This is a genomic window from Streptomyces sp. Da 82-17 (assembly GCF_046098215.1).
GTDB lineage: Bacteria > Actinomycetota > Actinomycetes > Streptomycetales > Streptomycetaceae > Streptomyces.
Window position 1 is genome coordinate 145355 of the sequence record NZ_JBJURH010000013.1, and the last position, 56835, is coordinate 202189.

Annotated in this window: 49 protein-coding genes and 1 pseudogene (2 of these 50 only partly in view); 19 read left to right on the forward strand and 31 right to left on the reverse strand. The window is 73.7% G+C overall.

Features of this window, described 5'->3' with window-relative positions:
• Nucleotides 1-928, reverse strand: the 5' portion of a protein-coding gene (locus ACIDOF_RS22630) for a hydroxyacid dehydrogenase (protein WP_409007835.1). Its footprint begins 119 nt before the window's first position; the window shows 928 of its 1047 coding nt (coding positions 1-928); its start codon is at nucleotides 926-928; its stop codon lies off the left edge, out of view.
• Between the two features lie 261 nt (nucleotides 929-1189).
• On the opposite strand from ACIDOF_RS22630, the gene ACIDOF_RS22635 reads away from it, so the two are divergent.
• Complete coding sequence (locus tag ACIDOF_RS22635) at nucleotides 1190-1825, forward strand: hypothetical protein (RefSeq protein WP_409007836.1); 636 nt, start codon at nucleotides 1190-1192, stop codon at nucleotides 1823-1825.
• 17 nt (nucleotides 1826-1842) lie between these two features.
• On the opposite strand, the gene ACIDOF_RS22640 is transcribed toward ACIDOF_RS22635, so the two are convergent.
• The 4 genes from ACIDOF_RS22640 to ACIDOF_RS22655 form a co-directional block, all read right to left on the reverse strand.
• Nucleotides 1843-2232, reverse strand: coding sequence for a VOC family protein (locus ACIDOF_RS22640; protein ID WP_409007837.1), 390 nt, complete (start codon nucleotides 2230-2232; stop codon nucleotides 1843-1845).
• 262 nt (nucleotides 2233-2494) lie between these two features.
• Nucleotides 2495-3637 (reverse strand): phosphate ABC transporter substrate-binding protein PstS, encoded by a 1143-nt coding sequence (pstS, locus tag ACIDOF_RS22645; protein ID WP_409007838.1) that lies wholly within the window; start codon nucleotides 3635-3637, stop codon nucleotides 2495-2497.
• Nucleotides 3638-3787: 150 nt separating this feature from the next.
• On the reverse strand, nucleotides 3788-4402 hold the full coding sequence (locus ACIDOF_RS22650; protein WP_409007839.1) for an O-methyltransferase: 615 nt from the start codon (nucleotides 4400-4402) through the stop codon (nucleotides 3788-3790).
• 65 nt (nucleotides 4403-4467) lie between these two features.
• A complete protein-coding gene (locus ACIDOF_RS22655; protein WP_409007840.1) occupies nucleotides 4468-4827 on the reverse strand; it encodes an ArsR/SmtB family transcription factor in 360 nt (119 codons plus the stop codon).
• Between the two features lie 134 nt (nucleotides 4828-4961).
• Between ACIDOF_RS22655 and ACIDOF_RS22660 the strand changes: the two genes are divergently transcribed.
• Entirely contained in the window at nucleotides 4962-6215 is a 1254-nt protein-coding gene (locus ACIDOF_RS22660) for an MFS transporter (RefSeq protein ID WP_409007907.1), read from the forward strand.
• A gap of 101 nt (nucleotides 6216-6316) precedes the next feature.
• Here ACIDOF_RS22660 and ACIDOF_RS22665 read toward each other — a convergent pair whose 3' ends face one another.
• Complete coding sequence (locus ACIDOF_RS22665) at nucleotides 6317-6889, reverse strand: GNAT family N-acetyltransferase (RefSeq protein ID WP_409007841.1); 573 nt, start codon at nucleotides 6887-6889, stop codon at nucleotides 6317-6319.
• Between the two features lie 4 nt (nucleotides 6890-6893).
• Nucleotides 6894-7652, reverse strand: coding sequence for a TetR/AcrR family transcriptional regulator (locus tag ACIDOF_RS22670; RefSeq protein ID WP_409007908.1), 759 nt, complete (start codon nucleotides 7650-7652; stop codon nucleotides 6894-6896).
• Between the two features lie 151 nt (nucleotides 7653-7803).
• Here ACIDOF_RS22670 and ACIDOF_RS22675 point away from each other — a divergent pair, with 151 nt between their 5' ends.
• From ACIDOF_RS22675 to ACIDOF_RS22700, 6 genes and pseudogenes are all read left to right on the forward strand, one after another.
• On the forward strand, nucleotides 7804-9633 hold the full coding sequence (locus ACIDOF_RS22675; RefSeq protein ID WP_409007842.1) for a glycosyltransferase family 2 protein: 1830 nt from the start codon (nucleotides 7804-7806) through the stop codon (nucleotides 9631-9633).
• 6 nt (nucleotides 9634-9639) lie between these two features.
• Nucleotides 9640-10662, forward strand: a pseudogene (gene galE / locus ACIDOF_RS22680) (UDP-glucose 4-epimerase GalE); the annotation flags it as partial.
• Between the two features lie 191 nt (nucleotides 10663-10853).
• The gene (locus tag ACIDOF_RS22685; RefSeq protein ID WP_409007843.1) at nucleotides 10854-12293 is read left to right on the forward strand and encodes a UDP-glucose dehydrogenase family protein; all 1440 of its coding nucleotides are present in this window, start codon (nucleotides 10854-10856) and stop codon (nucleotides 12291-12293) included.
• On the forward strand, nucleotides 12290-13402 hold the full coding sequence (locus ACIDOF_RS22690) for a UDP-glucuronic acid decarboxylase family protein (protein WP_409007845.1): 1113 nt from the start codon (nucleotides 12290-12292) through the stop codon (nucleotides 13400-13402). The genes ACIDOF_RS22685 and ACIDOF_RS22690 overlap by 4 nt, the downstream gene beginning before the upstream one ends.
• A complete protein-coding gene (locus tag ACIDOF_RS22695) occupies nucleotides 13399-15096 on the forward strand; it encodes a right-handed parallel beta-helix repeat-containing protein (protein ID WP_409007846.1) in 1698 nt (565 codons plus the stop codon). Before ACIDOF_RS22690 ends, ACIDOF_RS22695 begins: the two co-directional genes overlap by 4 nt.
• Nucleotides 15097-15257: 161 nt before the next feature.
• Nucleotides 15258-18398 (forward strand): putative bifunctional diguanylate cyclase/phosphodiesterase, encoded by a 3141-nt coding sequence (locus tag ACIDOF_RS22700; protein WP_409007847.1) that lies wholly within the window; start codon nucleotides 15258-15260, stop codon nucleotides 18396-18398.
• Here ACIDOF_RS22700 and ACIDOF_RS22705 read toward each other — a convergent pair.
• Nucleotides 18298-20175 (reverse strand): glycoside hydrolase family 15 protein, encoded by a 1878-nt coding sequence (locus ACIDOF_RS22705; RefSeq protein ID WP_409007848.1) that lies wholly within the window; start codon nucleotides 20173-20175, stop codon nucleotides 18298-18300. The two genes, ACIDOF_RS22700 and ACIDOF_RS22705, sit on opposite strands and share 101 nt — an antisense overlap.
• A 147-nt stretch (nucleotides 20176-20322) precedes the next feature.
• Between ACIDOF_RS22705 and ACIDOF_RS22710 the strand changes: the two genes are divergently transcribed.
• The gene (locus ACIDOF_RS22710) at nucleotides 20323-20919 is read left to right on the forward strand and encodes a GNAT family N-acetyltransferase (RefSeq protein WP_409007849.1); all 597 of its coding nucleotides are present in this window, start codon (nucleotides 20323-20325) and stop codon (nucleotides 20917-20919) included.
• Here the strand turns inward: ACIDOF_RS22710 and ACIDOF_RS22715 are convergent.
• The gene (locus ACIDOF_RS22715; RefSeq protein ID WP_409007850.1) at nucleotides 20840-21733 is read right to left on the reverse strand and encodes an AraC family transcriptional regulator; all 894 of its coding nucleotides are present in this window, start codon (nucleotides 21731-21733) and stop codon (nucleotides 20840-20842) included. The genes ACIDOF_RS22710 and ACIDOF_RS22715 overlap by 80 nt on opposite strands.
• A gap of 49 nt (nucleotides 21734-21782) precedes the next feature.
• Between ACIDOF_RS22715 and ACIDOF_RS22720 the strand changes: the two genes are divergently transcribed.
• Together ACIDOF_RS22720 and ACIDOF_RS22725 are read left to right on the forward strand one after the other, a co-directional pair.
• Complete coding sequence (locus ACIDOF_RS22720) at nucleotides 21783-22262, forward strand: DUF2000 family protein (protein WP_409007851.1); 480 nt, start codon at nucleotides 21783-21785, stop codon at nucleotides 22260-22262.
• A gap of 297 nt (nucleotides 22263-22559) precedes the next feature.
• Complete coding sequence (locus ACIDOF_RS22725; protein WP_409007852.1) at nucleotides 22560-23141, forward strand: TMEM165/GDT1 family protein; 582 nt, start codon at nucleotides 22560-22562, stop codon at nucleotides 23139-23141.
• On the opposite strand, the gene ACIDOF_RS22730 is transcribed toward ACIDOF_RS22725, so the two are convergent.
• The 4 genes from ACIDOF_RS22730 to ACIDOF_RS22745 all read right to left on the reverse strand — a co-directional run bounded on the left by ACIDOF_RS22730 (nucleotide 23131) and on the right by ACIDOF_RS22745 (nucleotide 27055).
• Entirely contained in the window at nucleotides 23131-24480 is a 1350-nt protein-coding gene (locus ACIDOF_RS22730; RefSeq protein ID WP_409007853.1) for an MFS transporter, read from the reverse strand. The two genes, ACIDOF_RS22725 and ACIDOF_RS22730, sit on opposite strands and share 11 nt — an antisense overlap.
• Before the next feature lie 263 nt (nucleotides 24481-24743).
• Complete coding sequence (locus ACIDOF_RS22735; RefSeq protein ID WP_409007854.1) at nucleotides 24744-24968, reverse strand: hypothetical protein; 225 nt, start codon at nucleotides 24966-24968, stop codon at nucleotides 24744-24746.
• A 60-nt stretch (nucleotides 24969-25028) separates the two neighbouring features.
• Nucleotides 25029-26114 (reverse strand): LLM class flavin-dependent oxidoreductase, encoded by a 1086-nt coding sequence (locus ACIDOF_RS22740; protein ID WP_409007856.1) that lies wholly within the window; start codon nucleotides 26112-26114, stop codon nucleotides 25029-25031.
• A 146-nt stretch (nucleotides 26115-26260) separates the two neighbouring features.
• Nucleotides 26261-27055, reverse strand: a complete 795-nt coding sequence (locus tag ACIDOF_RS22745) for an MBL fold metallo-hydrolase (RefSeq protein ID WP_409007857.1) — start codon at nucleotides 27053-27055, stop codon at nucleotides 26261-26263.
• Between the two features lie 91 nt (nucleotides 27056-27146).
• On the opposite strand from ACIDOF_RS22745, the gene ACIDOF_RS22750 reads away from it, so the two are divergent.
• The gene (locus tag ACIDOF_RS22750) at nucleotides 27147-27740 is read left to right on the forward strand and encodes a CGNR zinc finger domain-containing protein (protein WP_409007858.1); all 594 of its coding nucleotides are present in this window, start codon (nucleotides 27147-27149) and stop codon (nucleotides 27738-27740) included.
• 521 nt (nucleotides 27741-28261) lie between these two features.
• On the opposite strand, the gene ACIDOF_RS22755 is transcribed toward ACIDOF_RS22750, so the two are convergent.
• The 3 genes from ACIDOF_RS22755 to ACIDOF_RS22765 all read right to left on the reverse strand — a co-directional run bounded on the left by ACIDOF_RS22755 (nucleotide 28262) and on the right by ACIDOF_RS22765 (nucleotide 31016).
• Complete coding sequence (locus ACIDOF_RS22755; RefSeq protein ID WP_409007859.1) at nucleotides 28262-29488, reverse strand: PP2C family protein-serine/threonine phosphatase; 1227 nt, start codon at nucleotides 29486-29488, stop codon at nucleotides 28262-28264.
• Nucleotides 29489-30190: 702 nt separating this feature from the next.
• Nucleotides 30191-30409, reverse strand: coding sequence for a hypothetical protein (locus tag ACIDOF_RS22760; protein WP_409007860.1), 219 nt, complete (start codon nucleotides 30407-30409; stop codon nucleotides 30191-30193).
• A gap of 4 nt (nucleotides 30410-30413) precedes the next feature.
• Nucleotides 30414-31016 (reverse strand): DUF5994 family protein, encoded by a 603-nt coding sequence (locus ACIDOF_RS22765; protein WP_409007861.1) that lies wholly within the window; start codon nucleotides 31014-31016, stop codon nucleotides 30414-30416.
• Between the two features lie 288 nt (nucleotides 31017-31304).
• On the opposite strand from ACIDOF_RS22765, the gene ACIDOF_RS22770 reads away from it, so the two are divergent.
• Together ACIDOF_RS22770 and ACIDOF_RS22775 are read left to right on the forward strand one after the other, a co-directional pair.
• Complete coding sequence (locus ACIDOF_RS22770) at nucleotides 31305-31802, forward strand: DUF5994 family protein (protein WP_409007862.1); 498 nt, start codon at nucleotides 31305-31307, stop codon at nucleotides 31800-31802.
• Between the two features lie 425 nt (nucleotides 31803-32227).
• The gene (locus ACIDOF_RS22775) at nucleotides 32228-34771 is read left to right on the forward strand and encodes an NB-ARC domain-containing protein (protein WP_409007864.1); all 2544 of its coding nucleotides are present in this window, start codon (nucleotides 32228-32230) and stop codon (nucleotides 34769-34771) included.
• A 16-nt stretch (nucleotides 34772-34787) separates the two neighbouring features.
• Here ACIDOF_RS22775 and ACIDOF_RS22780 read toward each other — a convergent pair whose 3' ends face one another.
• Nucleotides 34788-36506 (reverse strand): hypothetical protein, encoded by a 1719-nt coding sequence (locus ACIDOF_RS22780; protein WP_409007865.1) that lies wholly within the window; start codon nucleotides 36504-36506, stop codon nucleotides 34788-34790.
• A gap of 468 nt (nucleotides 36507-36974) precedes the next feature.
• Between ACIDOF_RS22780 and ACIDOF_RS22785 the strand changes: the two genes are divergently transcribed.
• Nucleotides 36975-38486, forward strand: coding sequence for an FUSC family protein (locus ACIDOF_RS22785; RefSeq protein WP_409007866.1), 1512 nt, complete (start codon nucleotides 36975-36977; stop codon nucleotides 38484-38486).
• Nucleotides 38487-39149: 663 nt separating this feature from the next.
• Nucleotides 39150-40187 (forward strand): lactonase family protein, encoded by a 1038-nt coding sequence (locus ACIDOF_RS22790; RefSeq protein WP_409007867.1) that lies wholly within the window; start codon nucleotides 39150-39152, stop codon nucleotides 40185-40187.
• 146 nt (nucleotides 40188-40333) lie between these two features.
• Here the strand turns inward: ACIDOF_RS22790 and ACIDOF_RS22795 are convergent, their stop codons facing one another.
• The 5 genes from ACIDOF_RS22795 to mmuM form a co-directional block, all read right to left on the reverse strand.
• A complete protein-coding gene (locus ACIDOF_RS22795) occupies nucleotides 40334-41260 on the reverse strand; it encodes a sirohydrochlorin chelatase (RefSeq protein WP_409007868.1) in 927 nt (308 codons plus the stop codon).
• 273 nt (nucleotides 41261-41533) lie between these two features.
• Nucleotides 41534-42574 carry an N-acetylglucosamine kinase gene (locus ACIDOF_RS22800; protein ID WP_409007869.1) on the reverse strand — a complete coding sequence of 347 codons (1041 nt, stop codon included), beginning with the start codon at nucleotides 42572-42574 and terminating at the stop codon, nucleotides 41534-41536.
• A complete protein-coding gene (locus ACIDOF_RS22805; RefSeq protein WP_409007870.1) occupies nucleotides 42571-43248 on the reverse strand; it encodes a uracil-DNA glycosylase in 678 nt (225 codons plus the stop codon). The genes ACIDOF_RS22800 and ACIDOF_RS22805 overlap by 4 nt, the downstream gene beginning before the upstream one ends.
• A gap of 227 nt (nucleotides 43249-43475) precedes the next feature.
• On the reverse strand, nucleotides 43476-44630 hold the full coding sequence (locus ACIDOF_RS22810) for a WD40/YVTN/BNR-like repeat-containing protein (protein ID WP_409007871.1): 1155 nt from the start codon (nucleotides 44628-44630) through the stop codon (nucleotides 43476-43478).
• A gap of 264 nt (nucleotides 44631-44894) precedes the next feature.
• Nucleotides 44895-45857, reverse strand: a complete 963-nt coding sequence (gene mmuM / locus ACIDOF_RS22815; protein WP_409007872.1) for a homocysteine S-methyltransferase — start codon at nucleotides 45855-45857, stop codon at nucleotides 44895-44897.
• A 63-nt stretch (nucleotides 45858-45920) separates the two neighbouring features.
• On the opposite strand from mmuM, the gene aroQ reads away from it, so the two are divergent.
• Nucleotides 45921-46382, forward strand: coding sequence for a type II 3-dehydroquinate dehydratase (gene aroQ, locus ACIDOF_RS22820; protein WP_409007873.1), 462 nt, complete (start codon nucleotides 45921-45923; stop codon nucleotides 46380-46382).
• A 106-nt stretch (nucleotides 46383-46488) separates the two neighbouring features.
• Here aroQ and ACIDOF_RS22825 read toward each other — a convergent pair whose 3' ends face one another.
• Both ACIDOF_RS22825 and ACIDOF_RS22830 read right to left on the reverse strand, forming a co-directional pair.
• Nucleotides 46489-46917, reverse strand: coding sequence for a nuclear transport factor 2 family protein (locus ACIDOF_RS22825; RefSeq protein ID WP_409007875.1), 429 nt, complete (start codon nucleotides 46915-46917; stop codon nucleotides 46489-46491).
• Nucleotides 46918-47187: 270 nt separating this feature from the next.
• Nucleotides 47188-48270, reverse strand: a complete 1083-nt coding sequence (locus ACIDOF_RS22830) for an NADH:flavin oxidoreductase/NADH oxidase (RefSeq protein ID WP_409007876.1) — start codon at nucleotides 48268-48270, stop codon at nucleotides 47188-47190.
• A gap of 198 nt (nucleotides 48271-48468) precedes the next feature.
• Between ACIDOF_RS22830 and ACIDOF_RS22835 the strand changes: the two genes are divergently transcribed.
• Nucleotides 48469-48834 carry an ArsR/SmtB family transcription factor gene (locus ACIDOF_RS22835; protein ID WP_409007877.1) on the forward strand — a complete coding sequence of 122 codons (366 nt, stop codon included), beginning with the start codon at nucleotides 48469-48471 and terminating at the stop codon, nucleotides 48832-48834.
• Between the two features lie 28 nt (nucleotides 48835-48862).
• On the opposite strand, the gene ACIDOF_RS22840 is transcribed toward ACIDOF_RS22835, so the two are convergent.
• The 3 genes from ACIDOF_RS22840 to ACIDOF_RS22850 form a co-directional block, all read right to left on the reverse strand.
• On the reverse strand, nucleotides 48863-49840 hold the full coding sequence (locus ACIDOF_RS22840) for an alpha/beta fold hydrolase (RefSeq protein ID WP_409007878.1): 978 nt from the start codon (nucleotides 49838-49840) through the stop codon (nucleotides 48863-48865).
• A 160-nt stretch (nucleotides 49841-50000) separates the two neighbouring features.
• Nucleotides 50001-51380: an FAD-dependent oxidoreductase gene (locus tag ACIDOF_RS22845; protein WP_409007879.1), complete on the reverse strand. Its 1380-nt coding sequence runs from the start codon at nucleotides 51378-51380 to the stop codon at nucleotides 50001-50003.
• Nucleotides 51381-51584: 204 nt separating this feature from the next.
• A complete protein-coding gene (locus ACIDOF_RS22850) occupies nucleotides 51585-52325 on the reverse strand; it encodes a DUF305 domain-containing protein (protein ID WP_409007880.1) in 741 nt (246 codons plus the stop codon).
• 166 nt (nucleotides 52326-52491) lie between these two features.
• Here ACIDOF_RS22850 and ACIDOF_RS22855 point away from each other — a divergent pair, with 166 nt between their 5' ends.
• Nucleotides 52492-53991: an LVIVD repeat-containing protein gene (locus tag ACIDOF_RS22855; protein ID WP_409007909.1), complete on the forward strand. Its 1500-nt coding sequence runs from the start codon at nucleotides 52492-52494 to the stop codon at nucleotides 53989-53991.
• Here ACIDOF_RS22855 and ACIDOF_RS22860 read toward each other — a convergent pair.
• The 4 genes from ACIDOF_RS22860 to ACIDOF_RS22875 all read right to left on the reverse strand — a co-directional run.
• Nucleotides 53979-54704 (reverse strand): TetR/AcrR family transcriptional regulator, encoded by a 726-nt coding sequence (locus ACIDOF_RS22860; RefSeq protein ID WP_409007881.1) that lies wholly within the window; start codon nucleotides 54702-54704, stop codon nucleotides 53979-53981. The genes ACIDOF_RS22855 and ACIDOF_RS22860 overlap by 13 nt on opposite strands.
• Before the next feature lie 283 nt (nucleotides 54705-54987).
• The gene (locus ACIDOF_RS22865) at nucleotides 54988-55377 is read right to left on the reverse strand and encodes a hypothetical protein (RefSeq protein WP_409007882.1); all 390 of its coding nucleotides are present in this window, start codon (nucleotides 55375-55377) and stop codon (nucleotides 54988-54990) included.
• A 331-nt stretch (nucleotides 55378-55708) separates the two neighbouring features.
• The gene (locus tag ACIDOF_RS22870; RefSeq protein ID WP_409007883.1) at nucleotides 55709-56149 is read right to left on the reverse strand and encodes a VOC family protein; all 441 of its coding nucleotides are present in this window, start codon (nucleotides 56147-56149) and stop codon (nucleotides 55709-55711) included.
• Nucleotides 56150-56195: 46 nt separating this feature from the next.
• Nucleotides 56196-56835 carry the 3' portion of a Type-2Aa cytolytic delta-endotoxin gene (locus tag ACIDOF_RS22875; protein ID WP_409007884.1) on the reverse strand. 8 nt of this gene lie beyond the right edge of the window, so only the last 640 of its 648 coding nucleotides appear in the window; its start codon lies off the right edge, out of view — the gene reads right to left on this strand; the stop codon is at nucleotides 56196-56198.

A 56835-nucleotide genomic window follows, 5' to 3' on the forward strand; every position in this document is an offset into this window, starting at 1 on the left:
AGCCCGCGATGTGCGGGGTCAGCATCACGTTCGGCAGGTCGTACAACGGCGATTCGGCGGGCAGGGGTTCGGGTTCGGTGACGTCGAGGATCGCGTGCAGGCCCGCCCGGCACGCGGCTTCGAGGGCGCGGGTGTCGACGAGGCTCCCGCGGGCCGTGTTGACCAGGACCGCGTGCGGGGGCAGCCGGTCCAGTTCGGCCGCGCCGATCAGGTGCCGCGTCTCGGGCAGGGCCGGGGCGTGCAGGGTCAGCACGTCGGCCTGCGGCAGGGCGTCGGGGAGGCTCGCGGGCTCGGCCCCGGCCGCGCGCACGGCCTCGGGGTCGGCCACCGGGTCGACGACAAGGACGCGGGCCAGGTCGAGTTCGCGCAGCAGCCGGACGACCCGGCCGCCGATGCGGGAGAAGCCGACGACGACCACCGTCCGTCCCACACCGCTGAGTTCGCCGCGCCCGTCCAGGTAACTCAGGTCCTCCCGGTGCGTACGCGCGTCCTGCGCGAGGAACGGGGCCTTCTTGAACGCCCACAGGACGGCCGCCAGGGTGAAGTGGGCGACGGGCTCCGCGTTGGCGTCCGCGGCCGTCGTGACGAGGATGCCGCGGTCGAAGACGGCGTCCGTGACGTGCCCGCGCACGGATCCGGCCGCGTGCAGGACGGCCTTCAGGCGCGGGGCCGCGGCGAGGACGTCCGCGTCGAGCCGCGGGCAGCCCCAGGAGGTGATGAGCACCTCGGCCCCGGCCAGCCGGCGAAGGGCCTCCGCCGAGCCCAACTCGCTGACGGACAGCGGCTCCTGGACGTCGGCGAGCGAACGGAGGCGGGACAGCTCGGCCGGGCCGAACTGCATGGCGAGGGCCCGGTCCTCCATGACGAGGAGAGTGCGCGGGCGGGGCGCGAGGCGCAACTCGGGGCGGTGATCGGTCACTTGGTGCACACGTGCTCCCTTGCGAGAGGCCGACGTGGTCGTCGGTGGTCGTCGGGGACCAGTCTGGGGCGCGGCGGGCCCGGCCGGGCGGAGATCGGGAGGGCCGGTGCCGGCGGGGTGGGGCGCGGGCGGTCCGGGGCGCCGCGTACTTCGTCTGGCCCTCGCCGGGCGGCGGTGGGGCGTGCGGCTCCCTAGCGTCACTTGAGGCAGGGGCATGCCGCGACGGCGCGGGGGTGCCCGCGGAAGTCCGGGCAGAGGAGGACACGGGCTGTGCGAGCACGGGTACAGGAGCGGGTACGGCGCCGGGGTGCGGCCGGGGTGCTGGCCGTGGCCTGCACGGTGACGGCGACGACGGCGGTGATGGCGGTGTCGGCGCCGGGGGCGTGGGCGCAGGCCGACGGGGCTCGGACGGCGCCGGGGGCCGTGGCCGACAACAGCGGCTGGCGGGTGAGCGTCACCCCGACCACGGTCAAGCCCGGCGGGCAGGTCACGCTCAGCTCCAGCGGCTGCCAGGTGCCGACGGTCACGGTGGACGCGCCGATCTTCGACCCGGTCGAGCTGAACGAGGGCCAGTCGGCCACCGCACACGTCTACCCGGACGCCAAGCCCGGCGCCGAGTACGAGGTGACGTTCACGTGCAACGGCAAGCCGAAGTCGGTGCCGCTGATGATCGCCGGAGGGCAGGGCCACACGGGCGGGCAGACCGGCGGCCACACGGGCGGGCACACCGCAGGACACACCGCCGGGCACACCGGCGGCCTGCACCACGGCGTGAAGGCGGGCGCGGGCGGCACGTTCGCCGACGTCAGCCCCACGCAACTCGCCCTGGGCGGCGCCCTGGTGGCGGGAGTCATCGGCTTCACGCTGCTGCAGGTGCGGCGCAGCAGAGGAGGCGGCGCGGAGTAGCCCCACGCGGCCCTCGCCTACGCGGACGTGGTCCCGGCGGCGCGGTCGGAGTCGCTGCGCAGGACGCAGAACTCGTTGCCCTCCGGGTCCGCGAGCACCGCCCACCCGGAGCCGTCGGGCTCGCGGCGGTCGGCCACGTACGTGGCGCCCAGCTTCAGGAGGCGCTCGATCTCCTCCTCGCGGGAGGTCGTCGGCCGCAGGCACAGGTGGACCCGGTTCTTGACCGTCTTCGGCTCCGGCACCTGGTTGAAGTACAGGTCCGGGCCGTCCGGCAGCAGCACGCGGGTCTCCTCGGCGCCCGGGCCGTCCTCCGGGTCCACCGGGCAACCCGTCACTTCGCTCCAGAAGCGGGCCAGGGCATAGGCGTCCGCGCAGTCGACCGCCACGTTCTGCACCATCGAGACCATGGGCGTGAGCATGCCCCAGCGCTGGGCGCGCCGCCAGTGGTTTCCTTCCGGCTTCCTTCCGGCCCTGCCGCTTGTGGGCGCCTTCTCTGCCTCGCCCTGCGGGCTCGCGTCCTCAATCGCCGGACGGGCTCGATCCTCTGCCCCTCCCCGCCCCTTCCCGAAAGCCTGCGGCGGTGTTCGTTCGGCTTTCCCGCCGTCGTGGTTGCTCGCGCCCCGCGGCGAAGCCGCAAATGTCACAGCCCCGCGCCCCTTTCGGGGCGCGTCAGTCCAGGGTGCGGATGACTCCCCGTACGTCCTCCGCCAGCTCCTTCGGGAGTGGGGCGTAGTGGCGGCGGGGGAGGGCGGACTGGCCCTCCTCGCTGGACGTGTACGTGAGGAACGACTTCAGCGCGGGCAGGGACTCCCGCGGGTTGCCGCGGTCGCACACGATCTCGTACGTGACGAGCACGATCGGGTACGCCCCCTCCGCCGACGTCCCGTAGTCGAAGTCGAGCGACAGGTCCTTGCCGCGCCCCGCGGTCCGCGCCTGAGCGATTCCCTTCGACGCGCTCTGCGGTGTGGGCGCCACGGGCCGGTCGGCGCCCGTGTCGACGCTCACCGTGTCCACGTGCCGCTCCACCGCGACCGACAGGTCGAGATACCCGATCGCCCCGGTCGTCGTCGTGACCGCCTGCGCCACGCCCTTCGAGCCGGACGCCGAACTCCCGCCCCGCGCCTGCCAGTTCTTCGCCACCGGGTACGGCCATGCGGCCCCGGCCGCGTCCGACAGGTACGACTGGAAGTTCTCCGTCGTGCCCGAGTCGTCCGAGCGGTGCACCGGGTGGACCGGCGTCGACGGCAGGTCCACGCCCGGGTTGAGCTCCGCGACGCGCGGGTCGTCCCAGCTGTCGATGCGGCCGTCGAAGAGCTTGGCGAGGGTCGGCGCGTCCAGGACCAGCTCGTCGACGCCCGGCAGGTTGAAGCCGAGCGCGACCGGACCGCCCGCCATCGGCAGGTTGATCGCCCGCCCGCCCGCGCAGGTCCTCCCGGAGAGCCGCACCTCCTCGTCCGTGAGCGCGCTGTCCGAGCCGCCGAACGCGGTCGCACCCCGCAGGAACTGCGCGACCCCGGCGCCGGAACCCAGCGGGTTGTACGCGATCTGCACGCCCGTACAGGCCCGTTGGTACTCCTTCATCCAGTACGTCATCGCGTTCTGCTGCGCGCTCGACCCCGCGCCCGCGACCTGTCCCCGCTCCGCGCAGTCCAGCTCGACGACCGAGGCGGGCGAGGCGGCCGGCCGTTTCGCGTCGTCGCCGGACGACGGGCCGAGGAGCCCGCAGCCCGTGAGGAGCAGGCCGCCCACCACCACGGCACTCGTGCTCGAAACGGCCTTGCGGCTGCTGCGTACGCTGCGACGGAGCTGCACCTGTGTCCTCTTGTCCCCTCAGAGTCTTCTGATCGATCACGGATGATCACGGACCAGGGGAGCCGGAGGGCGGAATCCAGGCGAACGGAAGGTTACGTACGGTTCAAGGGCGAGTGCCGCCCGCGCCGCGCGCCCCCGCGTCCGTCCTGGTCAGCCGGTCTTCCGAACGGCGAGATGCAGGCCCTTGCCGATCCGTGCCGTCGTCGCCGACGTGAACTCCTCGTCCGCCTCGACCAGGGCCAGGAACTCCGCCACCTCGTCCGGGTGCGACAGGACGTTGTCCACGATCAGCAGGCCGCCCGGCCGCAGCACCCGGCGCGGATGCGGCCACCAGCCCGCGTACTCGGTGCGCTCCGCGTCCAGGAACAGCGCGTCCAGACCGCCGTCCGGCAACTCCCGCAGCACCGTGCCCCCGTCGGCGGCCCGCAGCTCGACGTGCGCGGCGAGCCCGGCGGCCGCGAGGTTGGCGGCGGCCTCGCGCTGCGCGGGCGCGTCCAGGTCGACGCTCAGCAGCGGCTCGCCGCCGTTGGCGCGCAGGGCGTCGGCGAACCAGATCGCCGAGTAGCCGTTCGACGTGCCGATCTCGGCCATCCGCCGGGCGCCCATGGCCCGCAGCGTCACGGCGAGCAGCGCGGCCGACTCCGGTTCGAGGTTGCGGCGGCGCAGCAGCCGGTCGCTCTGCGCCGCGTCGTGCTCGACGCCGGAGGCGTGCAGCTTGCCGAGGAGGTCCGGGTCGAGCTGCGGGTGTGTGGTGTGGTCGTCCATGAACGGCCAACGTACGGGCGGGAGTTGAGGTTTCCCACGTCACCCCCATGTCGCGCCCGTTCGGCTCAGGAGTGCCAGGGTTCGCCCGTGACCTGGTGGTCGGCGTGGCTCAGCGCCTCGACGACCAGGCGGCGCAGATGCCCGTCGGTGAGGGCGTACACCGCGCGCCTGCCCTCCTTGCGGGCGTGCACCAGGCCCGCGAGGCGCAGCTTGGCCAGGTGCTGGCTCACCGCGGTACGGGCCGCTCCGCTCGCGGTCGTCAGGTCCGTCACGTCCCGCTCGCCCTGCGCGAGCAGCCAGAGGAGATGCAGCCGGGTCGGGTCGGCCAGGAGCGCGAAGACCGACGAGGCCGCGCGCAACTGCGCGGGCCCCGGCGCGCGTTCGTGCGCACTGCTTGCAACTGAGCTCTGTTCGCGTCCTGGCATGCGTTCATCGTAGACCGCTCGATCCATCGGATGCATACGTGCGCAGTTGCGCACATGTCGTTATGGTGGAGGGGTGCGCAGGGCCGTTGTCCCGTCTCCCTTGCCCGTCTTCTCCGACCCGAGAGGCCGTGACCGTGCTGGACGTGCTACGTCACCGGACTTACCGCCGCCTGTTCGCGGCCCAGGTCGTCGCCCTCGTCGGCACGGGCCTCGCGACGGTCGCGCTGGGACTGCTCGCGTACGACCTGGCGGGCGCGGGGGCGTCGGCGGTCCTCGGCACGGCGCTCGCGATCAAGATGGTGGCGTACGTGACGGTCGCGCCGCTGGTCGACGCGGTCGCGCACCGCATACCGCGGCGGACGCTCCTGGTGGGGGCGGATGCGGTGCGTGCGACGGTCGCGCTCGCCCTGCCGTTCGTCTCGCAGGTCTGGCACGTGTACGTCCTGATCCTGCTGCTGCAGACCGCGTCCGCCGCGTTCACGCCGACCTTCCAGGCGGTGCTGCCGGACGTGCTGCCGGACGAGCGGGACTACACCCGGGCCCTGTCGATGTCCCGCCTCGCGTACGACCTGGAGTCCCTGTTCAGCCCGGCCCTGGCGGCGGGGCTGCTGTCGCTCGTCGCGTACGACTGGCTGTTCGCGGGCACCACGGCGGGCTTCCTCGGTTCGGCCGCGCTGGTGCTGTCGTGCGTGCTGCCGGGGCGGTACGGGGGCGAGCGCGGCACGGGCGGCGGACTCGCGCGGGCCACGCTCGGCCTCCGGCTGTTCCGGTCGACGCTCCGGCTGCGGGCGCTGCTCGCGCTCGACCTGGCGGTGGCCGCGTCCGGGGCGATGGTCATCGTGAACACGGTGCTTCTGGTGCGCCATGACCTCGGGCGGTCCGCAGGCGCGGTGTCGGTGGCGCTGGCGGCGTACGGGGCCGGGTCGATGCTGGTCGCGCTGCTGTTGCCGCGTGTCCTCGACCGGGTCGGCGACCGTGCGGTGATGCTGCCCGCGGCGTTCGCGCTGCCGGCGGTGTTCGCCGCGTACGGGCTCGCCACCCTGGCCGGACCGTCCTGGCCGGCGCTGCTCGTGGCATGGTGCGCGTTCGGCGCGGCCGGCTCGGCCCTGCTCACGCCGACGGGCCGCCTGCTGCGCCGCTCCGCCCCGCCCGGCGAACTGCCCGCGGTGTTCGCGGCCCAGTTCTCGCTGAGCCACGCCTGCTGGCTGCTCACCTACCCGCTGGCGGGCTGGCTGGCGACGACGGCCGGAGCGGCAGCGGCGACGTGGACCCTGGGCGCGCTGTCCCTGACGGCGGCGACGGCGGCGACCCGCATGTGGCCGAGCGGTGACCCGTCGACGACTTCGGCGAGGCGGGAGCGCACGGTGCCGCTCCGAACCCACGCGTAGTGCAGCTTGTAGCGGGCCACGCGTAGACACACATGCGCTCACCGTACGGGCCAATACCCACGCTCCTCAAAGGAGTTGGAGCCCGCCCCCCCTAGGCGACCTCACCGCAGGTCCAGCCGCATCAGAACCCGTGGGTGGCCGTTCAGGACCGATGTCGTGTCGGCGGCGTGGGTGAAGCCTGCTCGTTCGAAGTTCTTGCGGAGGCCGGGGTAGGCCATCGTCAGGTCCACCTTCGCGTCGCCGTTGTCCAGGGGGTACGCCTCGATCGCCGGGGCGCCCTGGGCGCGGGCGTAGGCGACCGCCCCGGCGATCAGGGCGTGGGAGATGCCCTGCTTGCGGTGGCCGGGGCGGACGCGGATGCACCACAGGGACCAGACCGGCAGGTCGTCGACGTGCGGGATCTTGCGGCTGTGCGCGAACGCCGTGTCCGCGCGCGGGGCCACCGCCGCCCAGCCGACCGGCACGTCACCGTCGTACGCGAGCACCCCCGGCGCGGGGTCCGCACGGCAGAGTTCCGCGACGTACTCCCCGCGTGCCGGGCCGCGCAGCTCGTTGTTGAGCTTGGCGGGGATGCGGTAGCTGAGGCACCAACAGACGTTCGCCTGGGGCGACTTGGGGCCGACCAGGGCGCGTACGTCCTCGAAGACGGAGGCCGGGCGGACTTCGACGGTCATGACGTCAGCCTTTCACGGTCCCGGGCGGGACGCTCCGGGGGAAGCGGGACAGCAAGGCGCGCAGGCCGTCCGCGAGTTGCCCCGGCCCGCCCTGCTCCGCGAGGTCCGCCGCCGTCGCGCGCAGGCGGGGGAGTTCGTTCGCGGGCAGCCGGTGCAGGCCCAGGCGGAACGCCGGGTCGGGCTCGTCCGGGTCGTCGTCCATGGCGCGCAGTTCCACCGTGAGGTAGCCGAGCAGCCAGGCCGTGAACGCCCGGTGCACCCGCACCGCCTCCTGGGTGCTCAGGCCGGCCTCGTCGAGCAGTGCCAGGATCCGCTCGTCGCTGCGCAGCACCGCCGCGGGCCGGCGGGCCAGGGGAGTGGAGTGCAGGCGCGTGGACAGCAGCGGCACCACGTGCGGGTGCCGCAGCGCGACGCGGTACGTGGCGTCCGCGATGCGCAGCAACTCCCCGTGCCAGGAAGGCAGTCGGGCATCGCCCGCGCCCTCGCCCGGCCCTTCCGCAAGCCCCTCCAGCTCTGTCTCCAGCTCCACGCAGAACGCCTCCACGAGCCCGTCGAGCAGCCCGTCCTTGCCGTTCGCGTACCGGTACAGGGCCATCGCCTCCACGCCCAGCTCCGCGCCGAGCTTGCGCATGCTCAGGCCCGAGAGGCCGTCGCGGTCGACCACCTCAAGGGCCGAGGCCAGGACCCGGTCGCGGCTCAGCCGCCCGTAGCGGCCGCGGTCGGAGGCGCGGCGGCCCGGGCGTTCGGGTGCGGGGTTCGGCATGGCGGCCTCCCGGTCGGGCTTGCCGGTCAGTCTGCGCGCCTTCATTCTCGCTCGCGCTTGACGCCGTCGGCGGATGGGTTCAAAGTCGTACATATACGTCGTAAACGTACGTATTCAGCGTACAGCGTTCGGCCTCGGCAGGAGCGTCACCATGGCGCAGAGCGAGCCCGTGGCGTCGGACCGTGTGCAGGTGGCGCGGGACCTCGCCCGGATATCGGAGGGCAACGTCGTCCGGGTCGCCCCGGGCGGGCCCTCCTTCGGGCACCCCTACCGGGCCCGCCGCGTGCGGCCGACGACCTTCGTGCCCGCCCTGCCCCGCAGGGACCGCGCGCTGCTCCTCGGCATCGCCGCCGGCTGGGCGCTGAGCTTCGTGTGGTTCTGGACCTGGTGGCTGCAGCCGCAGCACCGGGTCGGCTGGGCCGGGCTGCTGATCAACAGCGCGCTGCTGCTCTACCTCACCGGCCTGCCCTGCTACTTCTTCGCCACCGCCCTGCGCCTGCGCCGCGTCGACCCCGCGCTGCCCGTGCCCGCCCTGCCCGTCGCCTTCGCCGTGACCCGCGCGCCCAGCGAACCCTGGGACACCGCCCGCCGCACCCTCGAAGCGATGCGCGCGCAGGACTACCCGCACCCCTACGACGTGTGGCTCTGCGACGAGGACCCGTCACCGGACATCGTCCGCTGGTGCCTGCACCACGGCGTGCGGATCTCCTGCCGACGCGGCGTCACCGCCTACCACCGCGCCGACTGGCCCCGCCGCACCCGCTGCAAAGAGGGCAACCTCGCCTACTTCTACGACCGTTGGGGCTACCGCGACTACGCCGTCGTCGCCCAGCTCGACTGCGACCACGTGCCCGCCCCCGGCTACCTCGCCGAGATGGTCCGCCCCTTCGACGACCCCGCCATCGGCTACGTCGCCGCCCCCAGCATCTGCGACGCCAACGGCGCGCAGTCCTGGTCCGCGCGCGGCCGGCTGCACCGCGAGGCCGTCTGGCACGGCGCCGTGCAACTCGGGCACAGCGACGGCCTCGCCCCCATGTGCATCGGCTCCCACTACGCCGTACGCACCCGCGCCCTGCGCGAGATCGGCGGGCTCGGACCCGAACTCGCCGAGGACTTCTCCACCACGTACCTGCTCAACTCGGCGGGCTGGCACGGGGCGTTCGCCATCGACGCCGAGGCGCACGGCGACGGCCCGCTCACCTTCGCCGACATGATCACGCAGGAGTACCAGTGGTCCCGCAGCCTCACCGCCATGCTGCTCGACCTGCTGCCCCGGCACCTGCACCGGCTGCCGCTCCTGCTGCGGCTGCGGTTCGCGTACGCCCTCGCGTACTACCCGCTGCTCGGGCTGATGATCGTCGCCGGACTCACCCTGCCGCCCATCGCGATCCTCACCGGGCTGCCCTGGATGAACGTCAACTACTTCGACTTCCTCGTCCACTTCTGGGCCATGCCCGTCTGGCTCACCCTGACCCTCCTCCTGATGCGGCACCGCGGATTGCTGCGTCCCCGCGGTGCCCCGCTGTTCAGCTGGGAGACCTGGCTGTTCGCCCTCGCGCGCTGGCCGTTCGTGATCCTCGGCCTGTTCGGCGCGGTCGGACAGCGGTTCCGCTCCCGGCCCGTGACCTTCAAGGTCACCCCGAAGGACAGCGGGGGACCGCGGCCCCTCCTCGCCCGGCTCGTCGCCCCGTTCGCCGCCCTCGCCTGCGCGCTCTCCGCCGTCGCCATCGTCGGCGAACTCACCGGGCCCGCCGCCGGATACGTCTTCCTCTGCCTGCTCGCCGCCACCGGCTACGCGGCCGTCGCCCTCGCCGTGCCCCTGCTGCACATCCACGAGGCGGCCCGCGCCGCGCACCTCGGCTTCCGCGGCGCCCTGCCCACGGCCCGGCTGCCGCTCGCCCTCGGCGCGCTCTCCACCCTGCCCGTCGCCACCGCCATCACCTTCTACCCGGCCTACGCCCTGGCCGTCCTGAACTGGTGAGCCGCCATGAACACCGCACCCTCCACCATCCTCGTCACCGGCGGCGCCGGCTTCATCGGCAGCCACACCTGCGTCGAACTCCTCGACCACGGCTACGAGTTGATCGTCGTCGACAACCACTGCAACAGCACCCCGCAGGCCCTCGCCCGCGTGGAGCGGATCACCGACCGCTTCGTCGGTGCCGCGTACGAGCTGGACATCCGTGACCGGCGCGCCCTCTCGGCCGTCTTCGACACCCACTCCGTGGACGCCGTCGTGCACTTCGCCGCGCACAAGGCCGTGGGCGAGTCGACACGGATGCCCCTCGCGTACTACGACACCAACGTCGGCGGCACCCTCGCGCTGCTGCACACCATGCACGAACACGGCGTGCACCGCCTGGTGTTCTCCTCCTCGTGCTCCGTCTACGGCGACGCGGGCCACGGCCCCCTCGACGAATCCACCCCCGCCCGCCCCACCAACCCGTACGCCGCGTCCAAGTGGCACTGCGAGCAGATCCTCGCCGACGTGTGCGCCCGCATCCCCGAGTTCACCGTCCTCGCCCTGCGCTACTTCAACCCCGTCGGCGCCCACCCCAGCGGCCTCCTCGGCGAGGACCCGCAGGGCGTGCCCGACAACCTGATGCCGTACGTCGCCCGCGTCGCCCTCGGCCAACTGCCCCTGCTCCCCGTCCACGGCGGCGACTGGCCCACCCCCGACGGCACCGCGATCCGCGACTACCTGCACGTCATGGACACCGCCGAGGCCCACCGCGTCGCCCTCCGCCACCTGTCCGACGCACCCGGCCTGCACGTCTTCAACCTCGGCGTGGGCCAGGGCAGTTCGGTCCTGGAGGTGATCGACGCGTTCCGCACGGCCAGCGGCCGCGACATCCCGTACGAGATCGTCGGCCGCCGACCCGGCGACGTGGCCGAACTCGTCGCCGACGCCCGCGCCGTGCACCGCGCCTGGGGCTGGCGGCCCACCCGCGACCTCGCCGCCATGTGCCGCGACGCCTGGCGCTTCAACCAGCTCAACCCGCACGGGTACGAACGGCCCGCCGCACCGGGACACCGCCGCCGCACCCCGCGCCCCACCGCCCCGCTCCACCGCACCTACGGCGACGAGCGGCACACCCCGCACGCACCCGCCGACCCGGCGACGTGCGGCACCCCGCACGGAACCGAAGGCTCCGCGCGACGTCCGGACCACCAGCAGGAGCAAGACCAAGGAGTGACGTCATGCGGATGACCGTCATCGGCACCGGATACGTGGGAACGGTGCACGCCGCCTGCATGGCCGACATCGGCCACCACGTCCTCGGCGTCGACATCGACCCCGACCGCGTCGCGGCCCTGTCCGCCGGCCGCGCCCCCATCCACGAGGAGGGCCTCGACGCCCTGCTCGCCCGCACCGTCGACTCCGGCCGGCTGCGCTTCTCCACCTCCCTCGCCGAGGCCGCCGCCCTGGCCGACGTGCACTTCGTCTGCGTCGGCACGCCGCAGCGCCCCGACGGGCAGGCCGCCGACCTGCGGTACGTCGAAGCCGTCGTCGACGGGCTCGCCCCGCACCTGCGGCCCGGCGCCCTGATCGTCGGCAAGTCCACCGTGCCCGTCGGCACCGCCGCCCGGCTCGCGGCCCGGATCGCGCCCGTCGCACCCGGCACCGAAGTCGCCTGGAACCCGGAGTTCCTGCGCGAGGGCAACGCCGTCGCCGACACGATGCGGCCCGAACGCCTCGTCGTCGGCGTCACCTCCGCACACGCCGACACGATCCTGCGCGCCGTCTACGCGCCGATGCTGCAAGTCGGCGTCCCGTACTTCAGCACCGACCCCGCCACCGCCGAACTCGTCAAGGTCGCCGCCAACTCCTTCCTCGCCACCAAGATCTCCTTCATCAACGCCATGGCCGAGGTCTGCGACGCCGCCGGGGCCGACGTGCGGCTCCTCGCCCGCGCCGTCGGCGCCGACTCCCGCATCGGGCCCCGCTTCCTCGAACCCGGCCTCGGCTTCGGCGGCAGCTGCTTCCCGAAGGACATCCGCGCCTTCGCCGCCCGCGCCGAAGAACTCGGCGCCGGTCCCGCCGTCGGCTTCCTGCACGAGGTCGACCGGATCAACACCCGCCAGCGCCGCCGCACCGTCGACCTCGCCCGCACCCTCACCGGCGGCGCCCTCGGCCGGCGCCGGATCGCCGTCCTCGGCGCCGCCTTCAAGCCCGGCAGCGACGACGTCCGCGACTCGCCCGCCCTCGCCGTCGCCGAGGCCCTGCGCCGCGAGGGCGCCGCCGTCCGCGTCCACGACCCGGAGGCCCTCGACAACGCCCGCGCCGCCCACCCCGCCCTCACCTACGCCCTCGACGTGGAGAAGGCCTGCGAGGACGCCGACCTCGTCCTGCACCTCACCGACTGGCCCGAGTACCGCGCCGTCGACCCCGCCGCCCTCGCCGCCCTGGTCCGCACCCCGGTCCTGCTCGACGCCCGCAACAGCCTCGACCCGTGGCCCTGGCACGCGGCCGGCTGGCGGCTGCACGCCCCCGGCCGCCCCCACCTCGCCGAGACGGCGGCCCGCGCGTACGAGACCCGCGAGGGCACGGACTCCGCGTACGAGACCCGCGGGGGCACGGGCCCCGCGTACGAAACACGTGGGCAGACCGCGCCCGCGCCCGCCGGAGGTGCGTCATGAGAGTCGTCGTCACCGGCGGCGCCGGATTCGTCGGGTCGCACCTCTGCGAGGCCCTGCTCCGCCGCGGCGACACCGTGTGGTGCGTGGACAACTTCGCCACCGGCGAGCCCGCGAACGTCGCCCCGCTCATCGCCGCCACCTCCCGCTTCCGGCTCCTGCACGCCGACGTCACCGAGCCCTTCGACCTCCCCGGACCCGTCGACGCCGTCGCCCACCTGGCCAGCCCCGCCTCCCCGCCCGACTACCACCGCCTGCCCCTGGAGACCCTCGCCGTCGGCAGCCGCGGCACCGAGCACGCCCTGCGCCTCGCCCACGCCCACGGTGCGCGCTTCGTCCTCGCCTCCACCAGCGAGGTGTACGGCGACCCGCACGTCCACCCGCAGCCCGAGGGCTACTGGGGCAACGTCAACCCGCTCGGCCCGCGCAGCGTCTACGACGAGGCCAAGCGGTACGCCGAGGCCCTCACCGCCGCGTACCGGCGCAGCCTGCACGCGAACACCGGCATCGTGCGGATCTTCAACACGTACGGCCCGCGCATGCGCCCGTACGACGGCCGCGTGGTGTCGACGTTCGTCCGGCAGGCCCTCGCCGGCAGCCCGCTCACGCTGCACGGCGACGGCAGCCAGACCCGCAGCTTCTGCTACGTCGACGACCTGGTCCGCGCCCTCGTCGCCATGCTCGACAGCGACTGCGCAGGGCCCGTCAACCTCGGCAACCCGCGCGAGTTCACGGTCCGCGAGCTCGCCGACCTGGTGCTCACGCTCACCGGCTCCGCCTCCGCGATCGTGCACCGCCCGCTGCCCGTCGACGACCCGACCCGGCGCAGGCCCGTCATCGCCCGCGCCGGTCAACAGCTCGGCTGGCGGCCCGAGATCGGCCTGGAGACCGGGTTGCGCCGCACCATCGACTGGTTCGCCTCCCAGGCCGCCCGAGCCGACCGAGCCATCGAAGCCGCCCGAGCCGAACGAGCCGAACGAGCCGACCGAGCCACCGGAACCACCGGGTCCGGCTCCTCCGGCCCGTCCGGCTCCTCCGGCCCGTCCGGCCCCTCCACCCCCGCCGCGCACGCCCCGGCCCGCGGCCCCGCGCCCGTGGAGGCCGCCCGATGACGACCCGCGCAGGCCGCCCGACACCGCCGAGCCGCAGCCCCCGAAGCTCCCGTCGGCTGCCCCTGCTCGGCCTGTCGGCGGCCCTCGCCCTGCTGCTCACCGGCGCCGGCACCGGCTGCACGGCGACCCCGCACTACGCGCCGCCGCAGGACCGCACCTTCCACGTCGGCGCCGACGGCGACGACGGGAACGACGGCCGCTCGCCCGACACCGCCTGGCGCACCCTCGCCCGCGCCGAGCGCGAGGGCCTCCGCCCCGGCGACCGGCTGCTCCTCGAAGGCGGCGCCCGCTTCCCCGGCACCGTCACCCTCGGCGAGGGCGAGGCGGGCAGCGCCGACCGGCCCGTGGAGATCGGCTCGTACGGGGAGGGCCGGGCGCGGATCGTCGCCGCGGACGGTCCGGCCGTCTCCGTGCACAACACCGCCGGCGTCACCATCCGCGACCTCGACCTGACCGGCGGGCAGGGCGCCTACCGGCGGGACGGCGGCATCAACCTGTACGCCGACCGCCCCGGCACCGGCACCCTCGACCGGGTCACCGTGAGCGGCGTCGACGTGTCCGGCTTCCGCATCGGCCTCGCCGTCGGCAGCGCCGCACCCGGCACCGGCTTCAAGGACGTCACCGTCCGCGAGACCCGCCTGCACGGCAACAAGGACGCCGGGCTCCTCACGTACGGCCCCGACTTCGACGCGAAGCGCCCCGCCTACGCGCACGAGAACGTCACCCTCGAACGCGTAGAGGCCGACCGCAACACCGGCGACCCCGAGGAGGACCGGACGCACTCCGGCAGCGGCATCATCCTCGGCGGCGTCCAAGGCGCCGTCGTCCGCGACTCCACCGCCCACGACAACGGCGCCCGGGGCAACGAGCGCTCCCCGGCCGGACCCGTCGGCATCTGGGCCTACGACGCCACCCGCGTGCTGTTCGAGCACAACACCGCGTACCGCAACCACACCGGCTCCGACGTCGACGGCGCGGGCTTCGGCATCGACTCCAACGTGTCCGCCTCGACGCTCCAGTACAACCTGGCCTTCCACAACGACGGGCCCGGCTTCTACGTGTTCACGCGCTACCGCAACGGCGCCCACACCGACAACACCCTGCGCTGGAACATGAGCGCCCACGACGGCCGGAAACTCCCGCTCAAGGGCGGGATCGCGGTCCTCGGCGTCGACATCAACAAGCTCCGCGTGTACCAGAACACCGTGCTCATGACCGCCACCGAGCACGAGCAGGGGCCCGCGCTGCGGCTCCAGGACGACGAGAAGGACATCACCGTACGCAACAACAACCTCATCACCGACGGCTCCCCGCTGGTCTTCGTCGAGAAGGAACTCGACGCCCCCAACGTGCTCCTCCAGGGCAACAACTACCGCGCCCCGCAAGGACAGTGGACCGTCACCTGGGCCGGCCGCACCTACACCGGCCTCGCCGAATGGCGCGCCGCCACCGGCCAGGAACAGCTCGACGGCGAACCCACCGGCCGCACCCTCGACCCCTGCCTGAGCGGCGGCGAACTCCCCGAGGTCGACGAGCCGTCCGACGCCCGCCGCCTCGTCCCCGACTGCCCGAACCTCGCCGGCAAGGGCCTCGACCTGCGCGAGCGGTTCGGCCTCGACCCCGGCGCCGAGGACTACTTCGGGCGCACCGTCCCCGACCCGCCCCCGATCGGCGCCGCCCAGCCCCGGACCTGACACGGCACGCCGGGCCCGCGCCCGGCACCGTGCCCCGTACCCGCGCGCCCGTACCGACCGAGATGCACCCCAACGGCCCCCTGCCTACGATCGAATGACCGCGGCCGACGCACCGCACGGCCGCCCCGCGGTACGGCCCTGCCATGCAGGGAGGCAGTCTGATGCTCCGGGCACATCGGCCGATGGCCGCGTTCGCAGGGCTCGTCGCCGCTGCCACCGCCGCGTTCCTCATCGACCCCGCCCTGCGCACCCCGCTGTCCGCGCTCACCGGGATCGCCGGAGTCGCCGCCATCCTGTACGGCGTGCACCGCAACCGGCCCGCACGCCGCTGGCCCTGGTGGCTGCTCGCCGCGGGCCTCACCTCGTTCGCCGCCGGGGACGCGTTCTACAACCTGCTCGCCCTGGACACCGACAGCGCCGAAGCCTTCCCCACCGCGGCCGACGCCTGCTACCTCGCCGCCTACCCGCTGTTCGCCGCCGCCTTCCTCGGCCTCGTCCGCTACCGAAGAGCCGACCGCGACCTGCCCAGCCTCCTCGACGCCCTCATCGTCACCGCGGGCCTCGCCCTGCCGCTGTGGGTCCACCTCGTCCAGCCCGTCGCCCGCGACGACCGCCTCATGGGCCTCGGCCACGCCGTCAGCGTCGCCTACCCCCTCGCCGACGTCCTCGTCCTCGCCCTCCTCGCCCAACTCCTCACCCCCGGCACCGAACACGGCGCCCGCAACCGCTCCGTGCAGCTCCTCGTCCTCGGCACCGTCGTCCTCCTCGGCACCGACATCGCGTACGGCATCCTGCAGATCAACGGCGTCTGGCAGGCCGGGACCGCGTTCGACACCGGCTGGGTCGTCGTCCACCTGGCCTGGGGGCTCGCCGCCCTGCACCCCGCCATGGCCGCGCTCACCAGCTACGACCACGGGCGCCAGACCCTGCTGCCCCCGCCGCACCGGCTCGTGATCCTCGGCGCCGCGACCCTCGTACCGCCCGGCATGCTCCTCGCCGAAGGGCTCAGCGGCGGCGCCCGGGACGCCCTCGTGATCGCGGCGTTCTCCGCCATCGTCTTCGTCCTCGTCGTGCTGCGCCTCGCCGGGATCGTCGTCGCCCACCGCAAGGCCGTCGCCCGCGAGCAGGCCCTCCGCTCCGCCGGCGCCTCCCTCGTCGCCGCCACCAACGAGGAACAGATCGCCGTGTCCTGCGACGCCACCGTCGGCCGGCTCCTCGGCGCCGTCTCCCCGCCCCTCACGGGCCCGCCCCGCGGCTCCCGCAGGCCGTACGGGACGCTGTTCCTCGTCGACGACGCCGAGAGCCCCGCCGGGCACCTCGTCGCCGCCGCCCGCGAACCCCGGATCGTGCCCGCCGCCGAGCTGCCGCCGGACGTCGAGGACGCGTTCTACGGGCTGCCCGCCGTCGTCGTCTGCCCGCTGACCCCGCCCGACCGGCCCGTCGGCGACGACCCTCCCGGCGTGCTCCTCGCCGCCGGGCATGAGCGGCAACTCGCCGAGATCCGCGGCTCCCTGGAGATCCTCGCCGCACACGCCGGGCTCGCCCTCGAACGCGTCCAGCTCCGCCGCCAGGTCACCCGCCGCGAGAGCGAGGCCTACTTCCAGGCCCTCGTCCGCAACGCCTCCGACGTCATCCTGATCGTCGACGACGACGACACCGTCCGGTACGCCAGCCCCGCCGCCGACACCGTGTTCGGCGAGGACCGGCTCACCGGGCGCCGCCTGCCCGACCTGGTCGACCCGCGCGACCGGGACCGCGCCGCCCACGTCCTCGCCGGCCTGCGCGACGGCACCCGGCCGGAACCGCACGACCACTGGTGGATGCCCTGCGCCGACGGCCGCATCGAGGCCGCCGTCCAGGGCAGCGACCTGCGCGCCGACCCCACCGTCGCCGGACTCGTCGTCACCCTGCGCGACGTCACCGAACAGCGGCAGCTCGAACAGGAACTCACCCAGCGCGCCTTCCACGACGGCCTCACCGGACTGCCCAACCGCACCCTGCTCCTCGAACGCGTCGAGCGCGCCCTGCTGCGCGGCGACCGCGAGTCCACCCTGACCTGCGTGCTCTACATCGACCTCGACGACTTCAAGCTGGTCAACGACACCATGGGCCACGCGGCCGGCGACCAGCTCCTCACCGCCGTCGGCCACCGCCTCTCCCGCACCCTGCGCCGCACCGACACCGCCGCCCGGCTCGGCGGCGACGAGTTCGCCGTCCTGATGGAGGGCGTCGCGGAAGCCGGCGACGCCGAACTCCTCGCCGCCGAAGTGGTCCGCGAACTCGGCCGCCCCTTCCGCCTCGGCGACGACTCGGTGAGCGTCTCCGCCAGCGTCGGCGTCGCCACCGCCCTCGACAGCTCCGACGCCGAGGAACTCCTCGGCCACGCCGACCTCGCCCTGTACGCGGCCAAGTCGGCGGGCAAACGCCAGTGGCGCCGCTTCCAGCCCTGGCTCGACATCCGCGTGCGCAAGCGCCACGAACTGCAGGCCGCCCTCGAACAGGCCGTCGCCGACGAGGAGTTCGCCGTCCGCTACCAGCCGGTCGTCGACCTGGAGATCGGCCGGGTCGTCGGCTTCGAGGCGCTGCTCCGCTGGCACCTGCCGGGGCGCGACCCGGTGCCGCCGCGCGAGTTCATCCCGCTCGCCGAGGAGACCGGCCAGATCATGGCCCTCGGCGCCTGGACGCTGGCCCGCGCGAGCGCCGACATGGCCGAGCTGCAGGAGAGCACCGACACCGCGCACCCGCCGTTCGTCAGCGTCAACGTCTCCGCACGGCAGTTCCACGAGAGCGGCTTCCTGCACGAGGTCGGCCGCGTCCTCGACACCGTGGCCCTGGCCCCCGGAACCCTCCAACTGGAGCTCACCGAGAGCGTGTTGATGCGCCGCGACGAACGCACCCAGGGCGTCATGCGGGCACTGCGCGAGTACGGGGTGCGCATCGCCCTCGACGGCTTCGGCACCGGCTTCTCCTCCTTCGGCTACCTCCGCGAGTTCCCCGTCGACGTCGTCAAGATCGACCGGACGTTCATCGCCGACGTCCCGCACGACGCCCGCCAGTCGGCCCTGGTCGCGGGCATCGTGCGGATCGCCGACACCCTCGGCCTCCAGGTCATCGCCGAGGGCGTCGAGGAGCCCGAGCAGTGCGACGCGCTCGCCGGAATGGGCTGCGGCTTCGGCCAGGGCTTCCTCTTCGCGGGCCCGCTCACCGCCCGGCAGGGGGCGTTCCTGCTGCGTCGGCCCCCGCCGCATCTGCCCCTGTCCGCCGCAGTGCGAACGCCGTCTCCACCAGGGCGACATGGCTGAACGCCCCGGGCGCGTTGCCCCGTTGCAGCCCCGCCTCGGGATCCCACGCCTCGGCGAGCAGCCCTACGTCGCTGCGCACCGCGAGCACCCGCTCGAACGCCGCCCGCGCCCGCCCCGCCCGCCCGGTCGCGGCGAGCGCGTCCGCGTACCACAGCGAACACGCCACGACGGCACTCCCGGCCCGGCTCTCCTCGTACGACCCGACCTCTCCGTATGACCCGACCTCCCGGTACGACCCGGCCTCTCCGTGCGACCCGACCTCCCCGTACGACCGCACGAACCCGCCCGTGCGCAGCCCGCGCAGTGCGCCCAGGGTGGTCCGGGCGCGCGGGTCGTCCGCCCCCAGGAAGCCGACCCTGGGCAGCAGCAGCGCCGACGCGTCGAGGGCCGTCGAGCCGTACGACTGGACGAACGTGCGGCGGCGCGGGTCCCAGCCGTCCCGGCAGACCTCCCGGCGGATCGCCGACCGCAGCGCGCGCCACTCGGCCGTAGAGCCGTTCCTGCCGAGCGCCCGGCCGAGCCGCAGCGCCCGGTCGGCGGCGACCCACGCCATGACCTTCGAGTGCACGAACTGCCGTGGCGCGCCCCGGAGTTCCCACAGCCCGTGGTCGGGGCCCCGCCAGCGCTCGGCCACGCCGGTCATCAGCGCGTTCACCAGGCTCCACAGGTGCGGCGGCAGCGGAATCCCGGCGCGCTGCGCGACCAGCAGGGTGTCCAGGACCTCGCCGTACACGTCCAGTTGGAACAGCCGCGCCCCGAGGCTGCCGAACCGCACCGGCCGCGCGCCCGCGTACCCCGGCAGCCACGGCGCCTCGGTCTCCGGCAGCAGCCGCTGGCCCGCGAGCCCGTACACCGCCTGCAGCTCGCCGGGGTCGCCCGCGACCGTCCGCATCAGCCAGCCGAGCCAGGCGGCGGCCTCCTCCCGGTAGCCGCTGTGCAGCAGGCAGGACAGGGCGAGCGTGGAGTCGCGCAGCCAGCAGTAGCGCCGGTCCCGGTTGAGGCCGCCGTCCGCGGACTGCGGCAGCGAGGTGGTCGGCGCGGCCACGATCCCGCCGGTCGGCGCGTACGTCAGCGCCTTCAGCGTGATCAGCGAGCGCCGCACGGCCTCCTCGTACGGCCCCCGGTACCGGCAGCGCGCGGCCCACCGCCGCCAGAAGCCGACGGTCGACGCGAGGGCCGACCCGGCCGGTACGGCGAGAGGCGCGGGCGGCGCGGTCAGGTGCGAGGGCGCCCACACCAGGCGCAACGCCACCCGCTCGCCCGCCGACAGCGTGAACACCCGGCCCCCGGGCGCCGCGCAGCCCACCCCGTCCGGCCCGCCGCCGTCCGCGCGCGCCCACACCGCGTCGGGCCCGGCGACGGCGACCGTGCAGTCACCGGCCTCCCGCACCCACGGCACGACCCGCCCGTGGTGGAACCGCAGCCGCAGCTCGCTCCGCATCCGGACGGTTCCGCGCAGACACACGACGAGCCGTACGAGACAGGGCAGTCCGTCGCGCGGAGGCATGAAGTCGGTGACGCGCACCGCCCCGTCGCCGGTCTCCCACTCGGAGTCGAGCACCAGCGTGTCCCGCCGGTAGGCCCGGCGCGCGCACGTCCCGGAGCCGACGGGCGCCACCCGCCAGCGCCCGTGCTCGCGCCCGCCGAGCAGCGCGGCACAGCAGGCCGGGGAGTCGAAACGCGGCAGGCACAGCCAGTCGACCGATCCGTCCCTGCCGACCATCGCGGCCGTTTCCAGATCGCTGAGGAGGGCGTATTCCTCGATGTGCGTGCTCATGACGGGCTCATGACCGGAACACGCCGTATGCGCTTCGCCGCCCTTCCATCGTACGGCGGCACAGCCCTGGCCGCCCGGCCGTACGAGGCCCGCTGCGGCCCCCGTAAATCGATGGCCCCCGCACCGGCACGCGGCTAGCTTGGCCCGATGCCAGAGATCCGAACCGACCGTCTCCTGCTGCGCAGTTGGCGCGACTCCGACATCGCGCCGTGGGCCGCCCTCAACGCCGACCCCGAGGTCCGCGAACACTTCCCCGGGGTGCTGACCGCCGAACAGAGCGCGCTCTCCGTGGCCGACTTCCGCGCGGAGCTCGCCGAGCGCGGCTGGGGCTGGTGGGCCGTCGAGGTCGTCGAGTCGGGGGAGTTCGTCGGCTTCGCCGGGCTCGACCCGGTCGAGGAGGGCCTGCCGTTCGGCGGCGTCGAGGCCGGCTGGAGGCTCGCCCGCTCGGCCTGGGGCCACGGGTACGCGACCGAGGCGGGCCGCGCCGTCCTGCGGTTCGGCTTCGAGACGGTCGGCCTGGAGGAGATCCTCGCCCTCACCGCCGTCGGCAACACCCGCTCCCGGGCCGTGATGCGGCGCCTCGGCATGACCCACGACCCGGCCGAGGACTTCGACGACCCGACCGTCCCCGCGGGCCCGTGGCAGCGCAGCGTCGTCTGCCGCATCAGGCGGGAGGACTGGCGCCGGGCCGAGCACCGGGCGGGGGAGGAGGCGCCTGCCCGCGCGGGGGAGGGCCGCTCCTGACGTAGCTGCCCGGAGTGGTCCCGGTGAGCCGCTTGAAGTGCCGGTTCAGATGCGACTGGTCGTAGAACCCGGCCTCGGCCGCCGCCTGCGCCGGGCGCATCCCGTCGAGCAGCAGCCGCCGGGCCCGCTCCAGGCGGCGGGACGTGAGGTACTGGTGCGGGGCGATGCCGTACGCCGACGTGAACGCCCGCACCAGATGCGCCGGGTGGGCGTGCAGCAGCCCCGACGCCTCCTCCAGGCTCACCCCGTCGAGCAGCCGCGCGTCCAGGAGCTCCCGCAGCTCACCGGCGACCCCGGGCTCACGCTCCGGCGGACGGGCGCCGAGCCGGGGCCGCAGATGGGCCCGCAGCCGCTCCCCGATCAGCGCGAGCCGGCTCTCCGCCTCCAGCTCGTCCCCCCGGTACGCGAGCGCCGCGTGCACCTGGCCCACGCGCCGCCGCAGCAGCGGGTCCGCCAGATCCGGGCCGTCGACGGCCGCGCCGATCAGGCTCTCGTCGAGCGCGGGCAGGTCCAGGTACAGCACCCGCTTGCGGAACCCGCGCTCGGTCGCGGGCGCGCCGTTGTGCGGCACATGCGGCGGCAGCAGCGTCACCCGGTCCAGCGGGGTGCCGTGCTCGCGCCGGTCCAGGTCGTAGCGGACGGCCCCGTCGTCGACGATCAGCAGCGTCCACACGTCGTGCACATGCATCGGGTACGCGTGCTCCGTGAACCGGGCGTGGAAGACCTCCACCACCCCGGGCACCTCCGGCCGCCACGCCGACACCCGCTGCCCGCCGCCGCCCGCTCCCGCGACTCCACCCGGCCCCGCCACCATGCAAAGAACGTACAAGAGCCGCGCCGGGCCCGGTCGACAGGATCGGAGCATGACGACCGAGCACACCACCGCGGTACCGGCCTCCGCCGAACCCGCCGCCCCCGCCGCCCCCGCCCCCGTACGCTTCGACACCAAGATCGCCGTGCTGCTGCGCGAGGACCTGGAGTCCTGGCAGCGGCTCAACGTCACCGCGTTCCTCGTCAGCGGACTCGGCAGCCGGGCGCCAGAGGTGATCGGCGAGCCGTACGCCGACGCCGACGACACCCCGTACCTGCCGATGTTCCGGCAGCCCGTCCTCGTCTTCGAGGGCGGCAAGGAGACGCTGACCGCCGCGCACGGGCGGGCCCTCGCCCGCTCGCTGCCCCGGTCCGTGTTCACCTCCGACCTCTTCGCCACCGGCAACGACCGCGACAACCGCGCCGCCGTCCGCGCCGTGCCCACGTCGCAGCTGGACCTGGTGGGGATCGCCGTGTACGGGCCGCGCAACGCGGTCGACAAGGTCCTCAAGGGGGCCCGCATGCACCCCTGACCTGCGCCGACGCAGGGCGGCATGGTCGGGCGCCGGACGGGCTGTGTAGCATGGGTGGCCGCGAAGGGGAGTAGTCCCGAGAACCGCTGGTCGACACACTGGACGTCGCGAGACGACCCGGCCACCGGGCCACCGCACCGAGTGCGGGGCGGACGAGACCTTCGGCCAGGCATGACCCTGCCCGCACCACCGTGCGGGCGGATCCGTCGTGCCGGGCCGAATGGGTTCTCCCCGTCGCCCGCCTGGGTGCCGTTCGAGCCCGTCGGCCCGGCCCCAGCAGAAAGCACCCGTACCGGCATGACTCTCGACCCCCTGGCGATCCTCACCGCCTTCGGGCTGATCTTCCTCGCCGAACTGCCCGATAAGACCATGTTCGCGTCGCTCGCCATGGGCACCCGCATGCGTCCCCTGTACGTCTGGTTCGGCACGTCCACCGCGTTCGTCGTGCACGTCGCCATCGCCGTCGGCGCCGGCAGCCTCCTCGGGCTCCTGCCGACGATGGTGGTCAAGCTCGTCTCGGCCGCCCTGTTCGCGTTCGGCGCGTTCGTGCTGCTGCGCGGCGGGGACGACGATGACGAGGAGGGCGCCGGCCGCACCGTCACCGGGTTCTGGCCCGTCTACACGGCGGCGTTCATGGCGGTCTTCATCAGCGAGTGGGGCGACCTCACGCAGATCACCACCGCCAACCTCGCCGCCACCAACGGCTGGCTGCCCACCGCCATCGGCTCCGCCGCCGCCCTGATGTCGGTCTCCGCGCTCGCCCTGCTCGTCGGCAAGTTCATCGCGCAGCGCGTACCGCTGAAGACCGTGCAGCGCATCGGCGCGGCCTGCATGGCGGCGCTCGCGATCTGGACGCTGATCGAGGCGTTCACGGGCTGAGCGGCGGTTCAAGGCCGGGCCGGGGTTCAGGGCCGGGCACGGTTTCGGGATGCCTTGTCGGCTCCCCGGCCGCCCGCCCGGACCCCCTGCCCGCCGCGACGACGGCAGCGGGCGCGGCCACGAGGGCGAGGGCGCCGCACAGCACGGCGAGGGCCGGGTAGCTGGTGACGGCGACGACGATGCCGGAGGCCAGACCGCCGACGGCGCCCGCGACGGCGACAGCGACGTCGACGAGTCCCTGGACCTTGGCGCGGGCGGCCAGGGTCGTGCTGTCGGTGACGATCGCGGTGCCGGTGACCAGGCCGCAGCTCCAGCCGACGCCGAGCAGGACCAGGGCGAGGACGATCAGGGCGAGGGAGCGTGCGGGCGCGAGGGCGGCGACCACTCCCGCGGCGAGCAGCACGCCGGCCGTCACCACGCTCATCGCGGTCGCGCCGAAGCGGTCGACGAGGCGGCCGGCCAGCGGCGACGGCAGGTACATGGACCCGGTGTGCAGGGCGATGACCAGGCCGGACGCGGCGGTGCCGAAGCCGTGGGCGTGCATGTGGACGGGCGTCATCGTCATCACGGCCACCATGACGAGCTGGCTGAGAACGAGCACCACGACGCCGACGAGCAGGCCGGGGCCGGACCGGGAGGGGGAGCCTGCGGTCGCGGCCTCGTCCGGGTGCGCGGGCAGGGTGCGGGCGAGCACCAGCGGGTCCGGGCGCAGCCATACGTGGAGGGTCAGCGCGGCCAGCGTGAACGCGGCCGTGGAGAGGAGGAACAGGCCGGTCAGCTCGGGCAGTCGGAGCGCGGTCGCGAGGCGCCCGGCCGGGGCGGCGAGCAGAGGCCCGGCGACGCCGCCGACGGTGGTGGCCACGATGACGGTGGAGGTGGCGCGGGCGCGTCGGCGGGGCGCGGCGAGGTCGGCTCCCGCGTACCGGGCCTGGAGGTTGGACGTCGTGCCGGCGCCGTACAGGAACAGGGAGAGGAACAGCAGGGCGGGGCTGGCGAACACGGCCGCGACGACGACACCGGCACTGCCGAGGGCGCCGGTGAGATATCCGGCGGCCAAGCCGGGGCGGCGGCCGAAGCGCTGGGAGACGCGTCCGACGACGACGGCGGCGACGGCCGAGCCCGCGGTGAGCAGGGCGATGGGCAGCCCGGACAGCGAGGTGTCGTGCAGCATCTGCGCGGCAAGGAGCCCGGCGACGGTGACGCCGGCGGCGAGACCGGCGCCGCTGAGGACCTGGGAGACGAGCAGCACGGTCAGGGTGCGTCGTTGCACCGCCGCTGGGGAAGGGGCGGGCGCCGAGGTGGAGGGGGTGCGGGTCGGAGTGAGGGGCGGGTGGCCCATGGGGACCGTACCTTCGGGTTCGCGGGGCGGGGGAGCAGGGGAGACGAGGCCGGTGGTGGTCAGGCGGCGGTCAGGCGCGCGCGGGACCGGGGCGCCGGGACCGGGAGAGTCCCTGCCGAACTGGTCGGCGACGTGGGCCGGTTGACGCTCGTCGTGGTGGTCGATGCCTGCCGCGCCGGGCTCCGAGCGCGGTGAGGACCGGGCGCGGCGCGTGGTCGAGGGCGAGGACGGGGTGCCGCCTCCGGTGAGGGGTGGCACCGCATTCACCGCGCGGGACGGGCGACGCGTCCCGAGCGTCCCCGGAGAGCAGTGGCGCGTCGGGGCAGGTCGCACAGGGCGAGTGCGTGGGCCTGGTGGCCGCGGTCCCGTAGCCCCGCGCCGGTGTGCACGGCCGGGAGGGCGGTACGGGACGTGGCCGTACGGGACGTGGCCGTACGGGAGGTGCCCGTACGGGGCGGGCTGTCGGTCAGGGCGAGGAGAGCGGCCACGGCGGACTCCTCGTAACTCCTGGAGAATCAGGGGAACTCGGCGGTGGACGACGGTCTGCGTCAGGGGGCGCCGTCGGGCATGCCGTAGGCGTCGGCGATCAGCTCGGTGGAACGCAGCCGGGCCTCGGCGGAGTGGCCGACGCTGCCGATCATGAGCTCGTCGGCGCCGGAGTCCCGCTGCACCTGGTTCAGGTGGGCGGTGACCTGCGCGGGCGTGCCGTGCGGGACGTGGGTCAGCCAGCTGTCGACGGCCTGGCGCTCCTGGGCGTCGTAGGCGTAGGCGTCCACTTCCTCGGGGGACGGCAGGAGGTAGGACTTGCGCTGGAACATGCGGAGCATGGCGTGCGCGAGGGTGCCGGCCTGGCGGCGGGCCTCGTCCTCGTCGTGGGATGCGGCGACGGTGAAGCTGACCAGCGCGTACGGCTCGGCCAACGCCTCGGACGGAGTGAACCGTTCGCGGTACAGGCGCAGCGCGGCCACGACGTCGCGCGGGTTGAAGTGCGCGGCGAAGGCGAACGGCAGCCCGAGCCGGGCGGCGAGCCGCGCCGAGTAGCCGGACGAGCCGAGCAGCCACACCGGCAGGCGGCCGGCCGGCGGGGTGACGCCGTTGAACCGGTCCTGGGCGGGCCCCGGCACGGCGTACACGCGGTCCGCGTAAGGGTGTTCGGCCGGGAAGTCGTCGCCGAGGAAGTGCAGCAGCTCGACGACCTGCTGGGGGAAGTGCTCGGCGTCGCTCGCGCCGCGGCGCAGGGCGGCCGCTGTGGCGTGGTCGGTGCCCGGCGCGCGGCCCAGGCCGAGGTCGATGCGGCCGGGGGCGAGGGCGTCCAGCATGCCGAACTGTTCGGCGACGACCAGTGGCGGATGGTTGGGCAGCATGATCCCGCCCGCGCCGAGCCGCAGGCTGCTGGTCTCCGCGGTGAGCCGGGCAAGCAGGACGGGCGGGCTGGAGGTGGAGACGCCGGGCATGGCGTGGTGCTCGTTCATCCAGTAGCGGCTGAAGCCGCGCCGGTCGGCGAGCCGGGCGAGTTCGATGCTGGCGGCCAGCGCCTCCGCGGCGGTCTGACCGGTGCCGGTCAGGGCGGAGTCCAGTACGGACAGGGCGGCGGGGGCGGTGCCGTGGCGGGTGCCGCGGATCGGGTCGGTCATGGTGCTGCGGTCCTTCGGTGGTACGGGAGTTGAGGGCGGGGCGGGCGCCGGCCGGCGGTCGCGGCGGGTCTCTGCGGGCCGGCGCCCGGCTGTGTCCGGCGTACGTGGGGGACGTACGGCCCTGCGGACGCAGGGCGCACGTGCCGTCAGCCGCGGACGCCGAAGTCGACGCGGTCGGCGAGACCGGCGGCGGTGAAGGCGGCCGCCAGCGCGTCGCGGCCCTCCGTGAAGTGGGCCCAGCCGTCGTAGTGGACGGGAACCACGCGGCGGGCGTCGAGGATCTTCGCGGCCTGTGCGGTCTGGGCGCTGTCCAGGACGATCAGCCCGCCGTCGAAGACCTCGGAGAAACGGGGCGCTCCGGCGAAGAGGAGGGCTGTGTCGACCGGGGCGAAGTGCCCGGCGATCTCCTCGACCGCGTCGAGGGAGGCGTTGTCGCCGCTGACGTAGACGGTGGGCAGGCCCTCGCCGGTCAGGACGAACCCGACGACCTCGCCGCAGATCGGCTCGACCTCCTCGCGCGGGCCGGGGCCGTGGATGGCGGGCACGCCGGTCACGGTGACCGTGCCGGGCCCGCCGTCCCGGCGCTCCAGCTCGACCGACTGCCAGTCGGCGAGGCCGGTGGCCGCCTCCCCGAGTCGCTCCCCGCCGCCGGGGGTGGTGAGCGTCAGGGGTACGTCGGCGAGCAGGGCCCGGCCGGAGGTGTCGAGGTTGTCGGCGTGCTCGTCGTGCGAGAGCAGGACCACGTCGACGTGGCCGAGGTCGGCGGGGCTGCCGGCGGCCGCGGCCGTCTTGGTCAGGACGACGGCCGGTGCCGGGTGGTCGCCGGGGCCGTCGAAGGTCGGGTCGGTGAGAAAGCGCAGGCCGCCGTACTCGAAGAGGGCGGTCGGGCCGCCGAAGACACGGACGGGGAACGCGGCGGTCTGCGGGGTCGGGGAAGACACGAGAAGATTTCCTCACGGATAGATGGTTCGTTAACCGTGAAGTGACTGTACGCATGTCTCACGGATAGGCGCAAGCCGTACCATGAGAGCCATGGAACAGCTCCTGACGGAAGAAACCGCCCTGCCGTCGGCGCCGGGCGAGGCGGAGCACCCGGCCCTGGCCCTCGCCAACAGCGCCGTCGCCCTGCCCGGCGGACACACGGCCGACCTCCTGGGCACCCCGGCACAGGCCGAGCTGTGGCTGACGCAGCGCGACCTCGCGCCGGAGGGCACCGGCCTCGCGGAGGTGTGCGCGACGCAGCTGCGCTCGCTGCGCGAACAGGTCAGGTCGCTGCTGGCCTCCCGCGTCGCCGGCGCACCCGCCCTGCCCGCCGCCGTCACGGCGGTCAACGACGCGATGACCCGCGTACCGACCGCGTCCCTGCTGCTGTGGGACGAGAAGACCGGGCCCTACCGTGCCGCGCCGCACCCCACCACCGCGATCGTCGAGCACGCCCTGGCCGTCATCGCCGCCGACGCCGCCGACCTGCTCACCTCCGCCGACGCGGACCGCCTCACCGCCTGCGCCTCGCCGCCCTGCAACCGCTTCCTGCTGAAGCACGGCCGCCGCCAGTGGTGCTCCACCCGCTGCGGCGACCGCGCTCGCGCCGCCCGCGCCTACGCCCGCCGCACCACGACGGACTGAAGAGACCTGGACGCGTACGGCGGACGGGCCCGGGGCACCGCCGTGTTCGCCGGACCCGAAGCCGGCCCGACATCGCGCGGCGAACGGTCCCGCCGCCGCCCTCGGACGCCCCCGCGCCCCACGGCATTCTCGGGATCGGGATGGTGGGAGCTGCCAGCTCATCAGGGGAGGGCGGTTTCGTGGTGTTCGGGAGCCGTGCGCCGAGCGCCGCCGTCGTCACCCCGGGCGCCTGCCCACCGTTCCGGGCCCCTCGCCCGTCGGCAACGCCCGTGCACCGCACCGGGATTCGCCCGCACACCCCTCGACCCGTTCGGTGCGGGTGCCGGTGTGCGCACCCGGGGCCGTTGCCGCGAGGTGCTCGGCCAGGATGCCGCGCATGGGGCGGCCGGCTCGGGCGGCCGGCTCGGGGCAGGCCCGGCTCCAGAACTCGCCCAGTCCGCCGATGGTTTCGCCGCCCGCGCGTATCGGCCGCTGCCGCTTCGGCTTGTGCCGCGGTGGCTCGTCCGTGCCGTCGAGGTCGCTCAGTCGAGGACCGCGAGGTGGTCGGCGGCGCCGCCGCGCCACTCGATCATGAAGAGGGTGGCGTCGTCGCTGGTGTGGCCGCCCCGTTCCCGCTTCAGGGTGTGGGAGAGGCGGCGCAGATCCGCCCGGACTCCCTCGGAGGGTTCCTGTGCGAGGCGGTTGACGCAGTCGATGAGGCGTGCCTCGCCGAACAGTTCCTCGGGGTTGAGGTGTTCCTCGATGATGCCGTCGGTGTAGCACAACACCCGGTCACCCGGCTGGAGTTGGTGTTCTCGGATCCGGGGCTCCTCGCCGCCGAAGCCGACGGGCAGCGTCGTCGCACTCTCCAACTGCCGCTCGACCCGCCCGCCGCGGACCAGCAGCGGCGCGGGATGGCCGGCGTTGACCAGCTCCAACTCCCCGGTGGCGATGTTGAGGTGCATCAGCTCAGCCGTGACGAAGTGATCGGGGCCGAACTGCTGGGAGACGGCATCGTCCATGTACGCGTACTTCTCGGCCAGGCTGACGAACACGCGCCGGGCATGCCGGTACGCGCCGATGGCGACGGTCGCCATCGCGGCCGCGTCCAGGCCGTGGCCCATGGCGTCGATCACCGCGATGTGCAGGATGTTCTCGTTGAGGGCGTAGTCGAAACTGTCGCCGGCGACGCGGTAGGCGGGCTCCAGGTTGCCGGCCAACGCGACCTGCGGCACGGTCATGCTCAGCGGCGGCAGCAGGCTCCACTGGATCTCCGCCGACACGCTCATCGGTTCCCGGCGCCGGGCCAGGAAGAACTGGTCGGTGTACGCGTTCTTGGTGACCAGCATGTCGGCCACCAGACCCGCGAGCCGACGCAGGAGACGCCGGTCGTCGTCGCCGACGGAGTCGATGGTCAGAGCCAGCACGCCCACTGTGTCGCTGCCGTCGAGGAGCGGCAGATACATCCGCACGCCGCCACCGACGGCCGGCGCCTCGACGACATCCGCGAGCAGGAAGGCCCGGCCGGCAGGTGTACCGGCCATCGGCTCGGGGTGGCCGACGTGCAGCTTCCGGCCCGGCAATGGCACCAGCACTTCCTGCGCGTAGTCCTGGAGCAGGATGGAGACGTCGCGGCCGCCGATCCCGGCCACCTCCTCCGCGACCAACGGGGCGATCAGCTGCGGCGGCACCACCCGCGCCCGGTCGAGGAGCAGGCCGAGCAGCCGCTCGCCGAACCCCTCCGACCGATCCACGTCGTCCCTTTCCATGACCAGGCTGCCGCTGCCCTGACCCGCCTGCCGTCCGCACCCGCTCTCCGCCGCGCTCGGCGCGACGTGGGGATCGGCCGGGAACGGCGCACTCCGTCATGCCGTGCAGGCCCACTCCGCCGCCCGGGGGCGGGCCGGAATGCGGGGCGGTGCCGCTGTCGAGCCCCGGTGAGCGGTTGCCCTGTTCACATTCTGAGGGGCGGGGCGGTCGGGGGCACGTCGTCGGCGAGGATCAGCTCGATCCTGTCGGGGTGCTCGGCGTCGCCCCGGTCGACCGGCTCGTTCGCGTCGTACCCCCCCCATGTGATCGTCCACGTTCGGAGCGCGGGCAGGGGGCCTGGGAGTGGGGCGGCGCGCCCCGCGGGTGGGCCGTCATGCCCGCCCGGGGGCAGTCGGCACGTCGGCGACTTCGTGGCCGTGCGCCCCGTCGGACATCCCGGTGCCGGCCGGCCACGAGTGGGGCGATCCGGCGGCTGCGCCGGTGTCGACGGTCAGGTGGAGCCGAGTGCCGCCGGCCGGCGCCGGGCAGCTGCGCGGTTCCCTGCTCGCGAAGGTGTGGCGGAGCAACTCGGCTACGGCGCGGGCGGTTTCGGGGAGGGGGCGGCGACGATCCGTATTCGGCCGGCCCGGTCGGCGGGTCGGTCGCGGTCACGGTACGGACCTCCGTACCGGATGCGCTGCCGGTCGTACTCGGATGTCCCGTCAGGGGCGGCGAGCGGGCGGCGGGCCTCTTCTGCGCCCTGCTACCAGGCCCGGCGTCCTGTGCCGGTGGTAGCCGGGAGGGCGGCGGAGGGGCGGGAACGGGTCGCTGAAGCGGTGGGCCGCGATGCGCGCGTCGTGCTGGGCGTTGAGTCGGTGGATCAGGCCGATGCCCAGGGCGATGACGAGGGCGATCGCCGTGATCAGCAGGAAGACGTCCATGCCGTCACCAACCCCATCTGGTCTTGCGCAGGGGAATCATGCGGGCCCCGACGACCGGACTCTGCCGGGGCGGGGGCACGAGTGCTTGTGCAGCCCCGCCGTCGGTGTCCCAGTCGGCCCGGCCCCGCTCGTCCTGCCGCGGCTCGTCCCCGTCGGTGCCGGCCGCTTCCGCCTCGTCGGCCATGAGGTCGCCGGCGGTGCGGAGGCCGCCCGGAGCGGAGGCGGCGCTCATCAGCCGGGCGGCCGCGGCGGGCTCGGTCTCCGGCGGGACCACGAGGAGGTCGTACCGCCCCACGGTGTAGGAGCGCAGGATCACCTTGTCGGGCCCCAGCTCGGTGAACCAGCCCACGTGCACGACGCGGCCCGGGACGGGCACCTTGCGCGGGACGACGGGCCAGCGGACGGGGTTGACTAGGACGCGGGTGATGCGCCCCCAGGTGCCCTCCAACGCGTCGAGGAGCAGCGGCAGTTCGGCCGCGAGGTCCCGCGAGCGGGGCCACCAGGCGCCGTCCAGGAGACCCGTACGGGCCGTGCCCGGCGTCAGCGCGACACGCGCCTGCGCCGTGGGGCCGACAGGGGTGGGGAAGGAAGTGAACGAGGTGGCCATGACGCGGACCAGTCTCCAGGCCGCCTGTGAGCGGCCCGGCGTATCGATCGCCGGAAACGACGTCCGCGTGGGAGCGGGTGTACGAAGAACTCCCGGTGTCTCCAGCCTACTCCGCCACACCCTCCGAAAGCCCCTGTTCAGCCGTTCCTCCGGCCGGCCCGGGGGCGGCCGGAGGCGCCGGGCCGCAGGGCCGGGAACGTGTGCCGCGGGCATCGGAGTACGGTGAAACAACGGCGGCGTCCAGCCGGCGAAGCGGTGTCGGCAACCCCGGCAGGCAGGTGGAGCACCATGGCCGAATCCGACAACCCCAGGCCCGTCCCCACCGTCCGGAAGCTCCTTCCGGACGAGATCCATCAGGCCGTGAAGCCCGGTGCGACGCTGTTGCGGCTGCAGACGACGCGGTCACGCGAAGGCGCCCTCGACGGCGCCTGGTGGCCCCGCTCCCGTGATGTCGACGCGGAGCTCCCCGCGCTGATCCGGGCCCTCACCGCACACCTCGGCCCCATCACCAGGGTCGGCCTGGACAGTGCGGCCTGGACGCAGATCCCCACCCGTCTGGTCGTCGACGACCGCGTGGTGCACCTCGACTCGTTCCCCGTGGGCGACGACACCGTCCTGATCACCCGCGGCGGCAGCGACCACTTCGCCCTCCTCGTGGTCCCGCCGCAGGCCGACGCGGAGGCGGCCCGCGAGGCGATGGCCCGCGCGGTCGACGCCGGCAGCGCCGCCCAGGCCACCGAGATCCTCCTCGCCGTACTCCCCGAGTCGACGGCGGCCGAGAAGTAGTGGCTCTGCGCCACTCGTGACGACGGGATGCACGGGGACGTGCGCCTGTCAGGATGCGCGGCGGCCTGTGCTCGTCGATCAGGCCGTGGACGGCCGAAATGCACGCCAGGATAGGCAGGTGTCGGTGGCCTCGACTGCGCGAGCCTCAGCCGTGCGCGCCCAAGGACCGCGTGCGGTGCACCGGCCCGTAGATCAGCGTGTGCGGACCCCGCCTGTCGAAGCACGGGAAGAACCGGGCACGGGGCTGCGGGGCCACTCCGCAGGCCGTGGCGGCGCTCCGTGAGGACGAGCCCATCCGTACGAAAGGACCGCGGGGAAACGGATGGCAGGCTCGGCGGTCGGCCGCTTGGGAAGGTGGGAGTGACCGTTCTACGGTGGCCTCCGGGACCGTCGGCAGACGGGGGTCAGTGGTTGAAGGGGGCTTGGTGGAGGCTGAGTTGACGGCTCTCGCGACAGCGGGGGCGACGACGATGGTGGGCCTGATGGTCACGGAGTCGTGGACGCATGCGAAGCAGCGACTGGTCGGCTTCCTCCGCAGACGCCGGACGGACGCCGACACGGAAGGCGAACTTCAGGCGGCGAGCGACGAGTTGACCGGAGCGCGGGAGTCGGGGGAGCGGGACGACGGGGAAGCAGCGGCAGCAGTCGAGGCCGCATGGCGTGCTCGACTGCTGGAGCTCCTGGCCGAGGACCCCGCTGCCGCAACGGAGTTGCGTACCCTGATCGCGGAGCTGGGCGACATGCTGCCTGCCGCTGCGGCGCGCGGCGGCAGCCATTACGGCCCCGACCTCCAGGGCGCACACATCCACGGCGGCATCACGTTCAACGTCCCGCCGACAGAGCCCGACGGCAGTGCGCTGCCCGACCAGGTTCCCCCGCTGACCGTGCGGTTCAGCAACCGCGTCGCCGAGCTCAGGGAGCTCAGTCGAGGTCTGGCCGCGGCAGGGCACAGCCAGGGCCGGGCCGCGGTCGGAGTGGACGTGCTCGACGGACTCCCGGGCGTCGGAAAGACGGCACTGTCCTGGCACTGGGCCGACTCGGTCCGCGACCGGTTTCCGGACGGTCAGCTGTACGTCGACTTCACGGCGCTGCAGGGCGAGTCGCGCGGCGGTGACGTCTCCGAGGCCCTGGCCATGCTGCTCAGGTCGTTGCAGGTGAAGGACGACTGCATCCCCAGGTCGCTCGAGGAACGGGCGGCCCTGTACCGCTCCCGCAGCGCGGACCGCAGGCTGCTGCTCGTACTCGACGACGTGACCCGGCCGGCACAGGTGCGGGCGCTGATCCCCAAGGGGACCGGCAGCGCAGTCCTGGCCACGAGCCGGCGTCGCCTGGCGGAACTCGCCCTGGACGGCGCCAGGTTGATCTCCGTCAAGCCGCTGGACGAGGAGGGCGGCCTCGCTCTGCTGCGCGACCGGCTGGGCGAGGAGGCGGTCTCCGCCGAGCCCGCGGCCGCGGCACGCCTGGTGTCCCTGTGCGACGGGCTTCCCGTGGCCCTGCAGATCGTGTCCGCCCGCCTGCTCGTCGACGAGCACCTGACCATGGCGGAGCTGGCGGAAGAACTCACCGACGAGGCCCGCCGCCTCGCCGGACTGTCCCTCGACGGAGGCCACCGCGAGGACGGCGAGAACGAGGAGCATTCGGTGTCGGCAGTTCTCGATTCCGCCTACCGCGCCCTCAGCCCGGACGCGGCTCGGATCTACCGTCTCCTCGGCCGGCTGCCGATCAGCACCTTCGACGCGGGGGTCGTCGCGGCAGCAGCCCGACTCGACACCGTGGCGGCACGGCAGGCGCTGGGATCGTTGGTGGCTGCATGCCTGCTGGACCGCACGGCCGACCGCCGATACCACCTGCACCGTCTCGTCCGGCTGCACGCGAAGAAGCGCGCTGCCCAGGAGGAACGGCCCGACGGCGAGCAGAGGGACCTGCCGTCCGCCGAGGAACGGACGGTGACGGAGCGTGTGGCGAGGCACTATCTGGCTCTCACCGCGTTCGCCGACCGGGCCATTCGGCTGGACCGCCTGCGCATCGCCGACCTCTCCGCACTCCTCGCCCGCGCCACCGACCCCTTCGCAGCCCCCGGAGGCCCTTCGCCTCTGGAGTGGCTGGAGGCCGAGCGATTCGCGATCCTGGCGGTGCTGCGCGCAGGACGCCGTCACGGACTCGACCACCTGGTGTGGCCGTTGGCCGAGGCGTTCACCGCGTACTTCCTGCAGCGCCGCCACCTCGCGGGATGGCGCGAATCGCTCACGCTGGGGGTCGAGGCCGCCGTCGCGTCTGCCGCAGTCGCAGAAACGGCGGAGGACGTCGCGGTGGCGGCACAAGCCGAGGCACGGCTGCGCAGTCTCCTCTCGCGGCCCCTGATGGACCTCGGCGAGCAGGAACGCGCCGGTGCGGAACTGCGCACGGCCGTCGCCCGCGCGGACGTCACCGATCATCTGGTCCTGCGCGCATCCGTGCAGGAGTTCCTGGGCCGCTGCCTGGAACGGACCGACGCGGACCAAGCCGTTACGGCCTACCGGGCGTCGCTCGACCTCAACCTGAGGGCCGGCGAAGCCCGAGGCGCTGCCATCGCCCGGTACTTCCTCGGCAGCGCCCTGCACACCCGCGGCGAGCACACGCAGGCCCTGGAAACTCTGCGGAGCGCCCGTCAGGAGTTCCTGGGCCTGACCGAGCCCGACGCGCGCATGGCGGCCCGCGCCCAGGCCGCGATCGGTCAGGTCCTCGCCCGCCGGGGCGACACCGAGGACGCGGTGAGCGCCCTCAGCGAGGCCGCACGGACCCTGCACGACCTCAAGGCCACGCACTACGAAGCGCAGGCGCTGGTGATGCTCGCCGAGACGGTGCGCCAGGAGGAGGGCGGTACGGCGGAGGTGCGCGCATGGCTGTCCAGGGCGCTTGAGATTCACGAGGAGAACGGCAGCGGCGAGGCGGAAGCCGTGCGCCACCGCCTGGCCGAACTCGACGAGTGAGGCGCCGAAGCCGTGTTCAGTCGTCCCCGGCCGGCAGCCGGGGACGCAGCCCGACCAGCACGTTCTCGTCACCGACGCCCGTGATCCGCAGCTTCAGCCAGACGTCGTCGAGCGCTGCCCCTGCGCGTACGCAGGCGTACACAGCGGCCGCGGCCAGACCGGGGTCCCTGCCGACACCGGTCGGTGTCGCCTCCACCACCCGCCCGTCCCGCAGCCCGACGAGACAGCCGCCTCCCCGTACGGTGGTCGCCGCGGCGAGACAGCCCGGCAGGCGGGCCAGCGTCTCCCGGATCCACCGCTGTGCGCCGCCGGCGGTGGACGCCGGGCGGGCCCCGAGAACCACCGACGCGCTTTCGACAAGCCTCGAGTCGGACTCCGATTCACAGCAGGCGAGATGGGTGAAGGAGCCGGGCATCGCGGCAGCGTCCTCCCGGGCGGGCGGCGCCACGGAGGCGGGGAAACGCGTGACCTGCACGGCCGGCTCGTCCGCGCCCCATGCGGCCGAGGTGACCACCTCCCAGGCGGTGACCGGGGTGGGGACAACATCCGGAACCGGCAAGGTACGGGCGGCCGGTGGCGGTGAGGAAGGCTCCGGCAGCTTCAGCAACTCGTACAGGAGCGCGCGCATCCGGGGCAGTGCCCGACCGGGGTCGGCGAAGGCCCGCTCGGCCAGCCGCGCGTAGGTCTCGGGCCTGTGCTCCCGTACGGCGTCCTCGATCTGCTGGGGCACGTTTCCGTGGAGGTCGAGGTGGTGAGCCGTCGCGGCGAGGTCGGCGGCCGCCGTGCCCGCCACGGAGTCCTCGCCGAAGGCGGCGAGCAGAACGGGCCGGCCCGACGCCGCGGCGTACAGCGTGACCGATCCGTGGTCGCCGACGACCACGTCCGCGGCGGCCACGGCAGCCCGCCACGCGTGTACAGGGGGCATGAGCAGCAGGCCGGCGTCGAGAGCCGCCGACTGATGAGCGCGAATCTGCCAGGCGCCGTGCGCCGACCACACGTTGGGATGGACAACGGCCGCGACCCGGTGGCCGTCGTAGCAGAGTCCAGCCAACAGGCGTGCGGGCAGGTCGGGTTGTCGGCCGAGCAGCGACGTGGGCCCCCACGTGGAACTGACGACCACCAGGCGCTGGTGATCCGCGACCCCCAAGGCTTTCCGGTATGCGCGACGCAGGGGCCTGCTCGCCACGATCTCGTCCAGACACGGATCTCCGACCAGGACCGTGCGCCCCGCGCTCTCCGGGTGGGCGGAGCGGAGCTGCTCGCGTTGAGCCGGGTGGGAGACGGCCAGCCACGCCCGGCCCGAGGCCAGCAGGGAGTCGCTCACGACTCCTGACAGCCGGGTACGGGAACTGCGCGAGTCCGGCACGTACTTCTGGAACCCGACGCCGTGCGGCAGCACCAGGACCGGGTAATCGCCCTCAGGCACCTCGATGTTCTCGCTGGCGGTGAGAACCAGGTCGGGGCTGATGTCCCGAAGCTGCCCCCACGGCATGACACGGCAGCCGGCATCGTGCAGCACGTCCAGGACGCCGGCGTTGAACGCGGACGTGTCGTCGTACGCGAACACGACGGCCACGCGTGGGTCTCCGCGCAGCAGCGACGGCAGTGCTTCGAGGGTGCGCACGGTCGAGGTGACGGTGCGCGCGGCGACGACGAGAACCCGCTCCGCCGGGAACGTGCGCCAGCGGTGGGCGTCGGCGCCCACCGGCACACGAAGGTGGTGGTCACCGAACACGGAGACCACCACCGGCGGCCCGCGCCTCGGAGTCAGTCAGTCGTGCGCGGTGCGCGGTGCGCGGTGCGCGGTGCGCGGTGCGCGGTGCGCGGTGCGCGGTGCGCGGTGCGCGGTGCGCGGTCATCGTGGGCCTATCACAGTTCAAGCTGCGCATCAATCTCTCTGGGTTCATGCCGAGGATCGGTCCACCGTAATGGGCTTGCCCCGCGGACGACATCCTCGCCCCGGTCGAGCGGCTGGAGCGGGCTGCGTCTGCGCGTGGTGGTCCGTTGGCTCTGCTGTGGCTGACCGCGGCGCGCCGCGCTGTGCCGTTGGCCTAGTGAAAGTGGTGGCTGTTGAACCATCGGTCGCCCTCGTGCTGAGATGTTCGGGCGATGGCGCTGCGGATCCTGAAGGATCTCCGCGGCGCCTTTCTCATGTCGGAACTCATGTAACCGCGCAGCTGGTGCGCGGAGCGGGCGGGGCAACTTGCTGAAGAGAGCGTTCGTGGCGCCGGATCCGGGGCGGATCCGGCTGCGGTTCGCGAGCCGGGCCGTGCTGGGCATCGGGCTCGCGGTGGCGTTGTGCGGAGCGGTGGGGTACTCACTGGTGGCTGCCATCACCGGGGGACTGACGGCGCTGCTCGCTCTGTTCACGGTGACGGACGCGACCGTCCGAGGGCAGGCGCTGACGACTGCGCTGATGCCGGCTGTCGGATTGCCGGTGCTCGCGCTCGGGGCCGTCCTGCACGACGAGCCCCTCGCCCTGGACGCGGTGTTCCTGGCGGTCGTCGGAGCCGGGGTGTATGCGCGCCGCTGGGGACCGCGCGGGCACTCGCTCGGCGTGTACGCGTTCATGACCCTCTTCGTGGCCCAGTTCCTGCATGCCGTGCCCGGCCAACTGCCCGAGCTGTACGGGGCCATGCTCCTGTCTCTGGCGGCGTCGTCCGCGGTGCGGTTCGGAGTGTGGTGCTACGAGCGCCGGATTCCCGCACCGGCCGTGGTCGCCGCCCCGACCGGGGGCGAGGGGCTCGCTCGGATGACGACCCGGCAGGCCGTACAGGCGGTCGTGGCCACCGGCATCGCGCTCACCGCGGGGCACGTCCTTTCCGATCAGCGTTGGTACTGGGCTGTCGGCGCCGCCTGGTGGGTGTTCGTCAACACGACCTCGCGCGGCGAGACAGTGGTGCGCGGTTTCAGGCGGTTCCTGGGAACGGTGCTGGGGGTGGCCCTGGGTCTGGCCGTCGCCGTCCCGCTGCATCACGTGCCGGCGGTCGCCGTGGTCGTCATCGCGATCTGCGTGTTCGGCATCTTCTACACCGCTGCCGTCTCGTACACGTGGATGATGCTCGCCGTGACGGTGATGGCGAGCATGCTGTACGGGATGCTCGGCGTGCTCGACACCGGGCTGCTGGCGCTGCGCGTGAGCGAGACCGCGGTCGGCGCGCTCGGAGCCGTCCTGGCTGTGCTGTTCGTGCTGCCGGTGACCACGCATGCCGTGACCGAGGCGTGGGTGGAGCGCGCGTTGCACTGTGTGCGCGCCTGCACGGCGGAGGCGGCGGCGCGGCTCGCCGGCAGCCCGAACGCGGATCCGGCCCCGCGCGTGGCCGAACTGGAGGCGATTCTGGGGCGGGTACGACAGTCGCTCGCGCCGCTCGTGCACCCGCTCAGCCCGATGCGGGCTCGCAAGGGGCGGGCCCGGCAGGTGCTCGCGCTGCTCGACGAGTGCGCGCGTGAGGTGCGTGGCCTCGCGTCGGTGGCTGCCGACCCCGAGGCCTCGCACGACGCACGGCTCGCTGCCGCGTGCTGGCGGGTGGAGGCCGCAGTCGAGGCACTCACCGACGCGCCGACCGTCCGGCGGCGCGTCCGCCCCGACGACGCAGAGGCCCCCGAGCCGACCGGCGTCGAGCCCGTCCTGGCCCACCTCCACGCTCTGGAGCGCGCGCTGCTCGACCTGGCTGTTCCTTTGCGCAGGTCCAGCGAGCTGTCGGTTCGCACCTGAGGTGCTGAGGCTGCGCGGCACTTGGCAGGACGACCGTGTCGAGCAGCCTCGCGGACTTCCCGGTCGAGCACGGCATCCACACCGGTAGACGGCATCCATACCGATAGGTGGCGAGGGCTCCTCCTTGCCTTCCCCGGCTCCCTCTGCGCGGGCGTCGCCGTGCTGCCCCACCTGCCGGTCGCCACGCACTGCGTCACCGACGCGCGAGTCGAGCGCGCTGCGGTCCGTGCACGCCGGCACCGCCGAGGCCGCCCTCGCCGGCACCGCCGAGGCCGAGCCGGCCACGCGTCGCCGAACTCGACAGCACCCGGCCGGGTACGACTCCCCCTCGCGCCCCTCGGCCCGCTCGCGCCCTGCTCAGCCCGATGAGGGCCCGCAAGGGGTGCACCCGGCCGCGTCCTCGCTCTGCTCGACGCCTGTGTGCCGGGGGGGGGGGCGGGCGCGGCCTGACGCCGCCGAACCGGTCCTCGCCCAACCCGGCGCCGCGGAGCACGCCCTCCCCGTACCGGCTGTCCCGCTGCGGCGATCGGACCGGGTGGCGGTGGGGCATGAGCCCAGGCTCCGGCGGTCGACCTTCGGCGGGACCCTCGAACTCCGCCCCTTGGTCTAGACCCCCTGCTACCGTCGCCCCCGGCAGGCACCTCACCGGCAAGGGGTTCAGACGTGGGCGACGCGCGGGCGTACATCGGTTCCTTCACCTCCGCCGGAGGCCACGGCGTCACCGTCGCCCGGCTCGACGCCGACAGCGGCGCCCTCACCCCGCTGGCCGCGACCGACGCCGTGCCCGACCCCTCGTACCTCGCGCTCGCACCCGACAGGGGCGTCCTGTACGCGGTGAGCGAGACCGAGGACGGCGCGGCCGCCGCGCTCTCCGTACGCGACGACGTGCCGGAACTGATCGCTCCGCCCGTGCCCGTGCGGGGCTCGGGGCCGACGCACCTCGCGCTCGCCGACGGCCGGCTGCTCACCGCCAACTACGGCTCGGGCAGCGTCTCCTGCCTGCCGCTCGGCGCCGACTCCGCGCCCGCCGGGCCCGTCCACGTCCTGCGGCACGAGGGCACCGGCCCCGACCCGGACCGGCAGGAGGGCCCGCACGCCCACCAGGTGCTGCCCGCCCCGGCCGGCGGCTTCGTCCTCACCGTCGACCTCGGCACCGACACCGTCGGCGTCCGCACTCTCGCCGACGGCGCCCTGCGCGTCCACCGCGACGTGCCGATGCGCCCCGGCAGCGGACCGCGCCACCTGGCCTTCCATCCCGACGGCCACACCGTGTACGTACTCAACGAACTCGCCCCGACCCTCACCGTCTGCGCCTGGGACCCGGTTGCCGGACAGCTCACGCCCCGCGCCGAGATCCCCGTGCTCGACGGCGACCCGAGCGGCGACGCGTACCCCTCGGAGGTCGTCGTCGCGCCCGACGGGCGGTTCGTGTGGACCGCCACCCGCGGTCAGGACGTGATCTCCGTGCTCGCCGCCGATCCGGACGCGGCGGACGGCTCGGGGCTCCGGCTCACCGCCACCGTCGACTGCGGCGGACACTGGCCGCGCGACCTGGCCCTGCACCCGTCGGGCCGTTTCCTGTACGCGGCGAACGAGCGGTCCGGCGACGTCACCTGGTTCACCGTCGACCCGGAGACGGGCCTGCCCCGGCGCGGCGGCTCCGTCCCCGTACCGGCCGCGTCCTGCGTCGTCTTCGGCTGACGCCCGACGACCCGCCCCCGGCCTTCGCGAGCGGCGGTCGCGGGCATGCGAAGGGCCCGTCACCCGGAGGCCGGGGGACGGGCCCTTGGAGGTCGGACAGTTCGGACAGGCCGGACCTGTGCGTGCTAAGTCGCCCAGCTCGCCGCTCAACGCGACTGGGGGGCGCCCTGGCCCTGCGGCGGTGTGATGCCGAGCGCGGCCATGTACTGCGACAGCGCCAGCTTGCCGATCGCCGGGTACGCGCCCAGCGCCTCCGCGTACGCGCAGCCCGCGTCCTTGGCGGCGGCGTCGAGGAGGCCCTCGGGCACCTCGGGGCCGATCAGGTGCGGGGCGAGCGCCAGGTGCGCGGAGCCGGAGCCCCGCAGCTGCTCGGCGGTCGCGGCGATCGCGCCGTCCTGGTCGAGCGCGGCGGCCATCACCGGCACGGCGAGGCGCGCGGCGAGCAGCATGCCGGTGATCCCGGCGGCCTGCACGGCCTCCTCGCCGCCGATGGTCGCGAGGATGATGCCGTCCGCGGCCGTGGCCACCGTGAACAGGCGCGCGCGGTCGGCGCGGGCGAGCCCGGCCTCCGACAGGCGGACGTGCAGCGCCTCGGCGAGCAGCGGGTGCGGACCGAGCACGTCGGTCAGCTCGGCGGCCACGCGGCTGTCCATGACGGCCTGGCGGACCTGGCGCATCAGCGCGTTGTCCGGGCCGGCGAGGAGCGGCACGACGACGGCGACGGGGCCCTGCGGGGCGGGCACGTCCTGGCCGGCGGCGAGCGCCTGCTGGTGGCGGGCGGTGCGCTGCTCGGCGGCGTGCGCGAGCACGGCGGGCAGCGTGGGGTACTCGGCGTCGTCACCGTCGAGGTAGCCGATCCGGGCGTCCAGGCCGGGCAGCTCGGAACGGGCGATGCTGACGACCTCTTCGGCGAGGCCGCGCGTCGCCGAGGACGGCGCGCCGGGCACGGCGAGAACCAGTGCGGGTGCTCCCTCGGGAGCCACCGCGGGTTCCGGGCGGCGGTGCCGACCGGGCTGTCGAGGTCGCGGCATTCGTACGGGCAGGCCGTTGTCGGGCCCAGTGGGGGAGCTCATGGCGCCGCATGCTACTGGTTTCCGGCGTGGCGCTGTTCGGGCAGGTGCCACCTGAGTGGTATCCGTCCGGTTTTATCCGTTGAGCGGCGAATTCCGTGACTGTCGGATTCCAGGCGCTAGTTGACACCCCTCGGCACACGCGCAGGTCAGACCGTCGACGCCGGTGCCGCTGGGGCGACGGGGCGCGTGTCCCGGTGCCGTCGGGGCGATGGGGCGCGTGTGCCGGTGCCGCTCGGCCCGTCGGGCGCTCGCCTCGGCGGCCACGGGGCGCGCTCAGGGCAGGTGCAGCATGCGCCCGTCGTGCGGCAGCCGCAGCTCACCGGCCGCGAGGGCCCGCGCGAGGACCACGGCGCCGTCGAGCGGATCGCCCTCGGCCGGGACGGCCCGCGTGCCGGGCCGTCGGGCGGCCAGCTCCTCCTCCAGCGGTACGAGCAGGGGCGCACCCATCTTGAACAGGCCGCCGGTGAACGCCACTTCGGCCTCCGGCCCGCTCGGGCAGGCCGCGACGGCCGCTTCCGCGATGTGCCCGGCCGCCTCCCGCAGGATGCCCGCCGCGACCGGGTCGTGCGGTGCACAGCGGGCCACCTCGGGCGCGAACGAGGCGAGCACCGCCGGACGGTCGGACCGCGGGTAGAGCTTGCCGGGCAGTTCGTGCGCCGGGCCGTCGAAGCGCGCCTCGGCCGCCGCGAGCAGCGCCGGCGAACCTCCGCGCCGCCCGTCGTACGCGCGCATCGCCGCGTCGAGTCCGGCCCTGCCGATCCAGGCGCCGCCGCCGCAGTCGCCGAGCAGGTGACCCCAGCCGTCGGCCCGGCGCCAGCTCCGCAAGTCCGTGCCGAGCGCGATCAGGCCCGTGCCCGCGGCGACGACCGCGCCGGGCCGCTGCCCGAGCGCCCCCGCGTACGCCGTCACCGCGTCCGCCGCGAGCGCGACCCGGCGCACGCCGAAGGTCTCGGCGAGCGCTGCGGGCAGGCGGGCGCGCAGATCGCCGCCCAGGGTCGCCATGCCCGCAGCGCCCACGGCGACGGCGGAGATCGCCGCACCGGCGTCCGCCGCCCCGCCGACCGTGCGCTCGCGCCCGGCGTCGGCGTCGGCATCAGTATCGGTATCGACTTCGACTTCGGCGAGCAACTCACGTGCCATCGGGGCGAGTTGGCCCATCAGATGCCCGGCGTCGATGCCTGCCTCGCCGGTGCGTACGGGTTCGCGGGACACGCGCGTGTGCCGTCCCGCGGCGCCGACTGCGGGCGCCAGCGTCACGCGCAGGCCGGAGCCGCCCGAGTCGACGCCGAGCACCCAGGGCGCGGCGGCGGTCACGGCAGCCGCCAGTCCACGGGCTGCGCGCCCTGCCGTACCAGCAGGTCGTTGACCCGGCTGAACGGGCGCGAGCCGAAGAAGCCGCGGTCGGCGGACATCGGCGAGGGGTGCGCGGACTCGACCGCCGGCAGGTCGCCGAGGAGCGGGCGCAGGTTGCGGGCGTCCCGGCCCCAGAGCACGGACACCAGCGGGCGCCCCCGCGCGGCCAGGGCGCGGATCGCCTGCTCCGTGACCTCTTCCCAGCCCTTGCCGCGGTGCGCCGCCGGACGCCGGGGCGCCGTGGTGAGCGCCCTGTTGAGCAGCAGCACGCCCTGCCGCGTCCACGGCGTGAGGTCGCCGTTGCTCGGCTGCGGCACGCCCAGGTCGGAGCCCAGCTCGCGGTAGATGTTGATCAGGCTGGGCGGCAGCGGCCGCACCTCCGGCGCGACGGAGAAACTCAGCCCCACCGCGTGCCCCGGAGTGGGGTACGGGTCCTGCCCGACGATGAGCACCTTCACCTCGTCGAAGGGCTGCTGGAACGCTCTCAGGACATGCGCCCCGGACGGGAGGTACGTACGGCCCGCCGCGATCTCCGCGCGGAGGAAGTCCCCCATCCCGGCGACGCGTTCGGCCACCGGCTCGAGAGCCGCGGCCCAGCCTGGTTCGACGATTTCTTTCAACGGTCGTGCTGCCACGGCGTCACCCTACTGGTGCAACGGACGTGGCGATCAACCCCGAGACCGACATACGACCATCCCCCCTGCGGCGGCCGGAGCCCCTCGGCCCCGGCCGCCGTACGCTTCCCCCGAGCCCGGCACACGCACGGCCGACGCCGCCGAACTCCCTTGATCCCCCTGGCACTTCGCCCAGTACGCGCGATACGCACCGGTACGCGTGGTACGGCGCGGTTCCCCGCCGCTGCTCAGCCGATCACCGCCGCCCGTACGCACAGCACGTCCGGCAGGTGCGTGGCAAGCGTCTGCCAGCTCTCGCCGTCGTCCGCGCTCGCGAACACCTCGCCGTTGCGGTTGCCGAAGTACACGCCCGCCGGGTCCGCGTCGTCCGTGCAGAGCGCGTCCCGCAGCACCGTGCCGTAGTGGTCGGTCTCCGGGAGGCCCTCGGTGAGCGGCTCCCACGTCTTGCCCGCGTCCTGCGTACGGAAGACCCGGCAGCGATGCTCGGCGGGGACACGGTCGATGTCGGCGTTGATCGGGAACACGTACGCCGTGTCCGCGCGGTGCGGGTGGGCGGCGACGGCGAAACCGAAGTCCGAGGGGAGGCCCTCGCCGATGTCCGTCCAGCGGGCGCCCCCGTCGTCGCTGCGGTACACCCCCCAGTGGTTCTGCAGATACAGGCGGTCCGGGTCCGCCGCGTCCCGGGCGACCTTGTGCACGCACTGGCCGAACTCCGGGTTCGGGTCGGGCAGGAACACCGCCGACACCCCGGAGTTGGACGGCTGCCAGCTCGCGCCCCCGTCCTCGGTGCGGAACACGCCCGCGGTGGACACGGCGACCGTGATCGCGTTCGGGTCCCGGGCGTCCGTCAGGATCGTGTGCAGCCCCTCGCCCCCACCGCCCGGCACCCACTGCGAGCGCGTCGGGTGCTCCCACAGCGGGCGGACCAGCTCGAAGCTCTCGCCGCGGTCCTCCGAGCGGTACAGGGCGGCGGGTTCCGTGCCCGCGTACACCACGTCCGGCTCGGCCGCGGAGGGGTGCAGCTGCCAGACGCGCTCCAGTGAAGTCCCGGTGTCCTTCGGGAACTTGACGGGTGGCTTCGTCGGCTCGGTCCAGGTGGCGCCCAGGTCGTCGGAGTGGAAGACCGACGGACCGTAGTGCGCACTGTCCCCGCCCGCCAGCAGGCGCGGGGTGTCGCCCCGGGTGTCGATCGCGACGGAGTACACCGCCTGCGCGTTGAAATGCGGTCCGTCGAACTCCCAGGCGACGCCTCGCCTGTGTCCCAGGAAGAGTCCCTTCCGGGTGCCTACGGCGAGCAGAACATCGGTCGGCATGCCGACCACCTCCGGTGCATGTCGGTTGACCTCGTTGTCCACGACATGGGTCAGTCTGCACCCGGGCACTGACAACGGCCCGGGAAACACCCCGGACCTGCGGTGATCCGCCGCCCCGGGGCTCCGCCCCGGCCCCCCGGCCCCACGGGTCCTCGTTCGTCTGCGGCTTCGTCGTGGCTGGTCGCGCAGTTCCCCGCGCCCCTTTTTTCGGGGCTGCGCCCCGACGGGCCCCGTTCGGCTGCCGCGTCGTCGTGGCTGGTCGCGCAGTTCCCCGCGCCCCTTTTCGGGGCTGCGCCCCGGGCCCGGGCGGGCGCGCGGCCCCGTGCCCCTGGGCTAGGAGGCGTTGCCGGGGGGTGCCACCAGGGAGCCGATTGTGGTGATCTCGGCGGGGCCCACTCGGCAGCAGCCGCCCACCAGGCGGGCGCCTGCGTTCACCCAGCTCAGGACTCGTTCGGACGAGAACGTCGGTGGGCCCTGCCAGGTGCGGGACTCGGCGTTCCAGGTCTCGCCGCTGTTGGGGTAGACCACGACTGGCTTGCCCGTGACCTGCGCGGCGAGCGGGACCGCGACGTCGGCGTCCTGCGGGCTGCAGCAGTTCACGCCGACCGCGAAGATCTCCTCGCACTCCGCGGCCAGCGCGAACGCCTTCTCCAGCGGCTGCCCCGCCCGCGTCCGCGTTCCCGCCACGCTGAACGACAGCCATGCCGGCACGCCCAGGCCACGCACCGCGCGCACCAGTGCCTCCGCCTCGTCCGTGTCCGGAACGGTCTCCAGGGCGAGCGCGTCGGGGCCGGCCGCGGCGAGGGTCTCGAGGCGGGGCCGGTGGAAGCGTTCCAGTTCGTCGACCGTCAGGCCGTACCGGCCGCGGTACTCCGAACCGTCCGCGAGCATCGCCCCGTACGGCCCCGCGGAGGCGGCCACCCACAGCGGACGGCGCACTCCGGCAGAGACGGCGCGCGCTGCGGCCTCGCGCGCCGACTGCACACTCAGGCGCAGCAGTTCGCTCGTACGTGCGGAGTCCAGGCCGTACCGGGCGAAGCCCTCGTACGTGGCCTGGTAGCTGGCCGTGATGGCGACGCTCGCGCCGGACTCGTAGTACGCGAGATGCGCGTCCGTGACGGCGTCGGGCTGGTCGGCGAGGAGGCGGGCGGACCAGAGGGCGTCGCTCAGGTCGTGCCCGGCGGACTCCAGCTGGTTCGACATGCCGCCGTCCAGGACCACCGGCCCGGTGGCGACGGCCTCGGGCAGTGAGGGCTGCACGCGCGGTGCTTCGGTTGCTCTTCCGATACGTCCCATGTGTCGAAGCTAACCCGGACGCCCGTCGGACGACCCCGTCCGACCTGGCCGTACGCTGGGCGCATGGCAACGGTACTGATCCTCAACGGCCCCAATCTGAACCTGCTCGGCACGCGTGAGCCCGGCATCTACGGGGCGCAGACCCTCAAGGACGTCGAGGCGCTGTGCGCGGAGACCGCGGCGGGGCTGGGCCTGACGGCGGACTGCCGGCAGTCCAACCACGAGGGCGAGTTGATCGACTGGGTGCACGAGGCGGGCCGGGCGCAGGCCGAGGGCGAGCTGATCGGCGCGGTGATCAACGCGGGGGCGTACACGCACACGTCGGTCGCGCTGCACGACGCGATCAAGGGCGTCGGCCTGCGCGCCATCGAGGTGCACATCTCCAACGTGCACGCGCGCGAGCCGTTCCGGAACCACTCGTACCTGTCGCCGGCCGCCGCGGGCATCGTCGTCGGCTTCGGCACGGAGGGGTACCGGCTCGCGATCGAGGGCCTGGACCGCCTCGCGAAGGCGGCCTCTGCCTGAGCTGCGGATTCCCTGTACCGACGGCGGATTTCCGTACGAACGCGGCGCGCCCGCCCGGTCCGTGGAGGCCGGGCGGGCGCGGCTGTGCGCGGTGGGGGAGGGCGGCTCAGCAGCGGGCGGTGAGCTGCACTCCGCACTTGGGGTCGAGCTCCGGCTCGTCGGGCGCGGGGCCCACGCGGGAGAGCAACACGAGCCAGCCGTCGGGCACTTGGACCCACGTGCGGGTGCACAGCACGCGCGCGTGGAACGGGTTTCCGAGCCAGTTGCCCTCGGCGGTCAGCGTGCGGCGGGTGATGCCGGCGCGGCCGTTGACGGTCGCGAGGGTCTCCTCGGGGACGAGGTCGGCCACGACCAGGCGTCCCGTGGACAGTTCCCTTATCTCCTCGCTGCGGTCCAGGCTGCGGCCGTCCGGGCGGACGGAGACGAATTGCGGGTGCAGCATCCGGTCGAGGGCGTCCATGTCCCGGGCCAGAACGGCGGCGGCCAGCCGTCGTTCGGCACCGATCAGGGCCTCAGCGGGGAAGATGTCGTCCATTGCGCAGATCGTACGGGCCTGTCGGGGTCCGCGGGAGGGTGTGCGAGAACGCGTCCGGCGCGTCCGGGCGGCCGGGAGGGCCGGTGGGACGCGACCGGGCGGGCGCGGGCGCGGTCGCGGAGGCCCGCCTCCGGGTCCGCGTCAACTCCGTTGTTCGGAGGGTGACATGCGGTACGCGAGGGCGATCGACGCACCCCTGAGTGGCTGCCGGGCGGGCCCGGAGCGTGTTTCGGGGGTGCGTCGACCGCCTCGCCGACGTGTCGGACCGCCTCAGATCGCCCAGGCGTACTGGTTCGGCACCTGGATGTCGGCGTCCAGCTCGCGCGCCGCGTGCAGGGCCCAGGAGGGGTTGCGCAGCAGCTCGCGGCCGAGCAGGACCGCGTCCGCCTCGCCGTTCTTCAGGATCTTCTCGGCCTGCTGCGTGTCGGTGATCAGGCCGACCGCGGCGACCGGCAGGTCCGTCTCGTTCTTGACGCGGGCGGCGAAGGGCACCTGGTAGCCGGGGCCGACGGGGATCTTGACGCCGGACACGTTGGCGCCGGAGGACACGTCGAGCAGGTCGACACCGTGCTCCTTGAGCTGCCGCGCGAACCGGACCGTGTCGTCGGCCGTCCAGCCGCCCTCGTCCAGCCAGTCGGTGGCCGAGATGCGGAAGAACAGCGGCTTGTCCTCGGGCCACACCGCCCGCACGGCGTCGACGACTTCGAGCGGGAAGCGCGTGCGGTTCTCGTACGAGCCGCCGTACTCGTCGGTGCGCTTGTTGGAGTGCGGGGAGAGGAACTCGTGGATCAGGTAGCCGTGCGCGCCGTGCACCTCGACGACCTCGAACCCGGCGTCATGCGCGCGCCGCGCCGCGTCCGCGAACTGGCCGACGATCTCGTGGATCTGGTCCACCGTCAGCTCGGCCGGCACGGGGTGCCCCTCGTGGTACGGCACCGGGCTCGGGGCGAGCGGCTGCCAGCCGTGCTCGTCGGGGCCGACCGGGTTGCCGCGGTTCTTCCAGGGGCGGTCCGTGGAGGCCTTGCGGCCGGCGTGCGCGATCTGGATGCCGGGCACGGTGCCGCGCTCCTTCAGGAACGCGGTGATCCGGCGCAGGGCCGCGACCTGGGTGTCGTTCCAGATGCCGAGGTCGGCGGGGCTGATCCGGCCCTCCGGGCTGACGGCGGTGGCCTCGACGAGGACGAGCCCGGTGCCGCCGATGGCGCGGGCGCCGTAGTGGGCGAAGTGCCAGTCGCCCGCCACGCCGGCGTTCGGGCCGAAGACCTCCGCGGAGTACTGGCACATGGGCGCCATCCATACGCGGTTGGGGATGGTCACCGACCGGAGGGTGTACGGCTCGAACAGGGCACTCACAACGGACTCCATTCGTGGATGGGGTGGCACGCCGAGCACGGCGCTCCGGCGCCACCAGGAGCGGCGCCGGTTAGTACGATACCCACCGTAGTACGAGACCTGTCAAACTACGAGGGTTCTCGTACAATGAAGTTCCCGATCGAGCTCTCCCCGGAGTTCTCGACGACACGAAGACCGGGCCGATGGAGTGGAGCCGCAGTGACCCCCGCCGCCGCGAAGAGCACGGGCAGCAGCCGCACGCTGGAGCACCCCGCGCTCGAAGAGATCCGACTCGAAGGCGTGCTGCACGCCCTCTCCGACCCGATGCGGCTGCGCATCGTCACCGAACTCGCCACCGCCGAGGACGAATTGGCCTGCTCGTACTTCGAACTGCCGGTCACCAAGTCGACCACCACGCACCACTTCCGGGTGCTGCGCGAGAGCGGTGTGATCCGGCAGTGCTACCGGGGCACGGCCAAGATGAGCGGCCTGCGCCGGGACGACCTGGACGCGCTCTTCCCCGGACTGCTCGACAGCGTCCTGAGCGCGGCGGCCCGCCAGACGGAACGCCTCGGCGCGCACTGAGCCGGGCGGTTCGGGCGACGGCTCGGCCTCAGTCCAGGTCGAGCGTGTCCAGCCACTCCACGAGGAGCCGGTTGACCTCGTCCGGCCGCTCCTGCTGCACCCAGTGGCCGCAGCCGTCGAGCAGCTGGGCCGCGTGCAGGTTCGGCACCGTCTTCGGGAAGGCGTCCACCGCGTCCGCGAGCCAGCGCGTCGACGCGTCCAGGGCCCCGGCGACGTACAGCGCGGGATGCGTGAGCGGCGCGCCGTCCCAGGGCGCGAGGTCCTGCCAGTCGCGGTCGACGTTGCGATACCGGTTGAGGGCGCCCGTCATGCCCGTACGGCCGAACTCCGTTGCCCTGGCGTCGAGTTCGGCGTCCGTGAGCCAGGACGGGAGCGGCGGGACGGCCGGGAAGCGGTCGGCCATGCGGGCGCCGCGCGGCACGAAGAACGGGGACGGGCCGTCGTGCGCCATGGTGTCCGCCGAGAGCGCCGCGTAGAAACCGCCGAGCCAGGACCGCACGTCCGGCGCGATCTCGGCCTCGGCGCGGCCCGGCTCCTGGAAGTACGCGACGTAGAACTCCTCGTCCCCGCCGATCCCCGCGAACGCCTCGCCGGGCCGCACCGGGCCGCGCGGGCCGTACGGCACGCCCAGCATGCCGACGCCCGCGCACAGCTCCGGCCTGACCAGCGCGGTGTTCGCCGCGATCGGCGACCCCCAGTCGTGCCCCACGACGACCGCGCGGTCCGCGCCGAGGGCCCGTACGACGGCGGCGTTGTCCTCGACGAGGTCGAGCATGCGGTACGCCGCCGGGTCGTCCGGCGCGGCGGAGCGGCCGTAGCCGCGCACGTCCAGGGCGGCCGCGCGGTACCCGGCCGCGGCGAGCGCGGGCAGCTGGTGGCGCCAGGACGAGGAGGTCTCCGGGAAGCCGTGCACGAGCAGCACCAGCGGCCCCGAGCCCTGCTCGACGACATGGACAGGGCCTGCGGGACCTTCGATCAGACGGTGTGCGGGCTCGGCGTACGGCATGCGGGGCTCCTCCTGCGGGGCGGGTGGACGCGGTACGTCGATGGTGGGCGCACCGGTCGCGGGGTGGCGAGCGTCTTTGCCGGCCCGGCAAATTCTGTACGGACGGGCCGAGCAGGCGCGCCGGCGGTGCCTGGCGATTCCTGCCGATTCCTACTGACGCCTACCGGCCTTCCGCCTTGTCGGCCGCCGCGAACAGGCCCTCCCAGTCCGGGATCTTCACCGGGCCGCGGCCGAGGGAGGCGCCCAGATCCGCCTCCGCGCGTTCGATCGACTCCCAGCCCGTCCACTCGACCGGCCGCACCCCGAGGGAGCGCAGCCCGTCCAGCGGGTCGCGGGTACGAGCGCCGCCGCCCAGGGGACGTGAACGCACGTCCGCCAGCAGGGAGTTGACGGTCTCCTTCGCGCACGGGCGGTTGGTGCCGATCACCCCGGTGGGCCCGCGTTTGATCCAGCCCGCCACGTACTCGCCGGGGGAGACACGGCCCGCGCGCAGCACCCGGCCCGCCTCGTGCGGCACCGTGCCCGACTCAGCGTCGAACGGCAGCCCCCGCAACGGCACTCCGCGGTAGCCGACCGAGCGCAGCGCCAACTCGGCCTGGATGTCCTCGAATTGGCCGGTACCCCGCACGCCTCCAGCCCCGTCCGGTGCGGTTCGCTCGAACCGCACCGCGCCCAACCGCCCGCCCCTGTCGAGGAGTTCGACGGGCCGCAGGAAGAACCGCAGATGGATACGGCGTGCCGCCCGGCCCTCCCGCGGCCGCTCGGCCCACTCCTTGAGGACCTCGACGTTGCGACGGTTCGGCGCGGGCAGCGAACCGGGGTCGGCGCAGGCCGGGTCGAGCGCCAACTCGGCCGGATCCACGACGACTTCGGCGTCGGCGAGCGTGTCCAGCTCCCGCAGCTCCTTCGTCGTGAACTTGGCCTGCGAGGGGCCGCGCCGGCCCACCATGTGCACGTCCCGCACCCCGCTGTGCGCCAACGCGTCGAGGGCGGCCTGCGGCATGTCCGTCGGCCGCAGCTCGTCGGCGCCGCGCGCGAGGATCCGGGCCACGTCCACGGCCACGTTCCCCGCGCCCAGCACGACGGCCGACCGCGCGTCCCGTACGAAGCCGTCGTCCGCCGCGTCCGGGTGCGCGCTGTACCAGGACACGAACTCGGTGGCCGAGCGGCTGCCCGGCAGGTCCTCGCCCGGGACGCCGAGGCGCCGGTCGGCGGCGGCGCCCACGCAGTACACCACCGCGTCGTACCACTCCAGGAGCTTGGCAGGGGAGACGCCCGCCGGGCCGACCTCGACGCCGCCTAGGAACCGCACGTGCGGGTCGTCGAGGACGGTCCTGAGGTTGTTCTGCAGTGACTTGATCTTCTCGTGGTCCGGTGCGACGCCGTACCTGACCAGGCCGTACGGGCACGGCAGCCGGTCCAGTACGTCGACGCGCACGTCCTCGCCACGGGGCGGGCCGGGGTCCCGTGCGTGTTCCAGCAGGGTCTGCGCGGTGTAGACCCCGCTCGGCCCCGATCCGACGACGGCGACATGCAGCACGGCGGGCTCCTTCCGGGAGACGGTGCCCTGGGAGGTCCCCCAGCATGGCACCGCCGCCCGGCCCGACCGGCGGGCACACGCGGCCCGGCCCGAAATCGCCGCACGGTTCGGGCATCGCGGCCCGGTCCGGAAATCGCGCCACGGTTCGGGCATCGCCGTACGGCCCGTGGATCGCCGTACGCCACGGAGGCCGAGGCCGGCCGGTCAGGACATGCCGCGCATCCGGCTGATCTCGGCGCTCTGCTGGGCCACCGTGTCGTTGGCCATCTCCTCGATCTGGATGTTGTTGCCCTCGGCGAGAAGGTCGGTGGCCATCGTCACGGCGCCGTCGTGGTGCGTGATCATCAGCTTCAGGAACAGCTCGTCGAACGCCGCGCCCTTCGCCGCGCGCAGGCTCTTCAGCTGCGCCTCGGTGGCCATGCCGGGCATGGGGGCGCCGCCGTGGCCGTCCGCGTGGCCGTCTCCGTCGCCGCCCGCGTGGCCGTCGCCGTGGCCCTCGTGGGAGCCGCCGTCCTTGCCGTGACGCTTGTGTGCGTCGTGCTTTTTCAGCCAGCCCTTCATCGCGTCGATCTCCGGCCCCTGGGCGGCGCCGATGCGTTCGGCGAGGCCCTTCACCTGCTTCGACTGGGCGCGTTCCGGGGCGAGTTCGGTCATCACGAGCGCCTGCGCGTGGTGCTCGATCATCATCTCGGCGTAGGCGAAGTCAGCCGAATTGGGGGTGTCGTCGTCGCTCTTCGCGGCCGCTTCCGCTGGCGAGATCCGCTCGTTGTCCTCGCCCGGTTTGCCCGGCGCGATCACCGCCGGACCGTCCTTGCCGGAGCCCTCGGCGCCCGCCCGGTCGCTCGCCGACGAGGAGTCACATCCCGTCAGGGCGGCCCCGATCAGGGTCACCGCGGCGAGGGCGGTGAGCACGTGGGTGCGCGGCGATCTGCGGCGTTTCGGCACAACTGCCTCCAGTGGCACACGTGTTGACGGGCGTGACGACAAGGGTGTGCCGTCCACGACTTACATGACAAGTACGTTGCCATCTGTTGATATGGGCATGGCGACGACGATACTGCGGGTGTCCGTGAACCGTTCAACTCTGAACGGCTACAAGGGAGGACACGCAGTGACCCTGTTGACCGAACCCCGAGCGCGACGCAGACGCCTGGGCGTCTTCGCCGCGGCCGCCGGGCTCGCCGCAGCACTCCTGACGGCAGCACCTGCCGCGGCCACCCCCGACCCGGGCGACGCGCCCACCAAGCGCGAGGTCTCGAAGAGCGAGCAGGCCGAGGCCGAGCGGGCGATAGAGAGCGGCGAGATACCCGCGCCGAACGAGATCGTCCACTCCGACAACATCGAGCACCTCGGGAACACCCCCAAGGACGCGCTGAAGGGCACCAATTCGGACCTGGCCTTCCAGGGCAAGTACGCGTTCGCAGGCAACTACGACGGCTTCCGCATCTTCGACATCAGCAACCCGAAGGCGCCCAAGACCGTCGCCCAGGTGCTCTGCCCCGGCTCGCAGAACGACGTGTCGGTCTCCGGGAACCTGCTGTTCCTGTCCACCGACTCCTCGCGCAGCGACAGCAGCTGCAACAGCACCACGCAGCCGGCGACCGAGAAGTCCTCGTGGGAGGGCATGAAGGTCTTCGACATCAGCGACAAGGCCAACCCCAAGTACGTCGCCGCCGTCGAGACCGCCTGCGGCTCGCACACCCACACCCTGGTGCCCGAGCGCAAGAACGTCTACGTGTACGTCTCCTCGTACTCGCCGAGCGCCACCTTCCCGGACTGCCAGCCGCCGCACGACGGGATCTCCGTCATCAAGGTGCCGCGCAACGCGCCGCAGAAGGCCGCGGTCGTCGGCTTCCCCGTGCTGTTCCCCGGTGACGGGCCGGACGGCGGCGGCAACCCGGGCGGGCCCACCAACCCGGGCGTCTCGAAGACCACCGGCTGCCACGACATCACCGTGCTGCCCTCGAAGGACCTCGCGGCCGGCGCGTGCATGGGCGACGGCATCCTCTTCGACATCGAGGACCCGGAGCAGCCGAAGGTCATCGACCAGGTGCAGGACAACGTGAACTTCGCGTTCTGGCACTCGGCGACCTTCAACCAGACCGCCGACAAGGTCGTCTTCACCGACGAGCTCGGCGGCGGCGGCGCGGCCACCTGCAACGAGGCCACCGGGCCGAACCGCGGTGCCGACGGCATCTACGAGATCCAGGGCAAGGGCGACGACCGCAAGCTGGTCTTCAAGAGCTACTACAAGATCCCGCGCCACCAGGCGGACACCGAGAACTGCGTCGCCCACAACGGCTCGCTGATCCCGGTCAAGGGCAAGGACCTCATGGTGCAGGCCTGGTACCAGGGCGGCATCTCCGTCTGGGACTTCACCGACTCCGCCAAGCCGAAGGAGATCGCGTACTTCGAGCGCGGCCCGCTGTCCACGGACGCCATCCAGTCCGGCGGCTCCTGGTCCGCGTACTACTACAACGGCCACATCTACTCGAACGACATGGCCAAGGGCTTCGACGTACTGAAGATCAACGACAAGCGTACGGACCCGGCCAAGAGCGTCCGCATGAGCGAGCTGAACGTGCAGACGCAGCCCGACTACTTCGGGTGACGTGCCGGGGCGGGCCGGGGCACTGACGCCGGCCCGCCCGCGGCCGCCGCTGCCGCCCCGGTGAGCGGTTCCGTGCCGCCCACCGGGGCCAGCGTCGTCCGGGGCCCGACGGCGGGCCGCTCGCCGGGCGGGAACCCGGCCTCCCAGTCCAGGCCGTACCGCTGGAACAGCTCGGCGCGCAGCGTGGCCGCGGGCATCGGGGCGCCGGGCAGCAGCACCGCGACGACGGCGCCCATCAGCAGGGCGCGCAGCAGCGGGTACTCGACGTCGACGTCCTCCGCGCCGTACCGCCGCACGGTGTCCTTGAGCAGCTCGGCGAGCCGCTGCTGCTCGGGGCACTGCACGAAACCCTCGGCCTGCAGGATGCCCGCCATGTGCGTCCGCATCAGCACCGGCCGCTCCTGCGCGAGCCCCAGGATCGCGTCGATGGCGCGGGCGAGCCGCTCGCGCCCGTCGTCGGTGCGCGGCTCGCGCTCCAGGGCGGCCTCGAGGGTCAGATGCATCAGGCGGTGCACGGCGGACTGCAGCAGCTGGCGCTTGCCGGGGAAGTAGTACGAGATCAGGCCGCGGGCGGAACCGGCGAGATCCGCGATGTCACCGAGGGTCGTCGCCTCGTAACCGCGCTCGCCGACCAGCGTCACCGTCGCGTCGAGCAGCCGCTCGCGGGACCGGCGCCGCAATTCCTCGTTGACCGCTGCGCTTCGCGGAGACATCCTGAACTCCTGCGTTGACTGGCTCGCAGCCAACTATACTCAGCGCGTACGCCGAGCCCCTCCCGGGCCCGGCCGGCCGTTCGCATTTCGGGCGACGCGGGGGATCGTCCGAAATGCGGGCGGCTTTTTGTGTACGCGGGCGGGTGTCGGGTCGGGTTCGTCGTCCTGGCCGGGCCGGGCCGGGGCTGGGCTGGGCGCGCCCTTGCACGGTGGCGAGTACCCGGGACGTGGTGACGATCACCGTCGCAGAGGATGTCGTGGCCTAGGACGCGGGACGCAGGCGTCAGGTGCGGGTCGGGCGGCTGCTTCTGCGGCTGAGTCGGTAGACGGCGTACGTGATGCCCAGGATGACGTCCACCGCGACCCAGATCGCGACGATCAGCCCCACGCCGATGGCCGTGCCGAGGTTCTCGGCCTCGTTGCAGGTGGTCGAGTCGAGGGTGCCGCAGTCCTCGGGTGTGCCTCCTGCGGACGCGGCGCCGGTGATCACCCACACGAGGAAGAGCAGTTGGATCGCCAGGAACACCCAGAGGAAGACCCGGCGGCGTCTGCGGGGTTTCTCCGCGGAACCCTCGGGCCCGGAATCCCGCTGGGGCCGAGGGTGCTGTGGGACCTGAGGCCTTTGAGAGCGCGGGTCCCAGCCGGGCTGCTGGGAGGGCGGGTCGGTCGACATGGCGGACCTCCTCTGAGAGCGAGGTCGAGTTGTAGATGCCCTGTCAACACTACGCTCCGTGCAGCCCGGCGGCCTGATGGTCCGAGGCCTGGCGCCTCGCCGGACCGCCGAGCTGTCGGCCGGCGGCGTGATGGCCTGATGGCCTGACAGATCGGCAGCCCGACGGCCTGACAGCCGGATGGACCGACGGGCCCGACAACCCGTCGCCTCGGGCCCGTCGGCGGGCCACCTCGGACGGACGCCGTGGCCCCAGCCCGGCGGGGCGGGGCACGCTGGGCCCGCCCCGAGCGCGTCGGCGGGCCGGCCCGGTCCCCCCGGGCCAGAGTGCGGATCAGGTCTCCGGCAAGGACAAGTCCGGGATCGTCAGGGACCCGTCCGCGGACAGCGGGAAGCCCGGGTTGTGGGCGATTTCCCAGGGGTGGTTGTCGGGGTCCAGGAAGACGCCGGTGTAGAAGCCGAGTTCGGAGTGGGTCGCCGGCTTCGTGATGCGGGCGCCGGCGTCCCGGGCCGCGGCCATCAGCTCGTCCACCTCCGCCGCGGAGCGGACGTTGTGGGCGAGCGTGATGCCGCCGAAGCCCGGTTCGCCCGTGTCGTCCACCCCGCAGTCCGCGGCCAGCTTCCCGCGGCTCCACAGGACGAGCCCCTGCCCGCCGGCCTGGAAGAACACCGTCTCCTGGACCTCCTGGCCGCGCCAGCCGAGGGCCTCGTAGAAGGCGCGGGAGCGGGCCAGGTCGCGGACGCCGAGTGTGATCAGACTGATGCGCTGTTCCATCCGGCCACCGTAGCCCCGCAGTTGGCACCCCGCAGGGGATCCGGCCTCAGGCCGCCGGCATGCGGACGCACACCGCGTCGAGCCCCAGCGTGTACGGAGCCGGGTCCGTGACGGCCAGGCCGAGGAGCCGGTCCCGGTCGAGCCCCACCGTCACGTGCACGCAGAACGCCACCACGTACAGGAACCCCTCGGTCGCCTCGTCCTGGAGGGCGAACAGCAGGTGGTAGTCGTACCGCGTGCCCTCGTCCGACGTGTGCAGGACCAGGTGCGGGGCGTCGAGCTGGTCGGCGAGGCCGACGAACGCGCCCGTGAGGGTCTCCTCCACGCGGTCCCAGAACTCCTCGTCGCCCAGCGGCAGCGACAGCGCCTGGCGTACCGCCTGCTTGAGGGTGAGGACCATGACGTGCGTCGGGGCGTGCTCCTGCAGCGCGAAGCCGGGGATGATCCGGACGATCGACGCCCCCGGCAGGTCCCTCGCCGCCGACTGCACCGGGCCGAACCGGAACCCCGACGGGGCGGCGACGGCTTCGGCCAGCGCTTCCTGCAGCCGGGCCTCGGCCGCCGCGGCCTGCTCGGCGTACTCGGGGCCGACCGCGATCAGGGGCTTGAAGGCCGCGCTCACGGGTTTGAACGCAGTGCTCACCGCTGGGTTCGTCATGGGCTCCGTCGTCGGGTTCGTCGTCGTG

Coding starts and splice junctions, on each gene's coding strand:
- ACIDOF_RS22685 (WP_409007843.1), top strand. CDS start 10,854: ATGCGGATGACCGTCATCGGCACCGGATACGTGGGAACGGTGCACGCC.
- ACIDOF_RS22665 (WP_409007841.1), bottom strand. CDS start 6,889: ATGACCGTCGAAGTCCGCCCGGCCTCCGTCTTCGAGGACGTACGCGCC.
- ACIDOF_RS22640 (WP_409007837.1), bottom strand. CDS start 2,232: ATGGTCTCGATGGTGCAGAACGTGGCGGTCGACTGCGCGGACGCCTAT.
- ACIDOF_RS22825 (WP_409007875.1), bottom strand. CDS start 46,917: ATGGACGACATCTTCCCCGCTGAGGCCCTGATCGGTGCCGAACGACGG.
- ACIDOF_RS22860 (WP_409007881.1), bottom strand. CDS start 54,704: ATGTCTCCGCGAAGCGCAGCGGTCAACGAGGAATTGCGGCGCCGGTCC.
- ACIDOF_RS22720 (WP_409007851.1), top strand. CDS start 21,783: ATGACGACCGAGCACACCACCGCGGTACCGGCCTCCGCCGAACCCGCC.
- ACIDOF_RS22675 (WP_409007842.1), top strand. CDS start 7,804: ATGGCGCAGAGCGAGCCCGTGGCGTCGGACCGTGTGCAGGTGGCGCGG.
- ACIDOF_RS22760 (WP_409007860.1), bottom strand. CDS start 30,409: ATGGACGTCTTCCTGCTGATCACGGCGATCGCCCTCGTCATCGCCCTG.
- ACIDOF_RS22655 (WP_409007840.1), bottom strand. CDS start 4,827: ATGCCAGGACGCGAACAGAGCTCAGTTGCAAGCAGTGCGCACGAACGC.
- ACIDOF_RS22840 (WP_409007878.1), bottom strand. CDS start 49,840: ATGCCGTACGCCGAGCCCGCACACCGTCTGATCGAAGGTCCCGCAGGC.
- mmuM (WP_409007872.1), bottom strand. CDS start 45,857: ATGGGACGTATCGGAAGAGCAACCGAAGCACCGCGCGTGCAGCCCTCA.
- ACIDOF_RS22650 (WP_409007839.1), bottom strand. CDS start 4,402: ATGGACGACCACACCACACACCCGCAGCTCGACCCGGACCTCCTCGGC.
- ACIDOF_RS22670 (WP_409007908.1), bottom strand. CDS start 7,652: ATGCCGAACCCCGCACCCGAACGCCCGGGCCGCCGCGCCTCCGACCGC.
- ACIDOF_RS22730 (WP_409007853.1), bottom strand. CDS start 24,480: ATGGGCCACCCGCCCCTCACTCCGACCCGCACCCCCTCCACCTCGGCG.
- ACIDOF_RS22715 (WP_409007850.1), bottom strand. CDS start 21,733: ATGGTGGCGGGGCCGGGTGGAGTCGCGGGAGCGGGCGGCGGCGGGCAG.
- aroQ (WP_409007873.1), top strand. CDS start 45,921: ATGGCAACGGTACTGATCCTCAACGGCCCCAATCTGAACCTGCTCGGC.
- ACIDOF_RS22870 (WP_409007883.1), bottom strand. CDS start 56,149: ATGGAACAGCGCATCAGTCTGATCACACTCGGCGTCCGCGACCTGGCC.
- ACIDOF_RS22705 (WP_409007848.1), bottom strand. CDS start 20,175: ATGAGCACGCACATCGAGGAATACGCCCTCCTCAGCGATCTGGAAACG.
- ACIDOF_RS22695 (WP_409007846.1), top strand. CDS start 13,399: ATGACGACCCGCGCAGGCCGCCCGACACCGCCGAGCCGCAGCCCCCGA.
- ACIDOF_RS22865 (WP_409007882.1), bottom strand. CDS start 55,377: ATGTCGACCGACCCGCCCTCCCAGCAGCCCGGCTGGGACCCGCGCTCT.
- ACIDOF_RS22700 (WP_409007847.1), top strand. CDS start 15,258: ATGCTCCGGGCACATCGGCCGATGGCCGCGTTCGCAGGGCTCGTCGCC.
- ACIDOF_RS22750 (WP_409007858.1), top strand. CDS start 27,147: ATGGAACAGCTCCTGACGGAAGAAACCGCCCTGCCGTCGGCGCCGGGC.
- ACIDOF_RS22795 (WP_409007868.1), bottom strand. CDS start 41,260: ATGAGCTCCCCCACTGGGCCCGACAACGGCCTGCCCGTACGAATGCCG.
- ACIDOF_RS22725 (WP_409007852.1), top strand. CDS start 22,560: ATGACTCTCGACCCCCTGGCGATCCTCACCGCCTTCGGGCTGATCTTC.
- ACIDOF_RS22690 (WP_409007845.1), top strand. CDS start 12,290: ATGAGAGTCGTCGTCACCGGCGGCGCCGGATTCGTCGGGTCGCACCTC.
- ACIDOF_RS22740 (WP_409007856.1), bottom strand. CDS start 26,114: ATGACCGACCCGATCCGCGGCACCCGCCACGGCACCGCCCCCGCCGCC.
- ACIDOF_RS22770 (WP_409007862.1), top strand. CDS start 31,305: ATGGCCGAATCCGACAACCCCAGGCCCGTCCCCACCGTCCGGAAGCTC.
- ACIDOF_RS22765 (WP_409007861.1), bottom strand. CDS start 31,016: ATGGCCACCTCGTTCACTTCCTTCCCCACCCCTGTCGGCCCCACGGCG.
- ACIDOF_RS22710 (WP_409007849.1), top strand. CDS start 20,323: ATGCCAGAGATCCGAACCGACCGTCTCCTGCTGCGCAGTTGGCGCGAC.
- ACIDOF_RS22755 (WP_409007859.1), bottom strand. CDS start 29,488: ATGGAAAGGGACGACGTGGATCGGTCGGAGGGGTTCGGCGAGCGGCTG.